Genomic DNA, 55,114 nt, shown 5'->3' with positions numbered 1-55,114 from the left:
ACCGTCGTCTCCGATGCCGTGCTGTCGATCGTCACCGTCATCCAGGTCTTGTTCGCCGGGACGGGTCCGACGGAGCCGACGTCGACCCAGGAGTCGCCGTCCCAGGCGCGGACCTTCATCTTGTTCGGCGTCCAGTCGGCCATGAAGTGCAGCCGGAACGCCGTCACCTCCTCGCCGTCGGCGTTCGTGCCCAGGATGTCCCAGAGCGCGCCGCTGCCGTACCCGTAGCCCTCGAACCCGAACGAGACGTGCTGCGCCGACGACGGACGCGCCGCCGGGAATGTCGCACTCGCCCGCGCGCCCTGGTCCGCGTCGACCAGTGCCATGTGCGTGGCGGAGTGGTCGTAGCTCGGGATGATCGTGTTGACGACGAACGCGTAGCGGGTGTCCTTCAGCGTTCGCGGCACGCTGGTGGGCGCGTCGTTCTCGAAGGTCAGCAGGTCGGCCGCGTACAGCTCCAGTTCGGTGACGGCGGTCAGGGGCGCGCCGCCGGAGCCCTGGTTGATCCGCACGTAGCGCGCCCGCACCGGCTCGATGTCGGTGTAGGTCATCGCGTAGTCGGTGCGCGCGCCGGTGTCGAGGACCGGGCGGCTCCAGCGCCGGCCGTCCTCGGAGACCTGCACGCGGGCGCTGTTCTCCTCGCCGGACGCCAGCATGAGGCCGATCCGGTCCAGCGTGTACACCTGGTCCAGCTCGATCGTCAGCGACGGACTGCCGCCGTCGGCGAAGCGGGCCGCCGACCGGTATTCGGAGCTGCCGTCGACGGCGCCCTCGATGCGCTGCTCGGCGAAGCGCTCGTCGGGTGCGACGACGGTGCCGGTCAGCGTCGCCGTTCCGGCCCGCACCTTGGTGGCGAGGTCGATCTTGCCGACGCCGGGGGCGAGCGCGTCGACCCGGCGGGTCCAGATCTTGTTGTCGTGGCCGTACTCGCGGCACCACCAGATGTTGTGGCAGGTGTCGCCGAATGCCAGCGAGGCGCCGTTGTGCAGCGGGACGAGGTCCATGTTGCCGCTGCTGCCCATCCACCGGCGCAGCGGATCGTCGCCCGGGTGCCGCGAATAGACGACCTCGCCGGTGTCCCAGGTGCGGCCGGTGCCGTCGAGCGAGACCACCACGTTGTTGTCCGGCCGGCCGTAGGTCATCAGCAGCTGTCCGTTCGCCTGCAGGATGATCTTGGGCAGGATGCCGTTGTTCGGCATGCCCTCCGGCGGCACGTACGGCTGCAGCGGCGCCCAGGTCAGGCCGTCGTCGTCGGAGAACGACACGGTCAGCGGCATCGACGGCGGCCGGGCCACGTTCTCGGACCCGCGCATGACGGCGATCAGCCGGCCGTCGCTGGTGCGCGCCATGGCCAGCTCGTTGGTGCCGTACTGCGAGCCGGCGTTGACGGCGGAACGCTGCTGGAACGTCTGCCCGCCGTCGTGGGACTCGAAGACGAGGCTGTACTCCTTGGTGACCCCGTTGATCGTGCCGTTGCCGTAGCCGCCCATGAGGATGGTGCCGTCGGCCAGCTCGATGAGGTCGCGGTGCACGCGGTACCAGTTCAGCCGCCACTTGTTCTCGATGAGCGGGGCGTCCCAGGTGGTCCACGACGTCGCGAGGTCGGTCGAGCGCGCCATCGGGAACGTGATGCGGTGCGTGGGAGCGGGCGGGTTCACGCTCGTCGGCACGAAGCTCGCCGACAGCAGCGAGCCGTCGCGCAGCCGGGTGGTGCCGACCATGGTGAACGTCGACGGCAGCGCGTCGTAGGGCACGAACACCTGGCCGTCGTCGTCGGCGACGGCGCGCGAGTTGCGCAGCGGCGCGGTCGGGCTGTCCTCGTTGCGGTTCCAGCTCGTCACGACCTTCTTGACCCGCTGGCCGTCGACGACGTGGTCGATGGAGAAGGCCATCGGGCCGGCGCCGAGCTCGCCGGGTCCCGGCGCCCACGGATACCACATGGCGCCGGCCGACAGCGACGGCTCGTCCCCGGGGGCGCCGTCGACGAGCTGTGGCGGCGCTGCCGTGGCCGGCCCGCCGGCGCCCGGTGTGAGGATCGAGCCGATGACGATGCCGACGGCGAGCAGGGCCAGGGCGACGGCCCCGAGACTCCATCGGTGGGTGTGGCGGAACCAGCTCATGAGGCGCCTCCTGGTGCGATCCACGGCGTGGGCGGCCTGAGACTATCTGTCATGGAACCACGTTCCATTCCACGATCCACAGCTCTTGTTGCACAGAGCGCCGGTCTTCCGTCCGGCCCGCGGAGCTGTCACACTCGCAGTCGTGGCCGGCCAGACGTACACCGAGCGGCCGCCGGCCCGGCGGCTGGCCGCCCTCGTCACGACGACCTGGGTGCAGCGCATCGCGCCGGGGTCGCCGCCCTACCCGCAGCGGCACCTGCCCACCGGCGGTGTCGAACTGCGCTGCGTCGCCGGGTACGAGCCCCGGGTCGCCGGCGTGCTGACCGGTCCGCGGCTCGAGCTGCTCCCGGCCGGCACCGCCGTCGTCGGGCTGCGGTTCCGCCCCGGCGCGGCCGCGGCGGTCCTGGGCCGGCCGGTCGCGGACCTCACCGACGTCGTCGTCGATGCCGCGGACCTGTGGGGGACGGTGGCAGCCGCGGCCGGCGAGCGGGTGGCGGCCGCGACGAGCGACGGGGCCGCCGTCGCCGCACTGGAGGACCTGGTGGTCACCGCCGCCGCGAGGACCGGCGCGACGGCGCCCGAGCCGCTGATCGCCGAGGCGACGCGGCGGCTGATGCCCTGGGACGCGGCCGAGGTCGGCGCCGTCGGGACCGAGCTGTACGTGTCCGAGCGGGGCTTCCGCCGGCACTGCCTGGCCGGGGTCGGCATCGCGCCGAAGGCGCTGCAGCGGATCCTGCGCTTCCAGGCCTTCCTGGCCCGGTCACAGGTGGCGCTGGCGACGGGGGACGACCCCGCCGGCGACGGACTGGCACGGCTCGCCGTCGACACCGGGTACGCCGACCAGGCGCACCTGACCCGCGAGTGCGTGCGGCTGACCGGGGTGACGCCGCGGGCGTTCCTGCGCGGCGCCGCCGAGACCTGTGCCTGCGGGCACGACCACTCCGCGTCGTACACGCCGCTGCTGCGGGCGGCGGGGTTGGCCGGTTCGTTCAAGAACGCCGCGAGGAGCGCTCCTAGCCTCGCCTCATGAGCGAACTCACCGACGAGGCCCGCCGCCTCCTCGCGGGCGGCCACCCCGCCCATGTCGCGACGTTGCTGCCCGACGGATCGCCGCACTCCGTGCCCATGTGGGTCGGCCTCGACGGCGACCGCGTCACCATCCTGACCTCGGAGAACACCCGCAAGGCCCGCAACGTCGAGGGCGACCCGCGGGTGGCGATCTCGGTGACGGACCGCGCCGACGAGCTCACGTCCGTGCTCGTCCGCGGCCGCATGGTCGAGAAGATCGAGGGCGACCGGGCCTGGGAGATCATCGACCGGATGTCCCACTCCTACGTCGGGATGCCGTACGAGCCGCGCACCGACCGCGTCGTCTACGCCATCGAGCCCGAGCACGTCCAGGTGGTGGTGATCGGATGAGCGTCATCAGCGCCCTGTCCGTCTCCGTCGACGGCTACGTCACCGGCCCGGACCCGAGCCCGGAGCTGGCGCTCGGCCGCGGCGGGCAGCGGCTGTTCGACTGGTACTTCGACGGCGACGTCCCCAGCACCGTCTTCGACGGCTTCCGGCTGTCCGCCCCCAGCGCCGAGGTGTTCGACCGGCTCGCGAGCCGCGACGGCGCGGTGATCGTCGGGCGCACCACCTACGACCACTCCGGCGGCTTCGGCGGCGGCAGCCCGCATCCGACGGCGCCGCTGCTCCTCCTGACCCACCGCCCGGCCCCGGAGGCGTCCGCCGCCCAGGCCGTCGTCGGCAGCATCGAGGAGGCCGTCGCCCGCGCCACGGAGATCGCCGGCGACCTCGACGTCGCCGTCATGGGCACCGGCGTGACGGCGGCCGCCCTGGAGGCCGGGCTGCTCGACGAGATCACGCTGCACCAGGTGCCGATCCTGCTCGGCGGCGGCACGCCGTACTTCCACGCCCTGCCCGCGGCCCGGGAGCTCGAGCCGGTGCGCGTCGTCCAGGCACCCGGGGTCACCCACCTGACCTTCCGGGTGCCTCGATGACCGGGCTCAGCTCACGGTGATGCTGATCGGCCAGCGGACGAGGTCGCGGTCCAGGCCCTTGCAGTACGTGATCGCGGTGGCGTAGATGTACGCCGTCGAGCCGGTGGTCTCGAAGTTGATCGAGGTGCTCTCGGGGTCGAGCAGCGACGGGTACTGGTAGCGCTCCTGGTTCGGGTGCGTCGAGCAGTTCTCGCCGAACTGGCCGTAGCGCGGCAGCTCCATCACCGTCTGCGGCGTCGTCCAGGTGACCAGGTCCGTCGACGTCGAGGCGCGGACCACGGTCTTGGTGACGCCGCCGACGATCGCCGTGCCGTGGGCGATGGCGAGGTAGAGGTCCTGGCCCTCCACCTTGATGAGGCTGCGGATCGGCCGGCCCAGCGAGTTGGCGACCGAGACGCACTCGTGGGCCGACGGGATCGACGGAGCGGTGGGGTAGGGGCTGGCGAACTGGACGGTGAACCCGGACCAGCCCCAGGCCCGCCAGGCGGCCGGGTCGGCGATGTCGTCGGTCCGGATCAGGCAGGTGCCGTCGGTGGCGGGCGCTCGGCGCTCGAACGAGAGCGTCGCGTAGAGGTAACCGTCGCCGCCGTCGACGATGTTCGACGGGACGAACGTGCCGAGGGTCTCCGGCAGGGTCGAGTCGAACTGGTACGGCGCGCCGGCGACGAACCGCGGCGTGCCCTGGGCCGGCGACGTGAACGAGTAGCCACCGTCGGTCGAGGTGGCCTGGACGGTGGTGCCGTACCAGCAGTCGCCCGATGTCGCGCAGGTCAGGCCGTAGTGCTCCGGGTGGTAGTCCATGGCGACCAGGCCGTGGATGGTGTCGCCGTCCTCGGTCCAGAACGTCTCGAGCCAGCCGCGGTTGTCGTAGGTCGCCGGGTTCGAGTTGGCGCCGGCCGCGTAGATCATGTGGGCGCAGTCGCGGGTGACGGAGTTCAGCGAGCTGCCGATCGAGGCCCAGTGCAGGTAGTGGGTCGCGATGAGGTGCACGTCGCCGGACGAGTCGCGGAACGCCCGGGCGGCCGCGTCGGGCAGGTCGAGCGTGTTGCAGCGTTCGGTGCCGTAGTCGAACGCCGTCTCCATCGGGCCGGTGACGGCGAAGCTCACGGTGGCGAGCTCGTCGGCCTCCTCGGCGCCTGCTGGGGCGGCGGCCCAGGTGGTGGTCAGGATCGCGAGCAGGGGCAGGGCCAGGAGTCTGCGCATCACGCCTCCACGATCGGTATTACGGGTTGAATCGTTATACTCTGGATGATTCATCCACCTTTCCGTCGTGTCAAGCAAGCGCTTACCCTGGACGCCGAGCCGTATGGAGAGGGAGCTGGGATGGGCGACGAACGGGTCCGGGTCGTGCTCGCCATGACCGACACCGCCTACCGTGACCTGTTCGACGACGAGCTGCGGTCGCGGCTCGAGGCGCTCGCGGACCTGGTCCTGCCGGGGCCGGTCGCGAGCTTCGACCCGCCGGAGGTGCGGGCCGCGCTGGGCAGCGCCGACGTGCTGCTGACCTCGTGGGGCTGCCCGCCGCTGGACGCCGTCGTGCTCGCCGCCGCGCCCCGGCTGCGGGCGGTCCTGCACGCCGCCGGCAGCGTGAAGCACCACGTCACCGACGCCTGCTGGGACCGCGGGCTGGCCGTCACCACCGCGGCCGACGCCAACGCCGTCCCGGTCGCCGAGTTCACCCTCGCCGCGGTCCTGGCCGCCGGCAAACGGGCGCACGCGTTCGCCGCCGGCTTCCGGGCCCACCCCGGCGAGCTGGGCTGGCGCGACGACGTCGCCGCGACCGGCGGGGGCGTGTCGAACTACCGGCGCACCGTCGGCGTCGTCGGGTTCTCACGCATCGGGCGCCGCGTCGTCGACCTGCTCCGCCCGTTCGACCTGACGGTGCTGGTCGCCGACCCGTACGCCAACCCGGCGGCCGTCACCGCCGCCGGCGCCGAACCGGCCGGCCTCGACGACCTGCTCACCCGCAGCCACACCGTCACCCTGCACGCCCCGGCGCTGCCCGAGACCCACCACCTCATCGACGCCCGCTCCTGTGCCCTGATGAACGACGGCGCCACCCTGATCAACACCGCCCGCGGCGCGCTGGTCGACCACGCCGCCCTGTCCGCCGAGTGCGAGACCGGCCGGCTGCACGCCGTCCTCGACGTCACCGACCCCGAACCGCTGCCGCCGGACTCCCCGCTCTACCGGCTGCCCAACGTCGTGCTCACCCCGCATATCGCCGGCGCCATGGGCACCGAGTGCCACCGCCTCACCACGCTCGCGCTCGACGAACTCGAAAGGCTGGTCCGGGGCGAACCGCTCCAACACCAGGTGCACCCCGCCGAACTGGCGGTGCAGGCCTGATGAGCGTGCGGGTGGGCCTGGTGTCGATCACGTTCCGGCAGCTGGGGGTCGGCGAGATCCTGGCCCTGCTGCGGCGGACGGAGCTGACGGCGGTCGAGTGGGGCGACGACGTGCACGTCCCTGCGGGCGACGTCGCGGCGGCGAAGCGGACGGCGGCGGCGACGGCGGACCACGGGGTCGCCGTGGTGGCGTACGGCTCGTACTACCGGGCGGGCCAGCACGATCCCGGCGACTTCGACGACGTCCTGCGCACGGCCGTCGCGCTGGGAGCGCCGCGGATCCGCATCTGGGCAGGGCCGGCCGGCTCGGCCGAGACGTCGGCGGAGCAGCGGGCCCAGGTCGTCGCCGACCTGCGCCGCATCACCGAGCTGGCCGCCGGCGAGGGCGTCGAGATCGCCGCCGAGCACCACCCCGGCACGCTCACCGACACCCTCGACTCCGCGCTGGCGCTCTACGCCGAGGTCGGCCACCCGGGGCTGCGGCCGTACTGGCAGCCGCGGCCCGGCCTCGACCCGGCGGAGGCGCTCGCTGAGGTCGATGCGTTGCTGCCCAGGCGCCTGGTCACCGTGCACGTCTTCAGCTGGACCGCCGACGGCGACCGGCTGGCGCTGGCCGACGGCGCGTCCCTGTGGCGGCCGGTGCTCGACACCGTCGTCGACGCAACCGCCGACACCGAGCGGTACGCGCTGCTCGAGTTCGTCCAGGACGACGACCCCGAGGCGCTGGTCCGCGACGCCGTCACGCTGCGGAGCTGGCTGGGCGGATCCTGACGACTGCGGCGGTCTCCGCACCCAGCTCGACGACGGCGCCGTCGGCCGTCACCATCGCCGGGCCAGTCGCCAGCAGCACCTCGCCGCCGCCGGCCCCCGTCAGCGGCACCGGCTGCGCGCGCTCGGCGAGGTTGACGACCACCCGCAGCGACCCGCGGTGCAGCACGAGCCAGCCCGCGGCCTCGTCGAACCCGGAGGCGACGGCGGTGAGGTCGCCGTCGCGCAGGTCCGGCTCGGCCGCCCGCAGCGCGATCATGCGCCGGTAGAGGTCCAGCAGCTCGGCAGGGCCGGGACGGTCCGGCTCGGACCAGTCCAGCTGGGCGGCGTGGTAGGCGGCCGGGTCCTGGGGGTCGATCATCGCAGAGGTGTCCCAGCCGTGCTTGCGGAACTCCTCGAGCCGGCCCGGCCCGATGGCGGCGGCGATCACCGGGTCCGGGTGCGAGGTGAAGAACGGCCACCGCGTCGTCGCACCCCACTCCTCGCCCATCCAGAGCATCGGCGTGAACGGCAGCGACAGCAGCAGGACGGCGCCGACGCGCAGCCGAGCGGGCGAGACCAGCGCCGTCAGCCGCTCGCCCGCGGCGCGGTTGCCGACCTGGTCGTGGTTCTGCAGGCAGACGACGAACCGGTGTCCCGGTGTGCGGGCGCGGTCGACGGGGCGGCCGTGCGGGCGGCCGCGGAACGATGAGAAGCGGCCGTCGTGCAGGAACGCGTCGCGAACCACCTTCGACAGCACCGCGAGCGAGCCGAAGTCGGCGTAGTAGCCCTGCCGCTCGCCGGTGAGCAGCGCGTGCAGGGCGTGGTGCACGTCGTCGTCCCACTGCGCGTCCATGCCGTGGCCGCCGGTGTCGCGCGGCTCGATCATCACCGGGTCGTTGAGGTCGGACTCCGCGATCAGCGGCAGCGGCCGGCCCAGCTCGCCGGAGAGCCGCTCGACGGCCGCGGACAGCTCGGCCAGGACGTGCGGGTGCCCGTGGCCGGCCAGCGGGTCGGACAGCGCGTGGACGGCGTCCAGCCGCAGCCCGTCGAGGTGGTAGTCGCGCAGCCACATCAGCGCGTTCTCGACGATGAACCGGCGCACCGCCGGCTCGCCGAGGTTGACGACGTCGCCCCACGCGCCGGCGCTGTCGGTGAGGTACGGCCCGAACGACGGCAGGTGGTTGCCGCTGGGCCCGAGGTGGTTGTAGACGACGTCCAGCACGACGGCGAGGCCGCGGGCGTGGCAGGCGTCGACGAACCGCTTGAACCCGTCGGGCCCGCCGAGCGGCTCGTGGACGGCGTACCAGCCGACGCCGTCGTAGCCCCAGTTCCAGACCCCGTCGACGGCGTTGACCGGCAGCACCTCGACGTGGGTGACGCCGAGCTCGACCAGGTGGTCCAGCCGCTCGACGGCGCCGTCGAAGGTGCCCGACGGCGTGAACGTGCCGATGTGCAGCTCGTAGAGGACGGCGCCGGCCAGCGCCCGCCCGGTCCAGCCGCCGTCGGTCCAGGGAAACGCCGCGTGGTCGTAGACGCGGGCACGGCCGTCGACGCCGTGCGGGAGCCAGGCCGCGCGCGGGTCCGGCAGGACGTCGGGGGAGTCGTCGAGCTGCCAGCCGTAGTCGGTGCCCGGCGGCGCGGGGGCGTGCGCCGTCCACCAGCCGCCGGACGCGCGGACCGCCGTCGCGTTGCGCCCGCCCGCGCGCAGCCGCACCCGGCGCGCGGCCGGCGCCCAGACTACGAAGTCCGTCATGCCGGGGGAACGAGCAACGCGGCGGGATAGCGCCCCAGCAGGCCGGCGAGCGGGACCGGCCCGCCGTCGACGGGCCGCCCGGTGAGCACGTCGGTCAGGCCGTCCGGCAGCTCGACGACGGTGTCCGCCCAGCCCCCGTTCGACGCCAGCCCCACGGGCAGCCGGGTCGCCACGGTGATCGCGCCGCCGCGGTCGAAGGCGATCGCGTGGTCGGCCGCCGGGCCGCGCACCGGGACCCGCTCGTACGACGTGAACAGCTCCGGCCGGTCGCGCCGCAGCCGCAGCGCCCGCGAGACCACCCAGACCTTGGCCGCGCCGGACGCGTCGATCTCGGGCGGCGTCTCGTTCGCCAGCAGCGCTCGCAGCCGCGCGAAGTCGACCGGGCGCCGGTTGTCGGGATCGACCAGGGAGTCGTCCCAGCCCTCGGTGCCCTGGTAGACGTCCGGCACGCCGGGCATGGTGAGCTGCACGAGCTTCTGGCCCAGCGCGTTGGACCAGCCGAACGGGCGGATCCGCTCGATGAACCCGTCGACCGCCGCCCGCAGGTCCGGCCGGTCGGCCAGCGCGTCGAGGGCGGCGTGCACCTCGGCCTCGAGCTCCTCGTCCGGGTCGGCCCAGCCGGTGAACGTCCAGGCCTCGCGCATCGCTTTGGTCGCATACGCGTGCAGGCGTTCCGGCTGGTCCAGGCCGAAGCCCACCACCGTCTGCCACAGCAGATACGACATGGGACGGTCGGGCATCGGCGCCTCGGCCGCCAGCCGCCGCACCAGCTCGGCCCACTCGTCCGGGATCTCGGCCAACACCGCCAGCCAGGCCCGGACGTCCTCGCCGCGCTTGGTGTCGTGGGTGGACAGCGTGGTCATCGACGACGGCGCCCGCTGCTGCCGCCGCTCCTGGGCGGCGTGGAACTCGTCCAGGCCCAGGCCGAAGGCGCGGGGGTCGCCGCCGACCTCGTTGAGGGCGACGAACCGGGTGTACCGGTAGTAGGCGGTGTCCTCGACGCCCTTGGCCGTGACGGCGCCGGTGACCTGCTGGAACCGGACGCACAGCTCGTCGTCGGGGTCGGCGAGCCGGGGCGCCAGCGCGTCGAACGCGGCGGTGAGGTTACGCCGACGCGCGCGGGCCTTGGCGAACGCGGTATCGAGGTCGGCCGTCCCGAACGACGGCAGGTAGGAGCGGTAGACCGGGAACGAGAACGCCAGTTCCGACAGCGCGGCGAACGCCTCCGGCACGTCCGGCGCCAGCCGGGCCAGGCGGTGGAACTCCGAGCGCAGGATCGTCGTCGCGACCGCCCGTTTGCCGATCAGGACGTGGACGGCGAAGGACAGCTCGTCGCCGGTCAGCTCGCGGTACAGCCGGTCGAGCGCCGGCTCCGCGGCGGGGTCGACGAACAGCGGGCCCACCTCGGCGAGCGCGTCGTACCCCGTCGTGCCGTCGACCGGCCAGTCGTCCGGCAGCGTCTCGTCCGTCGCCGGCTCGAGGATCTTCTCGACGAGCAGCCACGTCTCCGGCGATGTCGCACCGCGCAGCCAGCGCAGGTAGCCGCCGGGGTCGGCCAGCCCGTCCGGGTGGTCCACCCGCAGGCCGTCGACGCCGTCGTCGCGCACCCAGCGCAGGATCCGCTCGTGCGTCGCCGCCGCGACCTCCGGATCCTCGACCCGCACGCCTGCCAGCGACGTCACCGCGAAGAACCGCCGGTAGGTGAGGTCGTCGTCGGCCCGGCGGGCGTCGGCCAGGTCGTAGAACTGCCGGTCGTGGACGTCGGCCGCGGAGTCGCCCGGCCGCGGCCCGGTGCCCGGCGCCAGCGGGAACCGCAGCCCGCCCGCGACCAGCGCGTCGCCGTCGTCGGCCAGCGAGAACCCGCCCTCCTTGTCCAGCACCGGCAGCAGCAGCCGGCCCGCCGCCCAGTCGACGTCGAACCAGCCCGCGTACGCCGACGACGGCCCCAGCCGCAGGACGTCCTGCCAGGCCGGGTTCTGGGACGGGTCGCCGACGCCCTGGTGGTTCGGCACGATGTCGACGACGACGCCCAGCCCGTGCTCGCGGGCCGCCGCGAGCAGCGCCCGCCAGCCGTCCTCACCGCCCCGCGCGTCGTCCATGACCCGCGGGTCGACCACGTCGTAGCCGTGATCGGACCCCGTCGCCGCCCGCAGCAGGGGCGAGCAGTACACCGCGCCGGCGCCGAGGTCGCGCAGGTACCCGGTCAGCGCGGCGGCGTCGGCGAGCGTCCAGCCCGGCCGCACCTGCACGCGGTACGTCGAGCTCGGCGCCGTCATGTGCCGGCGTCCCGCGGCGCGCGCAGCACCAGCAGCGACCGCGCCTGGACGGTGACGACGGCGCCCGCCGTGCGTGGCCCGCCGCGGTCGCCGGCGTCGTCGTCGGCGGTGTCGACGACGGTGTTCCACGCGGCGCCGAACTCGGGCCCCGGCAGGGTGAACTCGAGCGGCTCGTGGTGGGCGTTGAAGCAGAGCAGGAAGGAGTCGTCGACCACCCGCTGGCCGCGCGCGTCGACCTCGGCGATGCCGTTGCCGTTGAGGAACACCGCGACCGCCCGGCCGAACCCGGCGTCCCAGTCGGCGTCGGTCATGGGGCTGGCGTCGGGACGCAGCCAGTCGATGTCGGGCAGGCCCTCGGCGTCGGCCCGGCGGACCGGTTTGCCGTCGAAGAACCGCCGCCGGCGGAACACCGGGTGGGCCGCGCGCAGCCCCGTCAGCGTCCGGGTGAACTCCTGCAGCGACCGGTCGGCGGCCTCCCAGTCGACCCAGCTGAGGTCGTTGTCCTGGCAGAACGCGTTGTTGTTGCCGTCCTGGGTGCGGCCGAGCTCGTCGCCGTGGCCGATCATCGGGACGCCCTGCGACAGCAGCAGCGTGGCGAGGAAGTTGCGCTGCTGGCGGGCCCGGACGGCGTTGACCTCGGGGTCGTCGGTGACGCCCTCGGCGCCGCAGTTCCAGGACCGGTTGTGGTTCTCGCCGTCCTTGTTGTCCTCGAGGTTGGCCTCGTTGTGCTTCTCGTTGTACGACACCAGGTCGCGCAGGGTGAAGCCGTCGTGCGCGGTGACGAAGTTGATCGAGGCGACCGGCCGCCGGGTCGACTGCTCGTAGAGGTCGGCCGAGCCGGTGATGCGCGAGGCGAACTCGCCCAGCGTGGCCGGCTCGCCGCGCCAGAAGTCGCGGACGGTGTCGCGGTACTTGCCGTTCCACTCCGACCACTGCGGCGGGAAGTTGCCCACCTGGTAGCCGCCGGGGCCGAGGTCCCACGGCTCGGCGATGAGCTTGACCTGGCTGACGGTGGGGTCCTGCTGCACGAGCTCGAAGAACGCCGACAGCCTGTCGACGTCGTAGAACTCGCGGGCCAGCGCGGACGCGAGGTCGAAGCGGAACCCGTCGACGTGCATCTCGGTGATCCAGTACCGCAGCGAGTCCATGATCAGCTGCAGTGTGTGCGGGTGGCCGACGTTCAGGGAGTTGCCGGTGCCGGTGTAGTCGAGGTAGTAGCGCTTGTCGTCGTCGACCAGCCGGTAGTAGGCGGCGTTGTCGATGCCGCGGAACGAGAGCGTCGGACCCAGGTGGTTGCCCTCGGCGGTGTGGTTGTAGACGACGTCGAGGATCACCTCGATGCCGGCCTCGTGCAGCGCCCGGACCATGGACTTGAACTCGCCGACCTGCGAGCCGGGCGTGGCGGCCGTGCTGTACTTGGGGTCGGGCGCGAAGAACCCGATGGAGTTGTAGCCCCAGTAGTTCGACAGCCCCTTCTCCATGAGCGTGGAGTCGTTGGCGAAGTGGTGCACCGGCATCAGCTCGAGTGCGGTCACCCCGAGTGACGTCAGGTGGTCGATGACGACGGGGTGCGCGATGGCGGCGTACGTGCCCCGGATGTCCTCGGGGATGTCCGGGTGGGTCCGCGTCAGGCCCTTGACGTGCGCCTCGTAGATGACGGACTCGGCGTACTCGCGGCGCGGCGGGCGGTCGGTGCCCCAGTCGAAGAACGGGTTGATGACCACCGACTTCGGCATGTGCGGGGCGGAGTCGTCGTCGTTGCGACTGTCGGGGTCGCCGAAGTCGTAGCCGAACAGCGCCTGGTGCCACTCGAACGCGCCGTCGATGGCCTTGGCGTACGGGTCGAGCAGCAGCTTCGACGGGTTGCAGCGGTGCCCGAGCTTGGGGTCGTGGGGGCCGTGCACCCGGAAGCCGTAGCGCTGGCCCGGCTCGACGCCGGGCAGGAACGTGTGCCAGACGAAGCCGTCGACCTCGGTCAGCGCCAGCCTCGTCTCGGTGCCGTCGGGGTCGAACAGGCACAGCTCGACACCGTCGGCGACCTCGCTGAACAGCGCGAAGTTGGTGCCGGAGCCGTCGAAGGTGGCGCCGAGGGGGTAGGCCGCCCCGGGCCACTGCGGCATCGACTCGGCAGACGTCATGCAGGACCTTCCGTCGCGGTGTTCGGTGGGTCTCCATGTTCCCGATTCGGGGCGGGCGAATCCACCCGGTCCGCGCGGTCCACCAGGTAACGCTGAAGTGGCAGGCTGGTGGCCAGCCGGGCGGCTTCGAGATAGTGCTCGCGGGCGCCCGCCGTGTCGCCGGCCCGTTCCAGCAGGTGCGCCCGCACGGCGTGCAGCCGCTGACCGGCCACGACCCGCCCGGCCGCCTCCAGCTCGGCGAGCATCGCCAGCCCGGCCAGCGGGCCACGCGCCATGGCGACGGCGACCACGTGGTTGAGCGCGACGACCGGGCCGTCGTCGATGCGCGTCAGCAGCTCGTACAGCGCCTCGATCTGCGCCCAGTCCGTCGCGTCGGCCGTCGGCGCCTCGTCGTGGACGGCGGCGACGGCGGCCTGCAGCTGGTAGGGGCCGGTGGCGCCGCGGGGGAGCGCGGCGGTGATCAGCGCCGTCCCCTCGGCGATCAGATCGCGGTCCCAGAGCGAGCGGTCCTGCTCCTCCATGGGCACCAGCTCGCCGTGCGGCCCGGTGCGGGCCGGCCGGCGGGCGTCGGTGAGCAGCATCAGCGCGAGCAGCCCGGCCACCTCGCCGCCGCCGGTGTCGCCGTCGTCGTCCAGGGGGATCAGACCGTGCAGCAGCCGCGCCAGCCGGATCGCCTCGCCGGACAGGTCGGTGCGGGCCAGGCGCGGGCCGGACGTGGCCGCGTAGCCCTCGGTGAAGATCAGGTAGAGCACGTGCAGGACGGCGCCCAGCCGGGCGTCGCGGTCGGCCGGGGCGGGTGCGGCGAACGGCAGCCCGCTCTCCTTGATGGTCTTCTTGGCCCGGCTGATCCGCCGGGCCATGGTGTCCTCGGGGACGAGGAACGCCCGCGCCACCTCCGCCGTCGTCAGGCCGCCCACCGCGCGCAGTGTCAGCGCGATCTGCCCGGCCGTGGTGAGCGACGGGTGGCAGCACAGGAACAGCAGCACCAGCGAGTCGTCGGCATCGGACGCGGGCGGGGCCTCGCGGAGTGTCCACTGCGCGACGGTGTCCTCGCGCCGGCGCCGCGCCTGGTCGCTGCGGAGCAGGTCGGTGAGGCGCCGCGACGCGACGGTGATGAGCCAGGCCCGCGGGTTCTCGGGCGTTCCCCGGGCCGGCCATTGCGTGGCGGCGGCGAGCAGCGCCTCCTGGACGGCGTCCTCGGCGGTGTCGAAGTGGCCGTACCGGCGCACCAGCGCGCCGAGGACCTGCGGCGCCAGGGCGCGCAGCAGGTCCTCGACGGTGGTCATGTCAGAGCTCCGGTCCGCCGCTGTACTCGTCGATCGGCCGGATGTCGGCGACGGCGTCGGCCCAGATGCCGCCCGGGCTGGGGCAGGCCGCCAGCCGGGCCGCGATCTCGGTGGCGCGGTCGAAGCTCGCGACCTCGACCAGCCAGTAACCCGCCAGCACCTCCTGCGTCTCGGCGTACGGGCCCTCGGTGACGACGGGGACGCCGGCCTGCAGCTGGACCCGGCGCGTGTGCACGGGTGCGGCCAGCCCCTTGGTGTCGACCAGCTCGCCGGACTCCGCCAGCTCGGTGGTGAACTCCTGCATGAACTGGTGCATGGGCGCGAAGTCCTCGGGCGTCAGCGTCGGGCCCGCGCCGTCCCCCGCCCCTGTCATCAGGTCGTAGTCGCGCTGCGTGCCGTAGGTCAGGATCAGGTACTTCATCGTGCACTCCTCTCGGACGGCGTCACCGGCGTCTCCGGCGACGCGACCCGGGCCCGCGCGTGCGCCGCCACGGCGGCGACGAACGCGTACAGGATGGCCGATGCGGCGACCAGCCGCAGGCTCAACCCGTCGGGCGACGGGTAGATCAGGACGGCCCCGGCCGCGACGGCGGCGAGGACGCACGCGCGGGCGGCGCGCGTGTCGTGCCGGTCGCCGGCCCGGCGGAAGGCGCGCGCGTAGACGATCGTGGCGGCGATGCCGCTGACCATCGCGATCCCGGCGCCGGCGCTGTGCAGCATGCCGGTGACGGTGATCTCCTCCGGCGCTCCTGGCGGCGCGCCGGCCGGGAAACCGGCGCCGGGGTCGGTGACGAAGACGCCGCCCAGGATCAGCCCGAGCCCCAGCAGAGCGACCAGCCGCGGGCCCCAGCGGGTCCCCGGCACCTCCGCGCGGTGCAGGCCGGCGGCACAGGCGGCGAACAGGACGCCGGTGACGACGAAGTTCGAGATCTGCACCCAGCCGCCCTCGCCGAGCGACAGCAGGCTGAGGGTGTGCTTGCGCGGGTCGAACCCGTCGCGCACCAGGACCTGGACCAGCCAGGTCGTGAGGAACAGCGGGCCGGCGACGAGGCCGGCGGTCAGCAGGGCCTTCGTGGTGACCGGTGCCGGGATCTTCATGGTGTTCTCCTCTCTCCGACCGGGACGTCGGCGCCGGGCACCGGAACCGGACACGGTGTTCTCCGATTGCTCGTCCGCAGGTCACCCGGGGCTTCATCCGGCGGTGGTGGAGTCGTGCCATGACCCACGACGCGGGGCTGGGACGCGTGCTCGTGCGGCACGAGGAGCGCAACGGCTGGCGGCTGCTGCTGGGCGCCGTCGTGGCCGGGGGAGGCGTGCTGTCCGCCGTCGAGGCCATGACGAGCTCCGACGGCGGCATCGCGCGCGCCGTCTACTGGGTGGTCGCGGCGTTGCTGGCGTGGTCCGGCGGGCGGCTGCTGCTGCGGGCGCTGCGGGCCGGGACCGGCGAGTACGTCGAGGTGCGCGAGCACGGCCTGGTGCACGCGACGGCGGCCGGAGCCGTGTCGTGGAGGTGGGACGCGTTCGCGTCGGTCCGCGTGGGCCACCACACCGACACCTTCGTGCTGCGCTGCGTCATCCGGATCCGGTTCGCCGACGGGTCCCGGCGCGACCTGAGCCTGTGGGGGCGGCGGACCCATGAGGTGGGCCGGCTGATCGCCGCCGGCTGCCGCCGTCACGGCCGCAAGGTGGTCGAGCGCGACGTGTCCTCGTTCTGATAGCCTGAATCGCAACCAAATGTTGCGGAAGGACTCGGGCATGGAGTACGGGACGCTGGAGCGGCAGATCCACATCGAGGCATCGCCCGAGGTGGTCTTCGAGGTCGTGAGCCGGCCGGAGCACCTCAAGGAATGGTGGTCCGACGACGCCTCCCTCGGCGAGGCCGCGCCCGGCGTGGTCGGCGAGCTGGTCTGGGGCGACCGTGAGCACGTCGCCACCGTGACCGTCGTCGAGGCCGACCCGCCGCACCGCTTCTCCTTCCGCTGGGTGGCGCCCGAGGGCGAGCCGGCCGCGGCGGGCAACTCGCTGCTGGTGACGTTCGACCTCTCGCCGTCGCGCGGCGGGACCCTGCTGCGGCTCACCGAGACCGGCTTCCGCGAGAAGGGCTGGGAGGTCGCGGTCCTCGAAGAGGCCTACCGCGAGCACGAGGTCGGCTGGGACACCTTCCTGCCGCGGCTGGCCGCGTACGCGCCCACGCTGGTCGCTCGATGAGCACCGCGGTCGACGACGAGCTGTGGTCGGCGGTCGGCGACCCCACCCGCCGGCGCATGCTCGACCTGCTGCTCTCCGAGGGCTCCGGCACGGCGACGAGCCTGAGCGCACACCTGCCGGTCACGCGGCAGGCGGTCGCCAAGCACCTGGGCGTCCTCGACCGCGTCGGCCTGGTCCATGCGACGCCGTCGGGCCGCGAGCGCGTCTACCGGGTCGACGAAGCGCAGCTCGCCCGTGCGGTCGCGCAGCTGTCCGCCGTCGGCGCCACCTGGGACGCCCGGCTGCGGCGGATCAAGCGCATCGCCGAGGCGATCGAGCGGCAGCGGAGCGCCCCGCCGGCGTGACCTCACTCACGCCGTGACCGAATTGTGGCATTCCTGTAGTGAAGATCGTGATGTTTACGCGATCATGGTGGGTCATACGCACCCGGGGGCGGGGGACGTGGAGGTACACACCGATGGATCATGCCGCGGATCATGCTGGGCAGGGACGTCCGGGATCGGCCGGTGAGCACGCACTGCAGGAGGCCAACGGCAGCCGCGAAAGGGCTGACCGGTTCTACCGCGAGCAGATGTCAGACCACCTCAACGGGCACATGCGCGAGTTCGTCGGACGCATGGAGATGATGTTCGTCGGCTCGGCCGACGGCGGCGGCGAGTGCGACGTCACCTTCCGGGCGGGGCCGCCCGGGTTCGTGCGGGTGCTCGACCCGCGCACCATCGCCTGGCCCGAGTACCGCGGCAACGGCGTCATGGCCAGCGCCGGCAACATCCTCGAGAACGCCCACGTCGGGCTGCTGTTCATGGACTTCGTGCGCGACCTCGTCGGCCTGCACGTCAACGGCGCCGCCGCACTGCTGTCGCCGTCGGAGTTCGCCGAGCGCCACCCCGAGGAGCCGCTCGACGGCGACGTGCCGGGCCGGCGCCCCGAGCGCTGGGTCGCCGTCCACGTCGACGAGGCCTACATCCACTGCTCCAAGCACGTCCCGCGGCTGATGCCGGTGCCGCGGAACCGCGAGTGGGGCACCGACGACCGCCGCGCCAAGGGTGGCGACGCCTTCGGCGTCGCGGCCGAGCGCGGGTTGGGCGTCTACGCCAAGAGGGCGCAGCGCCAGGCCTCCTGAGGCGCGCCCGGCCGGCGTGTCGGCGCCGGGCCGGGATGAACCGATCGCGCATGTAGACGCTGATGCCAACAGTTGGCGCGAGTGTCTACATGCCGATGTCGGACACTCGCGGAGTCACGTCAGCGGCGGCTGCGGCGTGGCCGGCGCCGCGGCCCGACGCGCGGGCGACGATCCGGCCGCCGGTGATCCGGACGGCCGCCTCGGTGTCGTCGTCGACGACGGTGAGGCCGGCGGCAGCGGCCAGCTCGTCGGCGGTGGGGCCGAGGAGCAGCCGGAGCGGCGGCCGGGCCGGGGCAGGGACCGTGCGGGCCAGCGTGCCACGCAGCCGGGCGAGGACGAGCCGGGCCAGCGGCAGCAGGTCGTCCGGGTCGCCGGTGACGATCCCGATCGTGACGTCCGCGCCGGCGGGGGCGGTGCGGACGGATTCCTCGGCGGCCTCGAGCCGGTGCAGTCCGAGCACGTGGACGACGCCGTCGCCGGCGGCCGGGGGCAGGCCGGGCGGCCACGGCTCGTCCACGACGGCGGCGGGGGAGACGTGCCCGAGGTACGGGGGTGGCCAGCCGTGGTCGGGCGGCAGGTCGGCGAGCAGTTCGCAGGCCGCGACCACGTCGAACGGGTCGGGGAAGCCCGGCGCCGTCGCCCCGAGGCGGTGCGCCCCGGCCAGCAGCGTGAGCGCCGTCGCCGCCGCCCGCACGCCGCGGCCCGGCCGGCCGAGCCGCTCCAGCGCGAGGCCCAGTACCAGCGACTCCAGCGTCAGCAGCTGGGCGTACGCCTCGCGCGACGCGTCGTCGTCCAGCACCTCGGCCGCGAGGTCGGTCCCGAGCCGCACCCGGGCGATCGCCGCGAGCGCCTCCCGTGCCGATGACACGTCCGCGGCGGCCGCCGTCGCCGGCTCGCCCGCCTCCGCCGCCTCGGCGTCCGCCGCCAGCACCGACAGGTACAGGGCGCGCTTGCCGGGGAAGTTCGAGTACACGGCGCCGCGGCTCGCTCCGGCGCGCTCGGCGATGCCGTCGATCCGCGCGTCGCGGTAGCCGTGAGCGGCGAACTCGGCACGGGCCGCCGCCAACACGCCGGACCGGGTCCGCTCCTGGGTCTGCGCCCGCGTGAGCCGTACCATCAACCCTCCCGTTGCCCCGGTTCGGGAACCAAGATACCGTCACCATCCAGATGGTCAGAACATCTGAAATGTGGGCTGAATGTTGATGACGTGCGCCTTCTGCGGCAAGACCCAGAAGCAGGTGACGAGGCTGATCGCCGGGCCTGGGCGGATCTGCATCTGCGACGAGTGCGTCGGGCTCTGCAACGAGCTGATGGCCGAGGAGTTCGAGGACGACGCCGTCGCCGGCCTGGTCGACCCGCCGAAGCCCCGCGAGATCCACGAGTTCCTCGACCGCTACGTGGTCGGCCAGGATGCCGCGAAGAAGTCGCTCGCGGTCGCGGTCTACAACCACTACAAGCGGGTCCGCGCTCCCGCGTCCGACGTCGCCGTGTCGAAGTCGAACATCTTGCTCATCGGCCCGACGGGGTGCGGCAAGACCTACCTGGCGCAGACGCTGGCGAAGATGCTGAACGTGCCGTTCGCCATCGCCGACGCCACCGCGCTGACCGAGGCCGGGTATGTGGGTGAGGATGTCGAGAACATCCTGCTGAAGCTGATCCAGGCCGCGGACTACGACGTGAAGAAGGCCGAGACCGGCATCATCTACATCGACGAGGTCGACAAGATCGCCCGTAAGAGCGAGAACCCGTCGATCACGCGGGACGTGTCCGGCGAGGGTGTGCAGCAGGCGCTGCTGAAGATCCTCGAGGGCACCGTCGCCAGCGTCCCGCCGCAGGGCGGGCGCAAGCACCCCGGCCAGGAGTTCATCCAGATCGACACGTCGAACGTCCTGTTCATCGTCGCCGGGGCGTTCGCCGGGCTCGAGGACGTCATCCGCTCGCGCACCGGCCGCCGCGGCCTCGGCTTCGCCGCCGACGCACCCGTCGCGGTGGACACGGCCGCGGCCGCGGACCCGTTCCGCGACGTCATGCCGGAGGATCTGCTGAAGTTCGGGCTGATCCCGGAGTTCATCGGCCGGTTGGCGGTCATCACGACGGTGTCGCCGCTGGACCGGGCGGCGCTGATCCGGATCCTGTCCGAGCCGCGCAACGCGCTGGTGAAGCAGTACATGCGGTTGTTCGAGCTGGACCATGTGGAGTTGGAGTTCACCGACGACGCGATCGAGGCGGTCGCGGACCTGGCGCTGCTGCGCGGCACGGGCGCGCGCGGGTTGCGGGCCATTCTCGAAGAGGTGCTGCTGCACGTGATGTACGAGGTGCCCTCGCGCGACGATGTCGCCCGGGTGGTCATCACGCGTGACGTGGTCAACGAGAACGTCCTGCCGACGCTGCTGCCGCGGGGTCGCCAGGCCGGGCGCCGGCAGCGGGGCGAGAAGTCGGCCTGAACCGCACCTCGTCGCCGGGCCGCAGCTGGGCGGCGAGCGGCAGGTCCGCCGTCACCACCACGCCGACGACGGGGTAGCCGCCGGTCACCGGGTGGTCGGCCAGGAACAGCACCGGGCGCCCGCTCGGCGGGACCTGCAGCGCCCCGGTGACCATGCCCTCGGGTGGCAGCTCGCCCAGCCCCGGCGCGGCCGGCTCCAGCGGCGCCCCGGCCAGCCGGAGCCCGACCCGGTCGCTCTCGGCCGTCACCTCGTACGCCGTCCCGAACAACGTGTCCAGCGCGTCCGGGGCGAACCGGTCCGATCGCGGCCCCGGCACCACCCGCAGCGTCGCCCCGTCGCCGGGTGCCGCGACGGGGGCGACGTCGACGCACGGCTCGCCGTCGTGGTCGGCGCCGACGGGCAGCAGGTCCCCCGCACGCAGCGGCGGCGGGCCGATGCGGGCCAGCGAGTCCCACGACCGCGAGCCCAGCACCGGCGGCACGTCGATCCCGCCGCGCACCGCCAGGTACGACCGCAGCCCGCGCGCCGGCCGGCCGACCCGCAGCACCTCGCCGGCCCGGACCGAGAACGGCGCGTTGAAGGCCGCGCCGCGGCTGCCGACGCCCACGTCCGCCGGCGCCCCCGTCAGCGCCACCGTCGCCGCCCGCCGGAACAGCAGCACCAGCCCGCCCAGCACGAACTCGACGGCCGCCGCGCCCTCGACGTTGCCGACCAGCCGGTTCGCCAGCCGCAAGCTGTCGCCGTCGGCCGCCCCCGATGACCCGACGCCCATGGCCGCCAGCCCCGGCCGGCCGAGGTCCTCGACGAGGGCGAGGATGCCCGGCTGGAGGACCTCGACGACCGGACGCGGTTCGGATGGCAGGATCAACGCAGCGGCTCTAGAGACCCAGGTACGACTTCTTGACCTCGGCCGACCCCGCTAGCTCGGCGGCCGGGCCGGACATCACGATCGAGCCGGTCTGCAGCACGTAGGCGCGGTCGGCCAGGTTCAGCGCCGCCCGCAGGTTCTGCTCGACCAGCAGGATCGTCGTGCCCTGACGGCGGATCTCGCCCAGCACGCCGAAGATCAGTTGGGTGTACTTGGGCGAGATGCCGAGCGAGGGCTCGTCGAGCATGAGCAGCCGCGGCCGCATCATCAGCGCCCGGCCCAGCGCGACCATCTGCTGCTCGCCGCCGGAGAGCGTGCCGGCCCGCTGGCCCGAGCGCTCGGCCAGCACGGGGAAGAGCTCGTAGACGCGGTCGAGCGCGCCGGCCCTGGCGGCGGCGTCGCGCTCGAGGTACGCGCCGAGCATGAGGTTCTGCAGCACCGTCTGGTGGGCGAAGAGCCGCCGGCCCTCGGGGACCAGCGAGATGCCGCGCCGGGACACCTGGTGCGGGGGCATGGCGGCGAGGTCGGTGCCCAGGAAGTCTATGCGCCCGCGCACCGGTCGGTGCAGGCCGCTGACCGCCGCGAGCAGCGACGTCTTGCCGGCGCCGTTGGCACCCACCAGGGCGACCATCTCGCCCTCGCCGACCGTGAGGTCGACGCCGCGCAGGGCGACCGCGCCGCCGTAGTCGAGGTCGAGCCCGCTGACGCTCAGCATCAGACCGCCTCGCCCAGGTAGGCGTCGACCACCGCGGCATCGCGGACCACGTCGTGCGGGGCACCCTCGAACAGCTTCTGGCCGTGATGCAGGACGACCACGCGATCGCACAGGGGCATGATGATCTCCATGACGTGTTCCACCATGACTACCGTAACGTCGTCACGGCGGAGTGAACGGACGATCTCCACAGCTTCGTTGGCCTCGGTCGGCGTGAGGCCCGAGAGCACCTCGTCGAGCAGCAGCAGCTTGGGCCGGATCGCCAGCGCGCGGGCCATCTCGAGCCGTTTCTTCCCGGCCGCGGTCAGCGACGACGCCTGGGTGTGGGCGACCGGGCCGAGGCCGAGCCGCTCCAGCACCTCGTCCGCCGCCCGGCGGGCCTCGCGCGTCGACCGGTGCCGCACCAGCGCCGCGGTCGCGACGTTCTCGGCGACGGTCATCGACGAGAACACCCGCATCAGCTGGAACGTGCGCCCGACCCCGGCCCGCGCGGCCTGGTGCGGGCTCCAGCCGGTGACGTCGCGGCCGGCGAAGACCAGCTTCCCCGACGTCGGCTGCTGCGCCCCGGCGATCATGGAGAACAGCGTGCTCTTACCGGCGCCGTTGGGGCCGATCAGGCCGACGATGCTGTGGTCGGGCACCTCGAACGAGATGTCGCGGTTGGCCCACAGCCCGCCGAACCGGCAGGACAGCTCGTGGATCTCGAGAATGCTCATGCCGTGGCCTCCCCGGTGTCGCCGGTCCGGCGGCGGGCGAGCCGGCGGCCCACCGCGTCGCGCACCCGCTGGACGATCGCGAGCAGGCCGCCCGGCTCGGTGACGGAGATGATGACGATCAGCGCGCCGTAGATGAGCAGGTCGACGGTGCGCCCGGTGCCGGAGAACTCCGCCCGGGTGTAGTCCTGCACCATCACCAGGACCCAGGCGCCGATCAGCGGCCCCCAGAACCGGCCGATGCCGCCGAGCACCGCCATCAGCGCGAACGACACCGACAGATCCAGGCCCAGACCCGACGGTGGATCGACGAACAGCACGTACAGGACGTAGAACGAGCCGGCCAGCCCCGTGACGGCGCCGGACAGCGCCGCCGCGGCCAGCTTGAAGCTCTGCACCGGCACGCCGACGGCCGCGGCCGCCACCTGGTCGTCGCGGATCGCCCGGACGTAGCTGCCCGCCCGGCCGCGCAGGAACAGCCAGATCGCCAGCGCCGCCAGGAGATAGAGCCCGAGCACCACGTAGTAGTACGGCCGCTTGTCCTGCAGCGAGAACTGCAGGTTGGCCAGCGACTGCTCGGTGATCGGCAGCTCCAGCCCGTTGGCCCGGCCGAGGCCGTCGAGGTTGGTGACGAGCACGAACGCGATCTCGGCGAACGCGATGGTGGCGATGGAGAAGTAGTGGTGGCGCAGCCGGAAGCACGGCAGACCGACCAACGCCGCCATCAGGCCGGCCAGCGGGATCGAGACCGCGATCGCCACCCAGGGCGACCACCCGGCCCGGACCAGCACCGCCGTCGTGTAGGCGCCGGTGCCGAAGAACAGCGCGTGGCCGAACGACACCTGCCCGGCGTAGCCGCCGAGCACGTTCCACCCCGACGCCGCGATCGCGTACGTCAGGGCGAGCACGCCGATGTTCTGCGCGGCCGGGCTGGTGAACACCAGCGGGTACAGCACCAGCGCGGCGAGGATGGCCGCTGCGGACCACCATCCGGCCGGCGGGCGCCGCCGCGGTGCGGCCGTCGCGAGGGACGGCGGGAGAGTCGTCTGTGCGGTCATCTGGTCCCCAACAGTCCCTGTGGCCGGACGGTGACGACGAGCAGGTACAGCGCGAGCGCGGCGGCCAGCGTGTAGCTCGGGGCGTAGAGGCCGACGACGCCCTGGGCGACGCCCACCAGCAGGCCGGCGATGGCGGCGCCGTAGATGCTGCCGAAGCCGCCGAACGCCACGACGACGAACGCCATCAGCACGAACATGACGCCGGCCGTGGGCGAGGCGGAGTACCGGTTCATCAGCAGCGCGCCGGCCACCCCGGTGACCAGCCCGGCGATCACCCAGCACAGCGCGTACATCTTGCGCGGGTCGATCCCCATGAGCGAGGCCGCCGGGGCGTCCTCGCCGGCCGCCCGGATCGCGCCGCCGAGCCGGGTGCGGCTCATGAACCAGGCGATCGCCCCGGTGGTGATCAGCGCGCCGATGGCCATCGCCAGCTGCGGCCCGCCGATCACCACCCCGCCGATCTCCCAGCGCACCGAGCCCAGCAGCGGGTCGGTGACCGTCCGGGTGTCGGGCTTCCACAGGAACTGGGCCAGGCCGCGCAGGAACACCTGCAGCCCGAACGTCACCATGACCTGCGCGAGCGGCGACTTCCCGAGCACCCGCCCGACGGCGGTGAAGTACATGAACGCGCCGGTCAGGGCGATCGCCACGCCGGTGATCGGGATCGACAGCAACGGGTCCAGCCCGAGCAGCGACCACGCGAAGAACGACGTGTACATGCCGAGCATCAGCATCTCGCCGTGGGCGAAGTTGATGACGTCCATGACGCCGTAGATCAGCGTCAGGCCGACCGCGACCAGGGCGAACACCGCACCGATGAGCAGCCCGTTGACGACGGCCTGGATCAGGTCCGTCACGTCACTGCCCGTTCATCGGCCAGGTCGGCTCCACGGTCGCGAACTCCTCCGGGAAGATGACCCGGTACTCGCCGTCGACCAGCTGCTCGACGACCCCGCGCGCGCCGGTGTTCTGGCCGGTGTCGTCGAAGCTGATCCCGGTCCACGGCATGATCGTCTCCTCGGCCGGGACGTCGAGTTCGCGCAGGGCGTCGCGGATGGCCCCCGGCTCCGTCGACCCGGCGGCGTCGATGGCCTGCGCCAGCGCCAGCACCGCGGTGAACGAGCGGGCCGAGTTCTCCGTCATCGGCGCGTCGTACTCCGCCTCGAACATCTCCGCGACGGTGGCCGCCGCCGGCCGCTGCTGGGCGATCTCGGCCGACCACGCCGCCCGCGACGACGCCCCGTTGGCGAGGTCGCCCAGGCCGGTGACGAACGCCGGGTCGGCGAAGCCGCTGCCGTAGGCGAGCAGCGCCGCCGGGTAGTAGTCGAGCTGGTCCAGCGTCTGCATGAGCTTGATCGCGCCGTCGGTGTAGGCCAGCACGAACATCACGTCCGGGTCCTGCGAGCGGACCTGCGTGACCTGCGAGGTGAGGTCCGCCGCGGCGGGGTCGAACGGGACGTCGCCGACGACCTCGAAGCCCAGCTCCTCGGCCACCTCGGCGGTGACGGCGGCGCCGTCGTTGCCGAACTGGTCGTTGCTGTGGAAGACGCTGATCGTCTCGACCTCCTGGCCGGCGTCGCGCATCGACTGCAGGTACTCGAACATCGTGCGGGCGAACGTCTCGTCGTTCGGGCCGGTGCGGAAGAACCACTCGAAGCCGCGGTCGGTGAGCGCCACCGACGACGACGCGCCGTTGACGAACGGGATGCCCAGGCGCTCGGCCCGCTGGCTCGCGGTGAGCGTGACGCCGGACTGGTACGAGCCGAGGATGCTGACCACGCCCTCGCTGGTGACCAGACGGTCGACCTCGCTGGCGCCCACTTCGGGGTCGCCCTGGGTGTCGCCGGTGATCAGTTCGAGCTGGGCGCCGTCGAGGCCCGGCAGGCCCGCCTCTGCCGCCAGGGGGAGTTCCAGGTCGGGATACTCGCCGTTGATGATCTCGACCGCCAGCTCGGCGCCGTGCAGGACGTCGGTGCCCTGGGTGGCGTTGGCGCCGCTGAGCGGCCACAGCCCGGCGATCCGGACGTCTTCCGCGGCGCCGCCCTCGGCGGAGCCGCCCGCGCCGCCGGACGAGGAGTCCTCGCCGCAGCTCGACAGGATGGCCGCCGCCGTCACCGCCGCGACGAGGACCGTGAACTTGCGCATCGTCTGTGCCTCCAGCCGTTCTAGGGGAGAGGTGCGTCGAGCGCGGATCTCGTCGAGACCCGAAAGTGCCCGTTACTCTAGGGATTGTTCAACGATCCTTCAATAGCTGGATCCGCTTGTGAGAATGCGTAACCTTGGTGAAATGGGGACCATGGATGCATCGGCGGCGCTGACCGCGCCAGCGGACTGGATGGGCGAGCTCGCGGTCGACCGGGCGGCTCTCGGCCGGTCCAGTACTGCCCAGCGGGTGGCGGAGATCCTGCGCGCCCGGATCACCGAAGGGCTGCTGCCACCGGGGACGCGGCTGTCCGAGGACGCCATCGGCACGGCGCTCGGGGTGTCGCGCAACACCCTGCGAGAGGCGTTCCGGCTGCTCCTGCACGAGCGGCTGGCCACGCACGAGCTGGGCCGGGGGGTGTTCGTCCGGGTGCTCGACGCGACCGACGTCGCCGACCTCTACCGGGTGCGCCGGCTGCTCGAGTCCGCGGCACTGCGCAACGCGCCGCACGCCCCACCAGGCGCTATGGCCAGACTCGAGGCGGCGCTGGCCGAAGGTGCGGCCGCCGCGGCCGAGGAGCGCTGGCGCGACGTCGGCACCGCGAACATGCACGTCCACCAGGCCATCGCCGGTCTGGCCGGCAGCCCGCGCATCGACGACATCATGCGCCAGCTGCTTGCCGAGCTGCGGCTGGCCTTCCACATCATGGACGCGCCGAAGACGTTCCACGCGCCGTACCAGAAGCGGCACGGCCAGATCGCCGACCTGCTCCGCGCCGGGCAGATCGAGCTGGCCGAGCGGGCGCTGGACGAGTATCTCAACGACGCCGAGCGGCAGCTCATCGAGGCGTTCGCGCAGCTGGAGGCGGTGCAGGCCGGCCGCTGAACGCGGCTCCGACGCGAGCGAGGCCCGGGCGAGGCCCGCGGCGACCAGGTGGTCGCGGCGGGCCTCGTCGCATGTGCGCCGCCGCCGGCCCGCCCACTGTGATGTGAGACTGCACTTTTGGCCCACATGCGGGCGAAGGTATTGAAGGATTGTTCAACAACCCCTACAGTTCCGGCCATCGGGTCGTTCGCGCGCCTCTGAGGAGGAGCTGTGGCGGATCAGCTCGGCACCCCCTCTTCCGGCTCGCCGGACTCGGATCAAGGCCGGACGGCCAGCGGCGGCCGGCAGCCGTCCCGCGGCGGCGCCGGAGTGCGCGCCGCCGCTGCCACTCGAGAAGGGATGCCCGTGAACAAGACACGGCGATACCGGAGCGCGGCTTCGGTCATCGGGATCTCGGCCCTAGCTCTGGCGCTCCTCGCCGCGCCCGGCGCGACGGCGGCACCACGCTCGGCTGACTGTTACGACACGGACCTGCCGGCGACGGTGGAGGAGTCGCGGCTGACCGTTCCGACGGTGCCCGGCGCCGCGCCGGCCTCGGAGCAGTTGCTCGCGGCCGGCGGCTTCCAGCGCAACGTCGATCGGTTCGCGACCCAGCTGTGCGCCGCGCCCAACCTGCGCTCGGCCACCATGCTGGCCGAGCAGCACGGCGCGACGCTGTGGCGCAGCGCCATCCAGCGGGCCCAGGGCCCGAGCCGCCCCAGCCTCGGCTGGATCGACAGCTACGACGACCGCCCGCTCTACTGGGCGCACCTCTCGGCGACCCGGGCGCTGCGCCAGTGGGACCCCGGCTTCCCGATCTCCGACGAGGAGCGGGCCGAGCTGATCAAGGCGTTCGTCTACAACGCCCGCGGCATCGACAGCACCGACTTCCCCGAGGGTGCCGACGTCACCCGGGTGCTGGTGAGCGGTTTCGACCCGTACACGCTGCAGACCGAGCCGCGGCGGTCCAACCCGTCCGGCGTGACGGCGCTGCAGCTCGACGGGCTGCGCTACGAGACCGACGAGGGACTCATCGCGATCGAGGCGGTGACCCTGCCGGTGACGTGGAGCGGCTTCGACGCGGGCATCGTCGAGGACGCGTTCGGCCCGCACCTGCGCTCGGACAGCCCGCAGCGCGCCGACATGATCATGACGATCAGCCAGGGCGGCAGCTTCAACATCGAGCAGTGGGCCGGGCGCTGGCGCGGCGGCTCGGACGACAACAACAACGAGGGTGAGCCGGAGGTGGTCCCTGAGGTCGCCACCTGGCCGATGCCGGAGCCGGCGGAGTTCATCGAGACCACGCTTCCGCACGAGGCGATGGTGGCGGCCGGGACGACGCCGTTCGCCGTCCAGCTCAACCCGCGCATCTGCGAGGTGCTGGCCGGGCAGACCGCCCAGACCTGCCACAACAACGGCCCGACGGAGGGGTCGGCGGCGCGCTCCGGCGGCGGCGGGAACTACCTGTCCAACGAGAGCATGTACCGGTCCAACCGCGTCCGCCTGGGGCTCAGGGCCACCGACGTGCCGGGCGGGCACCTGCACACGCCGGCGCAGACGTACCCGAGCGACCGGTCCCTGCTCATCGACCCCGCCACCCAGCAGCGTCGACACGACATCGCCGACCAGGGCGTCGCGCTCGTGAAGGCCGCCGCCGAGGCCACCCAGGAGCGCAACTCCTGGGCGGGCTTCCAGGCCGACCGGGTCGAGATGATCGAGCAGCTGATCGAGCCGGTCGAGCACTGCTTCGTCCAGAACGACGCCTACGACACCAACAGCCAGATCTTCGACGGCTGTTACGACTGGCACTCGGCGGTCCACGGCGCCTACTCGCTGCAGGCGCTCTACGGCCTCACCGACGACCAGCGCTACCTGGACGTCGTCCAGTCGAAGATCACCCCGGAGTCGATCACGGCCGAGCTGGCGTACATGCGCGGGCGGATCACCAACAGCGAGAACCCGTACGGCTTCTCCTGGTACCTGGCCTTCCAGAAGGAGCGCGAGGAGACCACGGGGAACTACGACATGCGCCCGCTGGCCGACGAGGCCGTCGCCCGCATCCGGACGCTGGTGACCGGGCTGACCCCGCAGCAGATGATCGACCGGGTGCTCGTGCCCAACTACCCGAACGTGTCCTGGGCGCTGATCCACCTGAAGCTGTGGGCGGAGTACACCGGCGACGAGGAGCTGGCGGCGTTCGTGCACCAGCAGACCGAGCGGATCCTGCTCAACCCCGTGCTGGACACCCGCTGCCCGGTCTCGGCGGACACCACCCAGGACCACCGTGAGTTCTTCCCGCCGTGCCTCATGCGGATCGCCGCGGTGGCGCAGACCTGGGACGTTCCGGCCGCCACCCTGAAGGCCTGGGTGGAGGAGCGGGTCCCGTCGGACCTCTGGATCGACCCGGTGATCGCCCCGGTGCGCAACCACTCGCACGCGCTGAACTTCAGCCGGGCGTACGCGCTGTGGCACATCTACGAGGCGACCGGCAACGTCCAGCACCGGTCCAACTTCACCGACCTGATCCGCTACCAGGTCAGCCGGCCGGATCTCTGGACGCTGGAGGACTCCGAGCTGGGCTACGACGTCTCGCACTGGGTCGCGCAGTTCGGCATCCGGGCGATCATGCAGACGTTCCGCGACATCGGCGACCCGCCGCGCTGAGTGGGCTGATCGCCGTCAAGCCCCCGGGTGGCCGCGGAGACCCCGCGGCCACCCGGTGTCACGCCGTCACTGAATCAAGCGAAGGCGGCGATCGCGACGCCGTGGGCGGTCAGCACCTCGCGGACCCGGCGCACCAGCTCGACGGCGCCCGGGGTGTCGCCGTGGATGCACAGGGACCGGGCGCGCACCTTCACCGGGTCGCCCTCGATGCTCACCACCTCGCCGGTCGTGGCGAGGCGCAGGCAGCGCTCGGCCACCTCGTCGGGGTCCGTGACGACCGAGCCCGGGCGCTGCCGCGACACGAGCCGGCCGTCGGCGTGGTAGGCGCGGTCGCCGAACGCCTCGGCCGCCGTCGGCACCCCGTGGACCGAGGCGATCCGGAGCACCTCCGATCCCGGCAGCCCCAGGATCGTCAGCCGCGGGTCGTAGCTGCGGACGGCGTCGACGACGGCGCCGGCCTGGTCGGCGTCGCGGACGATGGCGTTGTAGAGCGCGCCGTGCGGCTTGACGTAGCGGACCTGGGTTCCGGTGCTGCGCGCGATGCCGTCGAGCGCGGCCAGCTGGTAGAGGACGTGGTCGGTCAGCTCGGCGGCGCTGATGCCGATGGGCCGGCGGCCGAACCCGGCGAGGTCCTGGTAGCCCACGTGCGCCCCCACCGTCACGCCGCGGGCGCCGGCCCGCTCGCACACGGTCCGCATGATCGTCGGATCGCCGGCGTGGAAGCCGCAGGCGACGTTGGCACTGCTCACGAGGTCGAGGAGGGCATCGTCGTCGCCCATCGTCCAGGCGCCGAAACCCTCGCCGAGGTCGCAGTTGAGGTCGAGGGCGTCGGTCACTCGGGTCCGCCTTCCGTGAGGTCGAGGAACCGGACCCGCGTGCCCGGCAGCAGCAGTGCCGGCGGTGTGCGGTCGAGGTCCCAGAGAACGATGTCGGTGTGGCCGACGAGCTGCCAGCCGCCCGGTGCCTGGCGCGGGTAGATGCCGGAGTAGCGGTCGGCGACGGCCACCGAGCCGGCCGGCACCCGGGTGCGCGGCGAGGTGCGCCGCGGTACCGTCAGCGCCGGGTCCATGCCGGTGAGGTAGGCGAAGCCGGGCGCGAAGCCGTTGAAGGCGACGGTGTACTCCGGCGCCGTGTGCCGCCGGACCACCTCCGCCCGGGTCAGCCCGGTGTGCGCCGCGACGTCGTCGAGGTCGGCGCCGTCGTAGCGCACACCGATCTCGACCAGCGGGCGCGGGCGGGCGGCCGCGGTGTGCGGCGGGCGGCGGACGATGTCATCGGTGAGCCGGGCCCGGGTGGTGCTGGCGGGGTCGAAGACGACGAGCAGCGTGCTGGCGGCCGGGACGAGGTCGACGACACCGGCGGGCGGCTCCTGGGTGAGGGTGGCGTGCAGGGCCAGCACGCGCTCGAGGTCGTCCAGGTCGACCAGGATCGCGGCATCGCCGCAGGGCAGGACTCGCAGGTCGTTCGCTGGCATCGTGGCCCTTCGCGCCATTCGCCGGGTCGTCCCTCTATTGAAGGATCGTTGAACGATGCCGTCAAGAGCCGGTCCGGGCGCGAAGGGGCGTCGCGACGCTCAGCCGGAGCGGCGGCGCTCCAGGAGGATGCAGTCGTGCCAGACGCCGTCGCGCTGGGCGAACTTCTCGCGCACCCCGACCGTGCGGTAGCCGGCCTGGTGGTGCAGCGACAGCCCGGCCCGGTTCACGCTGAACACCGACGTCTGCAGGGTCCAGAGCCCGGCCCGGTCGGCGGCCGTGACCTGCGTGAACAGCAGTGCCTTGCCGACGCCGCGGCCGCGGTGCGCGCGGTCGACGTACACCGACGTCTCGCCGACACCGCGGTAGCAGTCGCGCGACGACGCCTGGGCGACCGCCGTCCAGCCGACGACGGCGCCGTCGGCCTCGGCGACCCAGCGGTGCCCGGGCAGCCAGCGGGCGGCCAGCCGGGTGCTCGGCGGGACGGTGGTGTCGAACGTCGCGATGCCGGTGTCGAGGCCCTCCTGGTAGATGCGGCGTACGGCCGGCCAGTCGTCGAGGCGCAGCTCGCGGACGGTGACGCCGCCGGGGACGTCCTCGGGGTGGCGGGGGCGGGTGGCCAGCGCGCCCATGACGACGTCGGCCATGTGCGGCAGCCCGATGATGCAAGCCTCGTTGACGGTGATGCGGCTGAACGGGCCCTGCTTGTCGACGTGGACGAAGCCGACGTCGGAGAGCTTGCGGACGTGGTGGGAACAGGTCGACTGGCTGATGCCGAGCCGCTCGGTCAGCTCGCCCACGGTCCGGCCGCCCGGCGCCGTCGCGACGGCGTGCAGCAGGCGGACACGGGTGGGATCGGCCAGACAGGCGAAGGACTCGGCGAAGCGGGCGACGTCGTCGGTGGAGAGCAGATCGGTCGGGGGGAGCTCGACGGTGGTCACGTCGGACGAGCCTATTGAGCCCGATCGATCCTCGCGTGAGGTTTGCGTATCGCCGAGGTTTCCTCGGCCGGAACAGGATCAGAACTGTGTGCCGTCAGGCTGCCAGGCGGTGGACGCGACCTCGCCGCCGTCGACGATGTCGAGGTACGTCTGCGGGCCGCGGCCCTCGATGATCCCCGACGTCAGCGGCAGCTCGGTGGCCGGCGCGCCGTCCCAGGGGGCCAGGACGACCTCGTAGGTGAGGTCGGGGTTGCCGGCGGTGGGCATCGCGTTCCAGTCGACCATGGCCGCGGCCCGGGCGCCCGGCGGGACGACCAGCCGCGGCACGTCCGGTGTCAGCGTCGACGGCGTGACGGCGACCGCCAGCGGCTCCTCGGCGAGCGTGCGGAAGGTCAGCGCCGGGCGGCCCTGCAACGCGCACGGGGCGGCGCCGGTGTTCGTCGCGCCGAGGAAGAGGTACCGCGAGCCCGCCGCGGCGTCGCCACCGGTGATCTCGAGCCGCAGGTCGGCGGGGTCGCAGTCCGGCGCCGACGGGTCCGCGGGCCAGTTCGCGGGCCGGTCCGGGCTCGGGACGTACGGCGGCCGGGGCGGCACGTCGGCGATGGCGAGCGCCGCGTCGTCGTCGTCGAGGACCCGGACGACGTCGACGCCCGTGTCCTGGACGGCCGCGACGTCGGCGACCTTCGCGAGGTCCGACGCGTCGGCCACCCGCACGTCCGCCGTCTCGCCGTCGAACACCGCCTGCACGACCCCCGGCGTCGCGGCGAGGACGAACGCGGCACGGAGCTGGGCGCCGTCGTCGTCCATCGGGTAGGCACGGACGCTGATCTCCGACGCCGTCGGCGTGACCGGGTGCAGCCAGACCTCCAGCCGCGGCGCCGTCGGCTCCGGCCGGCCGTCGAGGAGGCCCTCGCGCAGGTCGTCGATCGCCTCGACGGCCCAGCCCGCGCCGTACTCGGCGCCGTGCACGACGTCGAGGCGGAGCGTCCAGCCGTCTCGCTCGGCGAGCGTGTCCGGCAGTTCGGCGTGCTCTTCGCCGTCCGGGTCCAGATACTTGACAGTGACGTCGTCGACGCCCGGGAGCGCGCGGGCGTCGGCGGCGATCACGTCCTGGGCGGGCCAGCCCTTCTGGTCGTCCTCCGTCGACGCGGTCCGGGAACCGCAGGCGGCGAGGACGAGGGTGAGGACGACGGCGATGAGGGTACGACCAGACGCGGACGAAACGGACTGCACGAGGTCCCACCCTACGTTGCCACTCACTACCCCCTGGGAGGTCAGGTGCCGGACACCCTCGTCCTGGGACCACTGCTGCGACACGTCGACCGCACGTCGGCCCTGGTCTGGGTCGAGACGGCCCGCCCGGCCACCGTCCGCGTGCTCGACGCCACCGCCGAGACGTTCACCGTCCACGGCCACCACTACGCGCTGGTCGCGATCGAAGGACTGGAGCCCGCCACCTCGACCCCGTACACGGTCGAGATCGACGGCGAGCAGGTGTGGCCGGAGCCGGACGGGCCGTTCCCGCAGCCGGTGATCCGCACCCGCGGCGACGGCCGGGTGCGGCTGACGTTCGGGTCGTGCCGCATGAGCGTGCCGCACGACGACCGGCACGACCGCATCTACGGCACCGACGCGCTGCGCGCCCTGGCGCTGCGGCTGGCCGCGGCGGACGAGTCCGAGCGGCCCGACGGGCTGATGCTGCTGGGCGACCAGGTGTACGCCGACGAGACGTCGGAGGCGATGCACGAGTTCATCGCTGAGCGACGCGACCCGGCCGTGGCGCCCGGGTGGGAGGTCGCGGACTTCGAGGAGTACGCGCACCTCTACCTGCTGGCGTGGAGCGATCCGGCCGTGCGCTGGCTGCTGTCCACCGTCCCGGCCGCCATGATCTTCGACGACCACGACATCCGCGACGACTGGAATACCTCGCAGGCGTGGCGGTCGCAGATGTCGGGGGAGCCGTGGTGGCGCAAGCGGATCACCGGCGGCATCGCGGCGTACTGGATCTACCAGCACGTCGGCAACCTGTCGCCGTCGGAGCGCGCGTCGGACCCGGTGCTGAAGGCGGTGCTCGCTGCCGCCGGGTCCGGGTCCGGCGGCGGCGACGCCGGCGAGGTGCTCGACGAGTTCGCCTGGCAGGCCGACCAGGAGCCGGCGTCCTACCGGTGGAGCTTCACCCGCGACATCGGCCCGGCCCGGCTGGTGATGATCGACTCGCGCTGCGGTCGCGTACTCGACCCGGAACGGCGGACCATCGTCGACGACGACGAGTGGGACTGGATCGTCGAGCAGGTCCGCGACACCGAGCACGTCGAGCACCTGTTCCTCGGCACGTCGCTGCCGTACCTGCTGCCGCGCGGCGTGCACGACCTCGAGGCCTGGAACGAGGCGACGGCGGCCGGTGCGTGGGGGCGGCGGTTCGCGGGGACGGCGGAGAAGCTGCGCCAGGCCGTCGACCTCGAGCACTGGGCCGCCTTCGGGCGGTCCTTCGACGCGATGGCCCGGCTGGTCACCGACGTCGCGACCGGCCCCGACGGGCGGCGGCCGCAGACCATCAGCTTCCTCTCCGGCGACGTGCACCACTCCTACGCGGCGCGCGTGCGATACCCGGGCCAGACGTCGCGGACCAGCCGCGTGCACCAGCTGGTCTGCTCGCCCGTGCGCAACCCGCTGAGCCGGACGATGCGCTACGTCCAGGGCGCCGCCGCCTTCGGGGTCGCCCGGGTGATCGGCTCCGGCCTGGCCCGGCTCGCGCGCATCCCCAGGCCGGCGATCGACTGGCGGATCGCCGCCGGCCCGCGGTTCGACAACGCGCTGGCCACCCTGGAACTGACCGACGGTGCCGCCCGGGTCCGCTGGGAGACCGGCCGGGTCGACGGCGACACCGCGACCATGTCCGAGGTCCTGTCCGCCGACCTGTAAAGGTGACGGGGAGGTGATGGGTGCGCGTCTGCTGGTGCTCTGGCACCAGCTGGTGCTCACCCATTCGCCGCGGCTTCCGCGGGGAGGGATCCTCGACCACGCGCCTCAGTCGGGGACGGCGATGCGCAGGGCGTGGGGGAGCACCGTCCACGTCCGCGTCCCGGCGAGTTCGGAGAGCTCGCCGTCGGCGTTGAGGGGGACCGGGCCGCCGGACACCGTCACCGCATGGCCGCGCGCCGAGAGCACGTCGTGGCGTTCGGGGTGCCGGCCGCGGACGAGCGCGACAGCGAAGGCGAGGCGCGCCTGCCAGCCGGTCGAGAAGGAGACGACGACGTCGACATGGCCGTCGTCGGGGCTGGCGGAAGGGGCGACGGGCGCGCCGCCGCCGATGGTCACGCCGTTGCCCAGCGCGACCATGAGCGAGCGCCGGTCGCCGCCGGCCAGCACGGCGCCGTCGACGGTGACGCGCAGCTTCCAGCCCGCGGAGGCGCCGGCGACCGCGCTGCCCACCGGGTAGGCGAGCTTGCCCAGCCGCGGCTTCAGCGGCAGGGCGCGCCGGCCGGCCTCGGCGCCGACCCCGAGGTGGACGGCGTTGACGACGACCCCGCCGGCGTCGTCGACCAGGACGTCGAGGTCGCGCGGCCGTCCGTTCAGCACCACCGAGGCGGCACGGGCCGGGTCGAGCGGCAGGCCGAGCGTGCGGGCAAGGTCGTTGCCGGTGCCGAGCGGGACCAGCCCGAACTCGAACGCCGGGCCGTCGAGCAGGCCGAGGGTCTGCGCCGTCGCGACCAGCAGGTGCACGGACCCGTCGCCGCCCATGACGACGGGACGGTGGTCGGGGTGCGTCTTCAGCACGTCGGGGATGGTCTCGGGGTCGAGCTCGGCGACCTCGACGTCGTCGGAACCGGAGCGCAGCACGTCGAGCGCCTGCTCGACCGCCTCTTCGCGCGCGCTGCCGGCAAGGGCGTTGGCGATGACCAGCAGCCTCGTCACAGCCCGCATTCTGCCCGGTTGACATGAGAACTCGGTGAGAGAATCAACCCATCGGTTTATCAACCATCTGGTTGTGCAACGGGAGGACTCGAGTGGACGACGGCTTGAGCCTGGTGTTCGGCGCGCTCGCCGACCCGACCCGCCGCGCCATCCTCGCCCGGCTAGCCGAGGGCCCGGCGCCCGTCACCGAGCTGGGCCGGCCCTTCGACATGAGCGCTCAGGCGATCTCGAAGCACCTCAAGGTGCTCGAGCGCGCCGGGCTGATCAGCCGCAGCCGGCAGGGCCAGTGGCGCCCGTGCCGGCTCGAGGTCGCGCCGCTCGAGCGCGCGACCGGCTGGATCGAGCAGTACCGCGCGGTCTGGGAGGACTCCCTGGGCCGCCTCGAGCAGGAGATCGTCCGGATCCAGGGGAGGCAGGACCATGCCCACGACTGAGGTGCTCTTCGAGCCGGGACGGCAGGACATCGTCGTCACCCGCGAGTACGCCGCTCCACCCGACGTGGTGTTCGCGGCCATGACGGACCCCGCGCTGATCCCGCGGTGGTGGGGCTCACGCCGCTTCGAGACGACGGTGGAGCAGATGGACGTCCGCCGTGGCGGGCTCTGGCGCTTCGTCGCCCGACACCGCGAGCCGCCGTCGACGCCGTCGTCGCCGTACGCTTTCTGGGGCGTCTACCACGATGTCGTCCCGGGCGCGCTGGTCGTGTCGACGCTGCAGTTCGAGATGGGTGGGCCGGGACACCTGCAGCTGGTCACCGACACGTTCGAGCCGGCCGGCGACGGCGGCACCCTCTACACCAACGTCTCGCTCTTCCAGTCCGCCGAGGACCGCGACGGCTGGATCCCCACCGGCATGGAGTCCGGCATCCGCGACTCCCACGACCTGCTCGACGAGCTGATCGGGGTGACGCGCTGATGGACCTCACCGTGACCCGCACCTACGCCGCCCCGCCCGAGCGGGTGTGGGCGGCGTTGACGGAGTCCGAGCTGGTCATGCGCTGGTGGGGGCCCGACGGCTTCAGCTCGCCCCGCGCCCGCATGGACGTCCGCCCCGGCGGCGCGTCGCTGGTGACCATGCGCTCGCCCGACGGTTTCGAGCTGCACAACACCTGGACCTACACCGTCGTCGACCCGCCGCACCGGCTCGAGTACGTCCTGCGCTTCAGCGACGACGGCGGCCGCACGCTGGCGCCGTCGTCGCTCGGACTGCCCGCCGACATCCCCGAGGCCGGGGTCCCGCACGAGGTGACGCTGACGCCGTCGGGCCACGGGACGGAGCTGACGGTCACCGAGCGCGGGTACGGGTCCGCGGACACCGTGGCGCTGTCGCGGCTCGGGCTGGAGCAGACGCTGGAGAAGCTCGCCGCCGTCTTGTGACGGAGACCGCTACTCAGCGACAATCCATCGATGAGCCAGGGTGACGAGGCGCCGGCGTCCGCGCCGCGGTGGTTGTGGGCGGTCGTGGTCATGGCGCTGGTCGTCGGCGGTGCCTTGGGCCTCGTGGTCGCCGACACCCGCGACGACGCCGCCGGCCTCTCCGACGTCCGGCTGGTGAGCGGCCTCGTCGAGGGCTCCTCCATGACGGCGGACGAGTCGGCACCGGGCAACATCAGGCTGAGCCTGCTCAACCTCGGCGAGCACGAGGTCGAGATCCTGGGGCTCGAACCGGCCGGCATGACGGTCCAGCCGGGCGACCGGCCCGCCGACCCGCTGCCCGCGCCGCCCGGCGAGTGGGTGACGGCGACGCAGACCGGGCTGATCGCCGACTGTTCGCTCGGCGATCCGGGCCAGGTGATCCGGGTTCGGGTCCGCGACGCCGCCGGCACCGAGCGCGTGGTCGAGGCGAGCGGGCTGCCCGACTCTCTGGGCACCCTCGGCATGTGGCAGACCGCCTGCGCGCCGCCCGCGCTGGTGTTCCCGCGGATCGGGGTGGCGTCCGCCGCCGTGCACGAGGCCGCGACCCTGACCACCGAGCTGCCGGTGGCCAACGACTCGGGCCGGCCGCTGCGGGTGATTCGGTTCGGGTCCGAGAGCCCAGGCCTGGCCCTGACGGCGCCGGAGCTGCCCATTGAGATGCCGGCGAACGACGCCACCCGGATTCCGCTCACCTGGGGTGTCACCGACTGCCAGATCGCCCTGGGCTGGCCCGACGTGGTGATCGACTACTCCCTGGAACGCGACGGCGACCAGAGCAGTGGCTCCTACGTCCTGGTCGGACCGGCCCGGGCCGAATTGGTGCTGCTCGTCCAGCGGGTCTGCGGTGATGCCCGATGACCGCCGCCCACGACGAGCCGTTCCACCTGGGCGTGGTCGGCGAGTCGCCCTCGTCGGAGCCGCCCCCGGCGCCGGGCGGCGGCGGCCATTGGCGCTGGGTCGCGCTGGCCGCCGCGGTCGCCGTCGGCGCCGTCCTGGGCCTGGTCGTCTCCGATGCGCGGCACGACGCGGCCGAGCTCACCGAGATCCGGGTGGTCGCCGGCGGACTGGACGCGTTCACCATGTCCACGCCGGACGAACCGGTGTCGATCGGTGTCCACCTGCTCAACGCGGGTGAGCGCGAGATCGAGATCCTCGGGTTCGGCGCCGACGGCCTGACCATCGTGCCGGACTCGGCCGATCCGGAGCCCGTGACCGCACCGCCGGGCGAGTGGGTCACGATTCAGCAGGACGGCCTGGTCCCTGACTGTGCGGCCGACCCGCCGGCGCGGCTGCAGGTGCGGATCCGCGACGCCGGCGGCGAGCAACGCGTCGTCGAGGCCGCGGAGCTGCCTGGCTACGGCCCGGCCAGTCAGCTCTGGGCCACGTGCACCTACGGGCCGCAGGTCACGCTCATGGAGCCCGAGGTGGTCACGGCCGGCCCGACGAGCCTGCTCACGGACTTCCCAATGGACAACTACGGCGCGGACGAGGCGGAGCTCCAGGTGGTCGGCGTCGAGAGCCCCGGGCTCCGGGTGGAGGCGGCCGGCCTTCCCGTCACCGTGCCGCCGGGCGAAGGCGTCACGGTTGGGCTGACGTGGACGGTCAGCAGCTGTGCCGAGGCCCGGCAGTTCTCGGACGTCAACCTGACCTACACCTTCGGAGAGAGTGCCGATCGCCGGGACAACCCGTTCAGCTACGTGCCGGTGTCGGGTCGCGCCCGCGCCGAGCTGGTGCTCCTCGTCGACCGCGTGTGCGAGAGTGAGGAATGACCTCGCGTGACGACTCCGACGAGCCGTTCGACCTGGGTGTGGTCGGCCCGACGCCGGAACCGAGTGACGAGGGCGCGGTTGCGACCGGCAGACGTGGGCGCCCGGGGTGGCGGCGGTGGGGTGTCCTGGCCGCGGCGGTTCTCGTCGGCGTGGCCGGGGGACTGGTCGTCGCCGAGGCGCGCGACGACGCGGCCGGGTACGCGCACATCGAACTGTTCGGCGGACCGGAGCCGGCGTTCCTCTACGCCGGACGGCCGAAGGGGCAGCTGACCGTCACGGTGCTCAACGCCGGCGAGCGCGCGGTCGAGATCCTCGGCATCGACATCGACGGCGTGACGCTGGCCGACGGTGCCGAGCCGCCCGAGCCCGTCGCGGTCGAGCCCGGCAGCTGGGTGACCTACGTCCAGCGCGACCTCGTGGTCGACTGCTCCGGACCGCTGCCCGAGGCCATGCGCCTGCGCGCCCGCACGGAGTCCGGTGACGAGCGGCTGGTCGACGTCGAGCCGCCCGACGACCACGAGAGCCTGCGCGGCTTCTGGTACACCGAGTGCCAGATCGGCCCGTCCGGGCTGCGCGTGGGCTCGACGGGCCTCATCGAGACCGGGACCGACGGCGTCGTTCTCGGGATCGAGCTGGTCAACGACGGGCTCGACGACCTCCGCCTCGGCGACATCGCGTCCCGGGCGCCGGGCTTCGCGCTCACGACGGACGCCGCGGACCGGTCCGTCCCGGCCGGCCAGAGCATCACCGTCGTGACCACGTGGACCGTGCGCGACTGCGACCCGGCGCTGCGGGCGACCGGCGGGTCGCTGGCCGTCCGCATCCTCACCGGGACGAGCGAGACCGAGCAGATCGTCGTCCTCCCGGACCACGCGTTCACCTCGCTGGCCCGCTTGTCCGGACTGGCCTGTCCGGCGACAATCCAGCCATGACCATGCGGGACGGCGCCGACGACGGCGGCCGCGACGACGGCGTCCTCGATCTCGGCGTCGTCGGCCCGGGAGGCGACCCGGACGCCGTCGGCCCCGACGCCGTCGGCCCCGAGGCCGTCGAACCCAGCCGGCGGGCACGCGCCTGGCGGCGGTGGGCGCTCGTGGCGGCGACGCTGCTGGTGGGCGGTCTGCTCGGCGCGGTGGTGACCGACGCCCGGCACGACGCCGCCGAGCTGGCTCGCGTCGGCCTCATCAGCGGCCCGGTGAACTGGATCCCGGCCGACGACGGCACCGGAGCGGCCACCGTCGACCTCCAGATCGTGAACATCGGCGCCCAGCCGGTCGAGATCGTCGGCATCGCGACCCCCGGGTTCGAGATCGCTCCCGGCACGGAGCCGCTCGAGCCGGTCGAGGCGCCGGTCGGCGACTGGGTCGTCGTCGAGCAGCCGGGCCTGGTCGCCGACTGCGAGGCCGAGCCGCCCACGGGCGTCGACGTGTTGATCCGCAACGGCGACGGCGACGAGCGGACGGTCCGCGCCGACCAGAACGACTCCTACGGCAGCATCGACATGTACTGGGTCGACCAGTGCGAGTTCAGCGCCGGCTACGTGCAGTTCCTCACCCCGCCGACGTCGGTGCAGGTCGCCGACGACGCCCTCACGGTGACGACCCCGCTGCTCAACTACTCCGGCCGGCCGGTCCAGGTGACGAACCTGGTCCCCATGGCGTCGGGCTTCACGGCGACGGTGCCGCCGTTGCCGATCGCCCTCACCGGCCACAACGCCGCGCAGGTCGAGCTGACCTGGACGGTCGCGGACTGCGCCGCGGCGATGTCCATTCCGGGCGACGGCGGGCGGATCGAGTTCACCGTCCAGTCCGGCACCCACCAGCGCCCGGAGTCGAACCCGCTGGACGGGCCCACCATGGTCGAGCTGGTGCGGCTGGCCGGGCGGGTCTGCGGCTGACGCCGTCGCCGTCGGCGCCGTACGTCACGCGTCGTACACGGCGGATCAGCGGCTGAGCGGACGAGCGCGACCCCGGGCCGCGGCCACGATGCTCGGCATGAGCATCGACTACGCCCCGCCGAAGCGCCGGGCCCGCTCCCTCGTCGAGGAGATGGACTTCCGCGCCATCGCCTGGGCGGAGAGCTGGGGGAGCGGCGTCGTCCTCGACCGCTATGTGCGCGGCGACGGGACCAGCGCCCGGACCGCCGTCGGCCAGGCGCGGGCCGAGCTGCGCACCCAGGCGATGCTCGACCTCGTCCGGTGGATGCGCGAGTTCAACCGCGGCCGGCCGGACTGGGACCAGGTGCGGTTCCTGGGCGCCGACGTGCTCGAGCTGCGGTCGCTGCAGTACGACGAGCTGGAGCGGTTCGCCGCCGAGGTCGCGCCGGCGCGGCTGCCGCGGGTGCGCGAGCTACTGGCGACGCTGGCGATGCGCGGCACGCCGTCGGAGCACCGGGTCTGGTACCGGTCCTTCCTCACCGAGGAGGAGCGGCGGCCTCTCGTCGCCGCCGCCCGCGAGCTGGACGCGCTGGTCCGCGACATCGCCGGGTCGCGTGCGGCCCGTCGCGGCCGGCCCGCCGTCGCCCCCGCCGACGCCGTCCTGCACGCGTTCGCGCTGCTCGGTTTCCACGAGGCCGGCTCCGCGGCCGGCGGCGAGGACGTGCGCGCCCGGTTCGCCGCCGGCCTCCTGGCCCAGTGGGAGGACTGGACCGGGCAACGGGTCGCTCGTGCGCCCTCGCCGGCGGTCTAGCGAGGCTGCGGTCCAGGGAGGCTGCGGTCTAGGGGAGGATCGAGTCGACGTAGCCGCCGTCGACCCGGACAGCGGCGCCCGTCGTCGCCGATGCCTGCGCCGAGGCGAGGTAGACGACGAGGTTGGCGATCTCTTCGGGCTCGATCAGCCGCTGCAGCAGCGACTGGGGGCGGTGCAGGCGCATGAACTCGCGCTGCGCCTCGTCCCACGGAAGGCTCTGGTCGACCAGCTGGTAGACGAAGTCCTCGACGCCGCCGGTGTGGGTCGGGCCGGCGATGACGCTGTTGACGGTGACGCCGCTGCCGGCCGCCTCCTTGGCGAAGCCGCGCGACACCGCCAGCAGCGCCGTCTTCGTCATGCCGTAGTGGATCATCTCTTCGGGGATGACGACGGCGGAGTCGCTGGCGATGTACTGGACGCGACCCCAGCCGCGGGTGCGCATGGCCGGCAGGTACGCACGGGTCAGCCGCACGGCCGCCAGTACGTTGACCTCGAAGTAGCGCCGCCATTCCGCGTCGGTGATCTCCAGCGCCGGCGTCGCGCCGAAGATGCCGAGATTGTTGACCAGGATGTCGACGTCCGGCAGCACGTCGAGGACCGCGGCGGCGCCGTCGTCGGTGGCGACATCGGCGGGGACGGCGACGAGGTCGGCCTCGTCGACCTCGGTGCGGAGCCGTTCGACGGCGTCGGCGACGGTGTCCGCGCTGCGCCCGTTGACGCCCACCCGCGCGCCCGACCGCGCGAGCCCGGCCGCGATGGCCCACCCGATGCCTTGTGTCGATCCGGTGACGAGGGCGGTCTTCCCGCTGAGATCCAGCTGCATCCCTCGATCCTCTCAACCGTGGACAGCGCCTGGCGCGCTGGTGGAGAGTGAGGGTGTGAGCTGAGTCACGGTCAAGGGGGCGGCGATGGCCACGGTCCACGCGCATCTGGACGAACCACTGAGCGAGGCGACGGCGACGCTGCGGCTGGTCGCCGCCGAGCAGAACTGGTCGCTCGCCGAGGGCAAGAGCGGCAACGGCGTCCTGGTGTTCCGCCGAGGGGTCAGCGCCCTGTCGTGGGGATCGGAGATCACCGTGCGCCTGCTCGAGGTGGCACCGTCCGACACGCGGCTGGAGTTCAAGACCCACGAGCTCTGGGCCATCACCGACTGGGGCCGGGGTCGCCGCCAGGTCGGCAAGCTCCTCGACGCCCTCGGCGCCTCCCCGGACTGAGCGCACGCGACGGCGGCCTGATGGTTGAGGGATCGGTGTCGCTGGGGCGACACCGATCCCTCACCCATTCCGGGCGTGACGCGCGGGGGTCTTCCCCGAATCGGCGGGAGGCTTTGGCGGGATCCGGGAGGCGGCGGCCGGATGGGTGAGCGTCTGCTGGTGTCCTGGCACCAGTACGTGCTCACTCATCACGATGGTTGAGGGCTCGGTGTCGCTGGGGCTACACCGATCCCTCATCCATTCCGCGCGTGACGTGCGCGAGGAGGAAGTTGTCCCCGCTGGAGCGAGGGAAACTCCCTCTTGTTCAAGGAATGCCCGCCCCGAACTGATGACGCGTGGAGTGCGTGGGCCGCCCACTACGGTGACCTGCGCCCCAACACGCTTGCGATCGTGGTGCGGCACGAGATCTCGTGGTGAACGTGATCATCTCCGCGAGCGGCGGCGGGAGATCGCGACACCGACGAGGCTGATGGCGCCGCCGATGAGGCCGAACACCGTCGGGACCTCGCTGAGCAGCGCCCACGACATCAGGACCGACACCGTCGGGACCACGTACGTCGAGGCGCTCAGCCGGCCGGCGTCCATGCGCTGCAGTGCGTAGGCCCACGTGCTGAAGCCGATCGCCGTCGGGAACAGGCCGAGGTACACCGCCGCCAGGATCGCCCCGACTGAAGCGGTCGACAGCTCCGACACCAGCTGCGGCGTCCACGGCAGCAGCACCGCGGTGCCGACCAGGCAGGCCAGCCAGGTCGTGGTCAGGCCGTCCGCCACGCGCAGCACGACCTTCTGGATCAGCACGCCGGCCGTGTAGAGCAGGGCCGCCACCAGGCACAACGCGACCCCGACCCAGTCGCGGTCGCCGGTGGAGCCGAGCGAGATGACCGCGACCCCACCCAGCGCCACCAGCGAGCCGGCGATCAGCGCCCGCGGGAAGCCCTCGCCGAGGAACAGGCCCGCCCCGAACGCGATGAGCAGCGGCGCGACGTTGACCAGCAGCGCCGCGGTCCCGGCGTCGACGTGCTGTTCGCCGGCGTTCAGCGCGACGGTGTAGCCGGCCAGCCAGAGCACCCCGCAGGCCGCGATCAGCCCGTACGTCCGCCGCGACAGCGGCACCGGAATGACCCGCCGCCCCCGCCGGGCGACCACGATCACCGTCAGCGCCACGGACGCGACCGCGAGGCGGATCAGCGCGAGCGGGGCGGCAGAGAGCGTGTGCCCGACGTCGCGGATGGCGACGAACGCCGAGGCCCAGAGGAGGACGGTGATGCCGGCGGCGACGGCGGCCTTGCGGCTCTCGGTGAGGCGAGGAGCGGCGATGCGGGACGACGGGGGCGGCGGCGAGGCCGGGAGGGTCTGCGTCACTCTGCCATGGTGCCGTCCAGCGATTCGACAGCACAAGCACATATTACTGTCGCTTCGTTAAGTCAGCCTTTACGATAGGTCCATGCTCGACGTGCCGCGCCTCCGCCTGCTCCGCGCCGTCGTCGCCACCGGCTCCGTCCGGGCCGGCGCCGAGGCGCTCGGCTACACGCCGTCCGCCGTCAGCCAGCAGCTGGCCGCGCTGCAGCGCGAGACCGGCTTACGGCTGTTCGACCGCGTCGGCCGGGGTATCGAGCCGACCGCCGCCGGCCGCACGCTGGCGGCCGAGGCCGAGCCGTTGTTCGAGGCGATCAGTCGCCTCGAGGGCCTGGTCGGCGACCTGCGGGCGGGCCGGGTCGGCAGCCTGTCCATCGGCTACTTCGCCTCCGCGGGCGCCGCCTGGCTGCCGCCCGTCATCGCGGCGCTGCACGCGCAGTTCCCGGAGCTGCGGCTCGACCTGCGCATGACGGAGGTCAAGGTCCCGGACAGCTACGAGCCCGACGTCGACATCTTCGTGCAGCGCCCCGAGTGGACGCCGCCGCCGGGGGCCGAGGTGCACCACCTCGTCGACGACCCGTACCTCGCCGTCGTCCGCACCGACGACCCGCTCGCCCGACGAGGTGAGGTGGCGCTCGCCGAGCTGGCCGGGCGGCGCTGGATCGACAACGACCTCAACGACGGCGCGTGCCGGCGGGTGCTGCTGCAGGCCTGCGCCGAGGCCGGCTTCTCGCCGGAGTTCGCCGTCGAGACGCACGACTACCACACGGCCATCCCGTTCGTCGCGACCGGCATCGGGCTCACCGTCGTCCCCGAGCTGGGCATCCGCGACCTCCCGCCGGGGGTCATGACGGTGCGCATCGTCGGCCCCGCGCCCGTGCGGCGCATCTTCGTCGCCGTCCGCAAGTCCGCCGCGCAGCACCCGGCAGCACTGCGCGCCGTCGACCTCCTCCGTGAGGTGGTCGACGGCGCGCGGCGCGGCTGAGTCAGCCCTTCAACCCGGCGAAGAACGTCCGCAGGTCCCCGACCAGCACGTCCGGCCGCTCGAGCATCGCGTAGTGCCCGCCCTCGGGGAACTCGTTGTAGTGGACGATGTTGTCGTTGTCGCGGTCGGCGAACGCCCTGATGGTGCGGAAGTCGTCGGCGAAGACGGCGACACCGGTCGGCGCGTGGTTCACGGCCGGCTCGGCGCCGGAGTGCGCCTCCTCGTAGTGGTACCGGCCTGCCGACGCCGAGGTGTTGGTGAACCAGTACAGCGACACCTGGGTCAGGATCTGGTCGCGGGTGACGAGGCTGGTCCCGTTGCCGAAGGAGTTGAACAGCTCGTTCCAGGCCAGCTGGCCGACGGGGGAGTCGGACACGCCGACGGCCACCGTCTGGGGGCGCGACCCGTTGATCGCGTTGTAGCCGCCCACGGCCTGGAACCACTTCAGGTGCTCGAGCCCGGCGTAGTCGGCGGGCGTGAGCTTCTCGAACTCGGCCGGGTCGCCCGACGGGAACGAGAACAGCTGCAGGACGTGCAGCCCGAGGAATCCGGGCGGGTTCAGCAGGCCGAGCTCGCGCGAGACCATGGCGCCGCCGTCACTGCCGTGCGCGCCGTAGGACTCGTACCCGAGGCTGCGCATCAGCGTGTCGTAGGTGCGGGCGACCCGGGCCATCGTCCAGCCGCGGTCGTGGACCGGAGTGCTGAAGCCGAAGCCGGGCATGGACGGGACGACGACGGAGAACGCGTCCTCGGCCTTGCCGCCGTGGGCGACGGGGTCCGTGAGCGGGCCGATCATGTCGAGGAACTCGGCGAACGAGCCGGGGTAGGAGTGCAGGAGCAGCAGCGGCGTGGCGCCGGGCTCGGCCGACGGCACGTGGACGAAGTGGATCGCCTGGCCGTCGATCTCGGTGAGGTAGTGCGGGAAGGCGTTCATCCGGGCCTCCTGCGCGCGCCAGTCGAACCCGTCGCGCCAGTGGTCGACCGTCTCGCGCAGGTAGTGGTTCGGCGTGCCGTAGTCCCAGTCGTCGCCGGGCGCCGGCTGCGGCAGCCGGGTGCGCGACAGGCGCTCCTGGAGGTCCTCGATGTCGGCCTGGCTGATCTCGACGCGGAAGGGACGGAGGTTCGCGGTGGTGTTCGTCATGACAGCTACGCTAGGGGCCTAATAGGCACGGTACGTTCCTAAACAATCGGCAGAATCAGAAACATGAGAGAAACCTCCGCTCGCATGCTCGCGCTGCTCTCGCTGATGCAGTCGCGACCCGCCTGGACCGGCGCTGAGCTGGCCGAACGCCTCGGCGTCAGCCAGCGCACCATCCGCAACGACGTCGACCGCCTCCGCGAGCTCGGCTATCCGGTCGACGCCGCCCGCGGACCCGCCGGGCACTACCGGCTCGGCGCCGGCGCCCGGCTGCCCCCGCTGCTGCTCGACGACGAGGAGGCGGTCGCCGTCGCCATCGGGCTGCGGGCCGGCAGCGGCGTCGCCGGCATCGAGGAGAGCAGCGCGCGGGCCCTGGCCAAGCTCGAGCAGGTGCTGCCGCACCGCCTGCGCCGGCAGGTCGCCGCCATCCACGACGCCATGTCGCGCGGCCCCGAGAACACCGGCAGCAACGTCGAGGACCCGGTCGTCGACGCCGCGGTGCTGACGGGGCTCGCGGCGGCCATCCGCGACCACGAGTGGGTCCGCTTCGACTACCCCGGAACCGAGGACGGGCCGCCGGCGGTCGTCGAGCCGTACCGGCTGGTGAGCTGGCAGCGGCACTGGTACCTCGTCGGCCGCGACCCGGTGTCGGGCGAGTGGCACCCGTACCGGGTCGACTGGATCGAGCTGCGGATGGCGACCGGACGGCGGTTCGCGCCGGTCACCCTGCCGGGCGAGGACTACACGGCGTTCGTGCTGCGCGAGGTCGCCTCCGCCGGCTGGTCGGTGCACGCCCGCATCACGGTGCTCGCGCCGGCCGAGGAGGTGCTGGCGCGCATCAACCCGACGGTCGGCGTGGTCGAGTCGGTCGACGAGTCCACCTGCGTGCTGGTCACCGGCGCCGACAGCCTCGAGATCATCGCCGTCTACATCGGCATGCTCGGCCTGGACTTCCGCGTCACCGAGCCGCCCGGGCTGGTGGAGCATCTGCGGGTCCTCGGCGAGCGCTATCGGAAGGCGATTCCCGGCTCGATTCCGGGATGATGAAGACCTTCTCATCGGCGGTTCACCCGTAGTCCGCCGCGGCACCTCCGAGTCGCCATCTGATCTTCGGCGGGCGCGTCATCTGCCGTTCCTGGATTTGCCGAGAGGAACGTCCACGTCTCGACCGCGGTCGGCGCCCTCATCACGCGTTGTCCACAGGCGGCATCACGCCGGGTGCGCTGGGAGCGCGCAGATGCGAGACTAGAGGACGGGAGGTGAGTCGCATGAGCATCGATGACGCGCGGTCGATCGCCCGGTCGCGTTCCGGCGAGTCTCTGGCCGAGCAGATCCGTCGCAAGGGCTTGACGCCGATCACCTCGGTCGACGAGCTCCGCGCCGACGTGTGGGACTCGGACCACGAACTCGATGCCTTCCTGAGTTTCTTCCGACTGTCACGAAACGCCGATCTGTCGCACCCATAGGAAGTGTGACTCTCGTCGTTCTCGATACCGACATCGCCTCGCTCATCCTGAAGGGCCGGCTGCCGTCCGGCTGGCGGCACGAGCTCGCCGGACGGCTCCCGGTCCTCACCTTCGTGACCGTGGGCGAGTTGACCCAATGGGCCGAACTCCGTTCGTGGGCTTCCCAACGCCGCAACCAGGTGGATGCCTGGGTCGACGGGCGCGCCATCGTGGAGGCCACCGACGAGGTGGCTCGGCTCTGGGGCAGGCTTTCGGCCAGAGCGGCCGGACGAGGGCGACCGCGTCCAGCGAATGACACCTGGATCGCCGCGTGCTGCATCCGCGAGGGCATCCCGTTGGCGACGCTCAACCGCAAGGACTTCGCGGACTTCGCCGAGCACGAAGACCTCCGGCTCCTCACGGGCACCTGAGCGTCGCTCGCTGTTGGGGCGGTGCACGAGCGGGCGCCATGTGGGTGATCGACAGTGGCGCGCATGACCCTTCTTCGCAGGATCTCCGCGGCCCTGGGCTGTGCGGTGCTGGGCGTCGTCGCGCTCGGCACGCCGGCCCCCGCCGGGGAGCCCGCCGCCCCTGTGCTGGTGATCGCGCACCGCGGTGCGTCGTCCTACCAGCCCGAGCACACGTTCGCGGCCTACGATCTGGCGATCGAGATGGACGCGGACATGATCGAGTGCGACGTGCAGATCACCGCCGACGAGCAGCTCGTCTGCCTGCACGACACCACGCTGAACCGGACCGCCCGCGACCCCGACACCGGGGCGCAGATCACCGGCCGGGTCGAGACGTACACGCTGGCGCAGCTGCGCGAGATGGACTTCGGTCGCTGGAAGGGCGCGCAGTTCGCCGGGCAGGAGATCGTGCCGCTGGCCGAGCAGCTGCTCTGCTACCGCACCATCAACCCACGGATGCGCTTCCACATCGAGACCAAGGACCCCGAGGGCTACGACGCCTCGATGGAGGAGCTGGTCGTCGAGCTGCTGGACCGCGTCGGCTACGTGCCCGATTCGCCGGCGTCGCCCGCGACCAGCCCGATCATCATCCAGTCGTTCTCCGGCGCCAGCCTGGAGCGGCTCAAGGCCGTGGCGCCGACGCTCCCGACGGCGTACCTCAGCACGCCGCCGGCGAACTGGCAGATCCCCGACGCGTACGACGCGCTGTCGCCGTCGAACGGCTACATCCGCAGCAACCCCGGCTTCGTCGACGCCATGCACGCACAGGGCAAGTTCGTCCACACCTACACCGTCGACGACCCCGCGATCATGGACCAGCTGCTCGACCTCGGCGTCGACGGCATCTTCACGAACAAGCCGGACGTGCTGCGCGAGCGGGTCGACGCGCGTGGCACCGGCGTGCCCGCCTCCGAGCGCGGCAACCCGTCCGAGTTGGCGCATGGATGCCCCGGGATCGCCGGCACGGTGAACTCCATCGAGGACGTCCCGCAGGTCCCGTCGATCACGTTCGCGCCGGGGCGTTCCGAGGTGCGGGCGGGGAGCACCGTCCCGGTCAGGTTCTCCACTGCGGCTTCGCTGCCGGGCGCGGTCTCCGGCACGCAGGTGGTCGTCGAGCGGCCCGACGGCGTCCGCGTCAGCCCGCGCGTGGTCACCCCCGCCGGTGGCGAGGAGCAGGCGATCGTCCGCACGGTACGTGGCCTGCCCGGCGACTACGACGTCATCGTCCTCGACGACACCGGCTGGGAGCTCGAGCGCGTCACCGTCACCGCGAGCTGAGCGCGATCTTGCTATACTCGTGAACGAGCTGGTCCCTCTGCGGTGGGATCGGAAGTGAGCCGAGGACCCCGGGGGGATACCCGGACCTCGGCTTCGCGCTTTCTCAGGACGGTCATCCCAGCCTGATTCGGATCTCGGCCAGGGTTCCCTCCACGAGTTCGCGGTAGGCCCCTTCGTGGCCTTCCGCTGCGCTGATGGCACCCGCCACTATGTCCGCTGCCCACAGCAACGGTTCCTCGCCAGGGCGCGCGTGCCCGATGCGGAGCTCTGGCGGGAGCATGCCACGGACCCGGAATCCACCGATCACATCGAGATCGCGCCGGTCCGAGACCTGGTTGCGGGACTCCAGCCAGACCTCGTCCACCCCGGCGGTCGCCAGCTCGAACAGCAACGCGCCCAGGCAGTGTCGTCGAGCCCGCTCCTGCCGGTCCGGCTGGACTGGTGTGCCGATCACCACCACGAGGAGGGCCGGTTGCGCGGCGACGAGCGCAGCGGCTGCGAGCCGGCTCGCGCGTCGTTCGTCGCGCCAGTGGAAGCGAGGGCCGCCGCGGGTGGGCAGCAGCGTGCACACGGCGTCGCGGACGGACTCGCCGTCGGCGGCGTCGAGCGCCACCGCGGCGAGCACGTAGACGCCGTCGTCGGTGCGGATCGACTCGTCGACGTAGGCCAGCCAGCTCACACCTCCTGTGGGTGGATTTCGCGGGCGGTTCGTGACAGCACCACGAGAGGCTGTGCGCGGCCGAGCGCGATCTTGCTACGTTCGTGACTGAGCCGGTCCCTCTGCGGTGGGATCGGAAGTGGGCCGAGGACCCCGGGGGTATACCCGGACCTCGGTTCCGCGCTTTCTGCCGCCGGTCGACGCTGATAGGCTGGAACGCGAAGCTGATCCTTCTGCGGTTGGATCGGAAGTGGGCCGAGGACCCCGGGGGTATACCCGGACCTCGGTTCCGCGCTTTCTGGGGTCAATCGAGCCGGATCGGGAGTTCGGTCAGTGCGCCGCTGATCAGCTCGCGGTAAGCCGGCTCACGCCCCTCCGCGGCGCTGATCGCGCCGGCGACGATGTCGGCCGCCCACAGCAGCGGCTCCTCGCCGGCCCGGACGTGATGGACCGGGAGGGCGGCTGGGACCAAGCCGCGTGATCGGAAGCGTGCGATGACCTCCGAGTCGCGGCGGTCGGCCACGGAGTTGCGAGACTCCAGCCGGACTGCCTGCACACCGGCCGAGCCCAGCTCGAACAGCAACACCTCCAGGCATTGCCGCCGAGCCCGCTCCTGCCGGCGTGGATCGACGGGGGAGCCGATGACGGCGACGGCCAGCACCGGTAGCCCGGCGATGACGCCAGCGGCCGCACTGCGCGCGTCCGGTAGCCGGTCGCGCCAGTGGAAGCGTCGTCCGGGACGCGGCTCCAGTGTCCGCATGGCGTCGCGGACGGACTCGTCGTCGGCGGCGTCGAGCGCCACCGCGGCGAGCACGTAGACGCCGTCGTCGGTGCGGATCGACTCGTCGACGTACGCCAGCCAGCTCACATCTCCTGTGGGTGGATTTCGCGGACGGTTCGTGACGGCACCACGAGAGGATGTCGGCTTCGCTTTCTGCCGCGGGTCGACGCTGATAGGCTGGAACGCGAAGCTGATCCTTCTGCGGTGGGATCGGAAGTGGGCCGAGGACCCCGGGGGCATACCCGGACCTCGGTTCCGCGCTTTCCGGGGTCAATCGAGCCGGATCCGGAGCTCGGTCAGGGCCGCGCTGATCAACTTGCGGTAAGCCGACTCACGCCCTTCCGCGGCGCTGATGGCGCGTGCGATCACATCCGCGGCCCACAGCAGGGGCTCCTCGCCGGGGCGGGCGTGGCCGATGCGCACGGTCGCAGGGATCATCCCGCGGACACGGAATCCACCGATGACGTCGAGATCGCGCCGGTCCGCCACGGGGTTACGTGTCTCCAGGCACACCTCGTCCACCCCGGCGGTCGCCAGTTCGAACAGCAGCGCGGCCAGGCAATGCCGTCGCGCGCGCTCCTGGCGGCGGGGGTCGACCGGCGCGCCGATGACCACGATCGGGATGACGGGAAGCTGCGCGAGGAGCTCGGCAGCCTGGACACGCTCGAAGTGCTCCTTGTCGCGCCAGTGGAAGCGTCGTCCGGGCCGGGGCTCCAACGAGCGCACGGCGTCGCGGACGGACTCGCCGTCGGCGGCGTCGAGCGCCACCGCGGCGAGGACGTAGACGCCGTCGTCGGTGCGGATCGACTCGTCGACGTAGGCCAGCCAGCTCACACCTCCTGTGGGTGGATTCCGCGGGCGGTTCGTGACACCCCCATGAGAGGCTGTCCACGGCCGAACGGAACGACGGGGGAGGACCGGCAGTGCCCAGACGTGTGGTGCGCCTGCGCGACGAGGTGTTGTCCGCCGACGGCGAGACGCTGCGGGCGGGCATCGGGGCGATCCAGGAGGAGCTCCAGGTCACCCCCACTTTCCCACCCGAGGTCGAGCAGGTCGCCCAGACGGCGGCCAAGAATCCCCGGCTACCAGAGCGAGACCGCACCGATCTGCCGTTCGTCACCATCGACCCGGCGTCGGCGCAGGATCTCGACCAGGCGCTGCACATCGAGCGGGGCAGCGGCGGCAACCAGGACGGGTACACCGTCTTCTACGCCATCGCCGACGTCGGGGCGTTCGTCGCGCCGGGCGACCCGGTCGACGACGAGGCGCACAAGCGGGGCGAGACGCTCTACGGCGCCGACTCGAAGGTCCCGCTCTACCCGAAGGCGCTCTCCGAGGACGCCGCCTCGCTGCTGGCCGACCAGGTCCGCCCGGCGCTGCTCTGGACCATCGAGCTCGACGGCGACGGCGACACCGTGGCGGGCCGCGTCGAACGGGCGCTCGTGCGCAGCCGGGCCAAGCTCTCCTACGAGGCCGTGCAGCAGCAGCTCGACCAAGGCACCGCCGACCCGGTCTTCACCCTGCTGAAAGAGGTCGGCGAGCGACGCCTCCAGAAAGAGGCCGAGCGCGGCGGGGTCTCGCTCCCACTGCCCGAGCAGGAGGTGCGCGTCGACGGCGACCACTGGTCGCTGGCATTCCGTCAGCAGCACCCGGTCGAGCAGTGGAACGCCCAGATCTCGCTGCTGACGGGCATGACGGCGGCGAAGCTGATGGTCGGCAACAGGACCGGCCTGCTCCGCACCCTCGCCCCCGCCGACCCCCGCGACGTGAAGCGGCTCCGCCGCACCGCCAGGGCGCTGCGCATCGACTGGCCCGAGAACCAGAGCTACCCGGAGTTCGTCCGTTCGCTCGACCCCGCCACGTCCAGCCACGCCGCCATGCTGGTCGCGTGCACGCGGCTGCTGCGCGGTTCCGGCTACGTCGGGTTCGCCGGCGAGCTGCCCGAGCACACCGGCCACTCGGCCATCGCCGCCGACTACGCGCACGTGACGGCGCCGCTGCGCCGCCTGGTCGACCGGTACGCGCTCGAGATCAGCGTCGCCCTCAGCAACGGCGACGAGGTCCCCGGCTGGGTCGTCGAGCGGCTCGGCGAGCTGCCGAAGACCATGCAGGGGTCGACGCGGCGGGCGAACCAGTACGAGCGGGCGGTGCTCGACCTCGTCGAGGCGGCCGTGCTGCGCGCGCACGTCGGCGAGAGCTTCGACGGCGTCGTCGTCGAGGTCGACGACCGCGACCAGCGCAAGGGCGACGTCACCATCCGCGAGCCCGCCGTCGAGGCGTCCATCCGCGACGACCAGAACCTGCCGCTCGGCACCGACGTCCGCGCCCGGCTCACCGCCGCCGACCCGCAGACCCGGACCATCCGCTTCGAACTGGCGTAGAACGCGGCCCGGCCGGGTAAGCGACGGGACACCATCGCAGCCCGGAAGGGGAACCCAGCATGCCCGTCGTCGGCTGGCACGCGTCGCACGAGCAGATCCCGCCGAGCCGCCTGCTGGCCGACGTCCGGCAGGCGGAGCAGGCCGGTTTCCAGGCGGTGTGGTCGTCGGACCACCTGGCGCCGTGGAGCGCGCGGCAAGGGGAGTCCGGCTTCTCCTTCGCCTGGCTCGGTGCCGCGATGGCAACCACCAACCTGCCGTTCGGCGTGGTCTGCGCGCCCGGCCAGCGCTACCACCCCGTCGTCGCCGCGCAGGCCGTCGCCACGCTGGAGGAGATGTTCCCGGGCCGGTTCGCCGTCGCGCTGGGGAGCGGTGAGAACCTCAACGAGCACGTCACCGGCGAGCCCTGGCCGGACAAGCCCACCCGCAACGCCCGCCTGCGCGAGTGCGTGGACATCATGAGAGCCCTGCTCGACGGCGACGAGGTCACCCACCGCGGGCTGGTCACCGTCGACCGGGCCAGGCTCTGGACCAGACCACCCACACCGCCGCCGCTCTATGCCACCGCCGTCAGCCCCGAGACCGCCGGCTGGGCCGCCGAGTGGGCCGACGGCCTCGTCACCGTCGGCCAGCCCACCGCCACGCTCGAACGCGTCGTCCACGACTTCAGGGCCAACGGCGGCGTCGGCAAGCCGCTCGCCGTCCAGATCCACGTCAGCTGGGCGCCCGACGAGGACGAGGCGCTCTCGATAGCCCACGACCAGTGGCGGACGAACGTGTTCTCGCCGCCGCTGTGCTGGGACCTCGCGACGGTCGAGGAGTTCGACGAGGCCGCCAAGCACGTCCGTCCCGACGACGTCCGCGGCAGCGTCCTCGTCACCGCCGACCTCGCCCGGCTCGCCGACCACATCGAACGCCTCGGCGAGCTCGGCTTCGGCACCGTCTACGTCCACCACGTCGGACAGGAGCAGGCCCGATTCATCGACGCGTTCGGCGAACGCGTCCTCTCAACGACGACGACGGCGACGACGGCGGTGACGGCGTGAGCCGCCGGCGCCGCGCGGCCGGCGACCTGTGGTGGAAGAACGCCGTCGTCTACTGCCTGGACGTCCAGACCTTCATGGACGGCGACGGCGACGGCTGCGGCGACCTCGCGGGCCTGACCGAGCGGATCGACTACCTCGAGGGCCTCGGCGTGACCTGCCTGTGGCTGATGCCGTTCTACCCGTCGCCGGAGCGCGACGACGGCTACGACATCGTCGACTTCTACGGCGTCGACGAACGGCTCGGCACGCTGGGCGCGTTCGTCGAGATGGTGCGGACGGCGCAGGACCGCGGCATCCGGGTCATCGTCGACCTCGTCCTCAACCACACGTCGCACCGCCACCCGTGGTTCGTCTCCGCACGCAAGGGCCGCGACGCGCCGTTCCACGACTTCTACGTCTGGAGCGACGACAAGCCGGAGGAGAAGCCGAAGGACCTCGTCTTCCCCGGCGAGGAGCGGTCGACCTGGGCGTGGGACGACCAGGCGCAGCAGTGGTACTACCACCGCTTCTACACCGAGCAGCCGGACCTGAACACGGCCAACCCCGAGGTCCGCGACGAGATCGCGCAGGTCGCGGGCTTCTGGCTGGCGCTCGGGCTCTCCGGCTTCCGCGTCGACGCGGTCCCGTTCATGGTCGAGGAGGCCGACGGCGCGACGGCCGGACGGCAGGAGCCGCACGAGCTGATCCGC

At 72.6% G+C, this 55,114-nt stretch carries 56 protein-coding genes (2 of these 56 running past the window's edge); 30 read left to right on the top strand and 26 right to left on the bottom strand.

Annotation, left to right across the window (positions count from 1 at the left end; all coding sequences use genetic code 11):
- Positions 1–2,120, bottom strand: the 5' portion of a protein-coding gene (locus HD601_RS19575) for a discoidin domain-containing protein (RefSeq protein ID WP_184824675.1). 154 nt of this gene lie to the left of the window's left edge; only the first 2,120 of its 2,274 coding nucleotides appear in the window; the start codon lies at positions 2,118–2,120; the stop codon falls past the left edge of the window.
- A gap of 142 nt (positions 2,121–2,262) precedes the next feature.
- Between HD601_RS19575 and HD601_RS35885 the strand changes: the two genes are divergently transcribed.
- The 3 genes from HD601_RS35885 to HD601_RS19560 are packed head-to-tail and all read left to right on the top strand — an operon-like array spanning position 2,263 to position 4,126.
- On the top strand, positions 2,263–3,150 hold the full coding sequence (locus HD601_RS35885) for a DUF6597 domain-containing transcriptional factor (RefSeq protein WP_184824673.1): 888 nt from the start codon (positions 2,263–2,265) through the stop codon (positions 3,148–3,150).
- Positions 3,147–3,539: a TIGR03618 family F420-dependent PPOX class oxidoreductase gene (locus tag HD601_RS19565; protein ID WP_184824670.1), complete on the top strand. Its 393-nt coding sequence runs from the start codon at positions 3,147–3,149 to the stop codon at positions 3,537–3,539. Before HD601_RS35885 ends, HD601_RS19565 begins: the two co-directional genes overlap by 4 nt.
- A complete protein-coding gene (locus tag HD601_RS19560) occupies positions 3,536–4,126 on the top strand; it encodes a dihydrofolate reductase family protein (RefSeq protein WP_184824668.1) in 591 nt (196 codons plus the stop codon). The genes HD601_RS19565 and HD601_RS19560 overlap by 4 nt, the downstream gene beginning before the upstream one ends.
- Before the next feature lie 6 nt (positions 4,127–4,132).
- On the opposite strand, the gene HD601_RS19555 is transcribed toward HD601_RS19560, so the two are convergent.
- A complete protein-coding gene (locus HD601_RS19555; protein ID WP_184824666.1) occupies positions 4,133–5,329 on the bottom strand; it encodes a hypothetical protein in 1,197 nt (398 codons plus the stop codon).
- A gap of 120 nt (positions 5,330–5,449) precedes the next feature.
- Between HD601_RS19555 and HD601_RS19550 the strand changes: the two genes are divergently transcribed.
- Positions 5,450–6,475 (top strand): hydroxyacid dehydrogenase, encoded by a 1,026-nt coding sequence (locus HD601_RS19550; RefSeq protein WP_184824665.1) that lies wholly within the window; start codon positions 5,450–5,452, stop codon positions 6,473–6,475.
- Positions 6,475–7,245, top strand: coding sequence for a sugar phosphate isomerase/epimerase family protein (locus tag HD601_RS19545; RefSeq protein WP_184824663.1), 771 nt, complete (start codon positions 6,475–6,477; stop codon positions 7,243–7,245). Before HD601_RS19550 ends, HD601_RS19545 begins: the two co-directional genes overlap by 1 nt.
- Here the strand turns inward: HD601_RS19545 and treZ are convergent.
- From treZ to HD601_RS19515, 6 genes are read right to left on the bottom strand one after another with little or no spacing between them, the layout of a single operon-like run.
- On the bottom strand, positions 7,214–8,977 hold the full coding sequence (gene treZ, locus HD601_RS19540; protein ID WP_184824661.1) for a malto-oligosyltrehalose trehalohydrolase: 1,764 nt from the start codon (positions 8,975–8,977) through the stop codon (positions 7,214–7,216). The two genes, HD601_RS19545 and treZ, sit on opposite strands and share 32 nt — an antisense overlap.
- Positions 8,974–11,253: a malto-oligosyltrehalose synthase gene (treY, locus tag HD601_RS19535; RefSeq protein WP_184824659.1), complete on the bottom strand. Its 2,280-nt coding sequence runs from the start codon at positions 11,251–11,253 to the stop codon at positions 8,974–8,976. Before treY ends, treZ begins: the two co-directional genes overlap by 4 nt.
- Positions 11,250–13,391 carry a glycogen debranching protein GlgX gene (gene glgX / locus HD601_RS19530; RefSeq protein WP_184824657.1) on the bottom strand — a complete coding sequence of 714 codons (2,142 nt, stop codon included), beginning with the start codon at positions 13,389–13,391 and terminating at the stop codon, positions 11,250–11,252. The genes treY and glgX overlap by 4 nt, the downstream gene beginning before the upstream one ends.
- Positions 13,388–14,677 (bottom strand): RNA polymerase sigma factor, encoded by a 1,290-nt coding sequence (locus tag HD601_RS19525; RefSeq protein ID WP_184824655.1) that lies wholly within the window; start codon positions 14,675–14,677, stop codon positions 13,388–13,390. Before HD601_RS19525 ends, glgX begins: the two co-directional genes overlap by 4 nt.
- 1 nt (position 14,678) lies before the next feature.
- A complete protein-coding gene (locus tag HD601_RS19520) occupies positions 14,679–15,098 on the bottom strand; it encodes a YciI family protein (RefSeq protein WP_184824653.1) in 420 nt (139 codons plus the stop codon).
- Complete coding sequence (locus HD601_RS19515) at positions 15,095–15,775, bottom strand: DUF998 domain-containing protein (RefSeq protein WP_184824651.1); 681 nt, start codon at positions 15,773–15,775, stop codon at positions 15,095–15,097. Before HD601_RS19515 ends, HD601_RS19520 begins: the two co-directional genes overlap by 4 nt.
- A 119-nt stretch (positions 15,776–15,894) precedes the next feature.
- Between HD601_RS19515 and HD601_RS19510 the strand changes: the two genes are divergently transcribed.
- The 4 genes from HD601_RS19510 to HD601_RS19495 all read left to right on the top strand — a co-directional run bounded on the left by HD601_RS19510 (position 15,895) and on the right by HD601_RS19495 (position 18,008).
- Positions 15,895–16,392 (top strand): hypothetical protein, encoded by a 498-nt coding sequence (locus tag HD601_RS19510; protein ID WP_184824649.1) that lies wholly within the window; start codon positions 15,895–15,897, stop codon positions 16,390–16,392.
- A 40-nt stretch (positions 16,393–16,432) separates the two neighbouring features.
- Positions 16,433–16,885, top strand: coding sequence for an SRPBCC family protein (locus tag HD601_RS19505; RefSeq protein WP_184824647.1), 453 nt, complete (start codon positions 16,433–16,435; stop codon positions 16,883–16,885).
- Positions 16,882–17,229, top strand: coding sequence for an ArsR/SmtB family transcription factor (locus tag HD601_RS19500; RefSeq protein ID WP_184824645.1), 348 nt, complete (start codon positions 16,882–16,884; stop codon positions 17,227–17,229). Before HD601_RS19505 ends, HD601_RS19500 begins: the two co-directional genes overlap by 4 nt.
- A 113-nt stretch (positions 17,230–17,342) precedes the next feature.
- Positions 17,343–18,008, top strand: coding sequence for a pyridoxamine 5'-phosphate oxidase family protein (locus HD601_RS19495; protein WP_184824643.1), 666 nt, complete (start codon positions 17,343–17,345; stop codon positions 18,006–18,008).
- A gap of 85 nt (positions 18,009–18,093) precedes the next feature.
- Here the strand turns inward: HD601_RS19495 and HD601_RS19490 are convergent, their stop codons facing one another.
- Positions 18,094–19,125: a TetR/AcrR family transcriptional regulator gene (locus tag HD601_RS19490; RefSeq protein WP_184824641.1), complete on the bottom strand. Its 1,032-nt coding sequence runs from the start codon at positions 19,123–19,125 to the stop codon at positions 18,094–18,096.
- Positions 19,126–19,204: 79 nt separating this feature from the next.
- Between HD601_RS19490 and clpX the strand changes: the two genes are divergently transcribed.
- Complete coding sequence (gene clpX / locus HD601_RS19485; protein WP_184824639.1) at positions 19,205–20,452, top strand: ATP-dependent Clp protease ATP-binding subunit ClpX; 1,248 nt, start codon at positions 19,205–19,207, stop codon at positions 20,450–20,452.
- Here the strand turns inward: clpX and HD601_RS19480 are convergent.
- The 6 genes from HD601_RS19480 to HD601_RS19455 are packed head-to-tail and all read right to left on the bottom strand — an operon-like array spanning position 20,373 to position 25,951.
- Entirely contained in the window at positions 20,373–21,320 is a 948-nt protein-coding gene (locus HD601_RS19480) for a 5-oxoprolinase subunit C family protein (RefSeq protein WP_221441122.1), read from the bottom strand. The two genes, clpX and HD601_RS19480, sit on opposite strands and share 80 nt — an antisense overlap.
- 10 nt (positions 21,321–21,330) lie before the next feature.
- Positions 21,331–22,035 carry an ABC transporter ATP-binding protein gene (locus HD601_RS19475; RefSeq protein ID WP_184824637.1) on the bottom strand — a complete coding sequence of 235 codons (705 nt, stop codon included), beginning with the start codon at positions 22,033–22,035 and terminating at the stop codon, positions 21,331–21,333.
- A complete protein-coding gene (locus HD601_RS19470; RefSeq protein WP_184824635.1) occupies positions 22,035–22,751 on the bottom strand; it encodes an ABC transporter ATP-binding protein in 717 nt (238 codons plus the stop codon). The genes HD601_RS19475 and HD601_RS19470 overlap by 1 nt, the downstream gene beginning before the upstream one ends.
- Positions 22,748–23,806, bottom strand: coding sequence for a branched-chain amino acid ABC transporter permease (locus HD601_RS19465; protein ID WP_184824633.1), 1,059 nt, complete (start codon positions 23,804–23,806; stop codon positions 22,748–22,750). Before HD601_RS19465 ends, HD601_RS19470 begins: the two co-directional genes overlap by 4 nt.
- Positions 23,803–24,663, bottom strand: a complete 861-nt coding sequence (locus tag HD601_RS19460; RefSeq protein ID WP_184824631.1) for an ABC transporter permease subunit — start codon at positions 24,661–24,663, stop codon at positions 23,803–23,805. The genes HD601_RS19465 and HD601_RS19460 overlap by 4 nt, the downstream gene beginning before the upstream one ends.
- A gap of 1 nt (position 24,664) precedes the next feature.
- Complete coding sequence (locus tag HD601_RS19455) at positions 24,665–25,951, bottom strand: ABC transporter substrate-binding protein (RefSeq protein ID WP_184824629.1); 1,287 nt, start codon at positions 25,949–25,951, stop codon at positions 24,665–24,667.
- Positions 25,952–26,102: 151 nt separating this feature from the next.
- Between HD601_RS19455 and HD601_RS19450 the strand changes: the two genes are divergently transcribed.
- The gene (locus HD601_RS19450; protein ID WP_184824627.1) at positions 26,103–26,834 is read left to right on the top strand and encodes a GntR family transcriptional regulator; all 732 of its coding nucleotides are present in this window, start codon (positions 26,103–26,105) and stop codon (positions 26,832–26,834) included.
- A 345-nt stretch (positions 26,835–27,179) separates the two neighbouring features.
- The gene (locus tag HD601_RS35880; protein WP_184824625.1) at positions 27,180–29,477 is read left to right on the top strand and encodes a DUF2891 family protein; all 2,298 of its coding nucleotides are present in this window, start codon (positions 27,180–27,182) and stop codon (positions 29,475–29,477) included.
- A gap of 74 nt (positions 29,478–29,551) precedes the next feature.
- On the opposite strand, the gene HD601_RS19440 is transcribed toward HD601_RS35880, so the two are convergent.
- From HD601_RS19440 to HD601_RS35875, 4 genes are all read right to left on the bottom strand, one after another.
- Positions 29,552–30,313, bottom strand: a complete 762-nt coding sequence (locus tag HD601_RS19440; RefSeq protein WP_184824623.1) for a 5-oxoprolinase subunit PxpA — start codon at positions 30,311–30,313, stop codon at positions 29,552–29,554.
- The gene (locus tag HD601_RS19435; protein ID WP_221441121.1) at positions 30,310–30,951 is read right to left on the bottom strand and encodes a 5-oxoprolinase subunit B family protein; all 642 of its coding nucleotides are present in this window, start codon (positions 30,949–30,951) and stop codon (positions 30,310–30,312) included. The genes HD601_RS19440 and HD601_RS19435 overlap by 4 nt, the downstream gene beginning before the upstream one ends.
- Positions 30,952–31,050: 99 nt before the next feature.
- The gene (locus HD601_RS19430) at positions 31,051–31,890 is read right to left on the bottom strand and encodes a metalloregulator ArsR/SmtB family transcription factor (RefSeq protein ID WP_184824621.1); all 840 of its coding nucleotides are present in this window, start codon (positions 31,888–31,890) and stop codon (positions 31,051–31,053) included.
- Between the two features lie 78 nt (positions 31,891–31,968).
- On the bottom strand, positions 31,969–33,123 hold the full coding sequence (locus HD601_RS35875) for a DUF4232 domain-containing protein (protein WP_184824619.1): 1,155 nt from the start codon (positions 33,121–33,123) through the stop codon (positions 31,969–31,971).
- Positions 33,124–33,168: 45 nt separating this feature from the next.
- Here HD601_RS35875 and HD601_RS19420 point away from each other — a divergent pair, with 45 nt between their 5' ends.
- The gene (locus HD601_RS19420) at positions 33,169–34,812 is read left to right on the top strand and encodes a DUF7800 domain-containing protein (RefSeq protein ID WP_184824617.1); all 1,644 of its coding nucleotides are present in this window, start codon (positions 33,169–33,171) and stop codon (positions 34,810–34,812) included.
- 105 nt (positions 34,813–34,917) lie between these two features.
- Here the strand turns inward: HD601_RS19420 and HD601_RS19415 are convergent, their stop codons facing one another.
- Positions 34,918–35,814: a diacylglycerol kinase family protein gene (locus tag HD601_RS19415; protein ID WP_184824615.1), complete on the bottom strand. Its 897-nt coding sequence runs from the start codon at positions 35,812–35,814 to the stop codon at positions 34,918–34,920.
- A gap of 83 nt (positions 35,815–35,897) precedes the next feature.
- Here HD601_RS19415 and HD601_RS19410 point away from each other — a divergent pair, with 83 nt between their 5' ends.
- The 8 genes from HD601_RS19410 (at position 35,898) to HD601_RS19375 (ending at position 41,676) form a co-directional block, all read left to right on the top strand.
- Entirely contained in the window at positions 35,898–36,239 is a 342-nt protein-coding gene (locus HD601_RS19410) for a metalloregulator ArsR/SmtB family transcription factor (RefSeq protein ID WP_184824613.1), read from the top strand.
- On the top strand, positions 36,226–36,720 hold the full coding sequence (locus HD601_RS19405; protein ID WP_184824611.1) for an SRPBCC domain-containing protein: 495 nt from the start codon (positions 36,226–36,228) through the stop codon (positions 36,718–36,720). Before HD601_RS19410 ends, HD601_RS19405 begins: the two co-directional genes overlap by 14 nt.
- A complete protein-coding gene (locus HD601_RS19400) occupies positions 36,720–37,181 on the top strand; it encodes an SRPBCC family protein (RefSeq protein WP_184824609.1) in 462 nt (153 codons plus the stop codon). Before HD601_RS19405 ends, HD601_RS19400 begins: the two co-directional genes overlap by 1 nt.
- Before the next feature lie 30 nt (positions 37,182–37,211).
- Positions 37,212–38,078, top strand: a complete 867-nt coding sequence (locus HD601_RS19395; RefSeq protein ID WP_184824607.1) for a hypothetical protein — start codon at positions 37,212–37,214, stop codon at positions 38,076–38,078.
- Complete coding sequence (locus HD601_RS19390; protein ID WP_184824605.1) at positions 38,075–38,989, top strand: hypothetical protein; 915 nt, start codon at positions 38,075–38,077, stop codon at positions 38,987–38,989. The genes HD601_RS19395 and HD601_RS19390 overlap by 4 nt, the downstream gene beginning before the upstream one ends.
- Positions 38,986–39,921, top strand: a complete 936-nt coding sequence (locus tag HD601_RS19385; protein WP_184824603.1) for a hypothetical protein — start codon at positions 38,986–38,988, stop codon at positions 39,919–39,921. The genes HD601_RS19390 and HD601_RS19385 overlap by 4 nt, the downstream gene beginning before the upstream one ends.
- Positions 39,918–40,886, top strand: a complete 969-nt coding sequence (locus tag HD601_RS19380) for a hypothetical protein (protein ID WP_184824601.1) — start codon at positions 39,918–39,920, stop codon at positions 40,884–40,886. The genes HD601_RS19385 and HD601_RS19380 overlap by 4 nt, the downstream gene beginning before the upstream one ends.
- 97 nt (positions 40,887–40,983) lie before the next feature.
- Positions 40,984–41,676 carry an erythromycin esterase family protein gene (locus HD601_RS19375; protein WP_184824599.1) on the top strand — a complete coding sequence of 231 codons (693 nt, stop codon included), beginning with the start codon at positions 40,984–40,986 and terminating at the stop codon, positions 41,674–41,676.
- 28 nt (positions 41,677–41,704) lie between these two features.
- On the opposite strand, the gene HD601_RS19370 is transcribed toward HD601_RS19375, so the two are convergent.
- Positions 41,705–42,499 (bottom strand): SDR family NAD(P)-dependent oxidoreductase, encoded by a 795-nt coding sequence (locus HD601_RS19370; RefSeq protein WP_184824597.1) that lies wholly within the window; start codon positions 42,497–42,499, stop codon positions 41,705–41,707.
- An 85-nt stretch (positions 42,500–42,584) separates the two neighbouring features.
- Here HD601_RS19370 and HD601_RS19365 point away from each other — a divergent pair, with 85 nt between their 5' ends.
- Entirely contained in the window at positions 42,585–42,890 is a 306-nt protein-coding gene (locus HD601_RS19365; RefSeq protein ID WP_184824595.1) for a hypothetical protein, read from the top strand.
- A 423-nt stretch (positions 42,891–43,313) separates the two neighbouring features.
- Here the strand turns inward: HD601_RS19365 and HD601_RS19360 are convergent, their stop codons facing one another.
- Positions 43,314–44,252: an EamA family transporter gene (locus HD601_RS19360; protein WP_221441119.1), complete on the bottom strand. Its 939-nt coding sequence runs from the start codon at positions 44,250–44,252 to the stop codon at positions 43,314–43,316.
- 82 nt (positions 44,253–44,334) lie between these two features.
- Here HD601_RS19360 and HD601_RS19355 point away from each other — a divergent pair, with 82 nt between their 5' ends.
- The gene (locus HD601_RS19355) at positions 44,335–45,231 is read left to right on the top strand and encodes a LysR family transcriptional regulator (protein ID WP_184824591.1); all 897 of its coding nucleotides are present in this window, start codon (positions 44,335–44,337) and stop codon (positions 45,229–45,231) included.
- Position 45,232: 1 nt separating this feature from the next.
- Here the strand turns inward: HD601_RS19355 and HD601_RS19350 are convergent, their stop codons facing one another.
- Positions 45,233–46,372 (bottom strand): epoxide hydrolase family protein, encoded by a 1,140-nt coding sequence (locus HD601_RS19350; RefSeq protein WP_184824589.1) that lies wholly within the window; start codon positions 46,370–46,372, stop codon positions 45,233–45,235.
- A 63-nt stretch (positions 46,373–46,435) separates the two neighbouring features.
- On the opposite strand from HD601_RS19350, the gene HD601_RS19345 reads away from it, so the two are divergent.
- The 4 genes from HD601_RS19345 to HD601_RS19330 all read left to right on the top strand — a co-directional run bounded on the left by HD601_RS19345 (position 46,436) and on the right by HD601_RS19330 (position 49,562).
- Positions 46,436–47,413: a helix-turn-helix transcriptional regulator gene (locus HD601_RS19345; protein ID WP_184824587.1), complete on the top strand. Its 978-nt coding sequence runs from the start codon at positions 46,436–46,438 to the stop codon at positions 47,411–47,413.
- A 224-nt stretch (positions 47,414–47,637) separates the two neighbouring features.
- Complete coding sequence (locus tag HD601_RS19340; protein WP_184824585.1) at positions 47,638–47,835, top strand: hypothetical protein; 198 nt, start codon at positions 47,638–47,640, stop codon at positions 47,833–47,835.
- Between the two features lie 5 nt (positions 47,836–47,840).
- Positions 47,841–48,245 carry a type II toxin-antitoxin system VapC family toxin gene (locus HD601_RS19335; protein ID WP_184824583.1) on the top strand — a complete coding sequence of 135 codons (405 nt, stop codon included), beginning with the start codon at positions 47,841–47,843 and terminating at the stop codon, positions 48,243–48,245.
- Positions 48,246–48,308: 63 nt separating this feature from the next.
- Complete coding sequence (locus tag HD601_RS19330) at positions 48,309–49,562, top strand: glycerophosphodiester phosphodiesterase (RefSeq protein ID WP_184824581.1); 1,254 nt, start codon at positions 48,309–48,311, stop codon at positions 49,560–49,562.
- 112 nt (positions 49,563–49,674) lie between these two features.
- Here the strand turns inward: HD601_RS19330 and HD601_RS19325 are convergent, their stop codons facing one another.
- The 3 genes from HD601_RS19325 to HD601_RS19315 all read right to left on the bottom strand — a co-directional run bounded on the left by HD601_RS19325 (position 49,675) and on the right by HD601_RS19315 (position 51,835).
- Positions 49,675–50,241, bottom strand: coding sequence for a hypothetical protein (locus HD601_RS19325; protein WP_184824579.1), 567 nt, complete (start codon positions 50,239–50,241; stop codon positions 49,675–49,677).
- A 283-nt stretch (positions 50,242–50,524) separates the two neighbouring features.
- A complete protein-coding gene (locus tag HD601_RS19320; RefSeq protein WP_184824577.1) occupies positions 50,525–51,088 on the bottom strand; it encodes a DUF3800 domain-containing protein in 564 nt (187 codons plus the stop codon).
- 183 nt (positions 51,089–51,271) lie between these two features.
- Positions 51,272–51,835, bottom strand: a complete 564-nt coding sequence (locus tag HD601_RS19315) for a hypothetical protein (protein WP_184824575.1) — start codon at positions 51,833–51,835, stop codon at positions 51,272–51,274.
- Between the two features lie 89 nt (positions 51,836–51,924).
- Here HD601_RS19315 and HD601_RS19310 point away from each other — a divergent pair, with 89 nt between their 5' ends.
- The 3 genes in view from HD601_RS19310 to HD601_RS19300 are tightly spaced (at most 59 nt apart) and all read left to right on the top strand, a layout consistent with a single transcriptional unit that may run on beyond the window.
- Positions 51,925–53,382, top strand: a complete 1,458-nt coding sequence (locus HD601_RS19310; protein ID WP_221441118.1) for an RNB domain-containing ribonuclease — start codon at positions 51,925–51,927, stop codon at positions 53,380–53,382.
- A 59-nt stretch (positions 53,383–53,441) separates the two neighbouring features.
- Positions 53,442–54,425: a TIGR03885 family FMN-dependent LLM class oxidoreductase gene (locus HD601_RS19305; protein WP_184824573.1), complete on the top strand. Its 984-nt coding sequence runs from the start codon at positions 53,442–53,444 to the stop codon at positions 54,423–54,425.
- Positions 54,422–55,114 carry the 5' end (the start) of an alpha-amylase family glycosyl hydrolase gene (locus HD601_RS19300; RefSeq protein WP_221441117.1) on the top strand. Its footprint extends 927 nt past the window's final position, so only the first 693 of its 1,620 coding nucleotides appear in the window; it begins with the start codon at positions 54,422–54,424; the stop codon falls past the right edge of the window. The genes HD601_RS19305 and HD601_RS19300 overlap by 4 nt, the downstream gene beginning before the upstream one ends.

Source organism: Jiangella mangrovi, from assembly GCF_014204975.1.
Taxonomy (GTDB): Bacteria; Actinomycetota; Actinomycetes; order Jiangellales; family Jiangellaceae; genus Jiangella; species Jiangella mangrovi.
This window is presented reverse-complemented; position numbering and strand designations above follow the sequence as displayed.

Excerpts from the sequence above, each read along its gene's own strand:
- HD601_RS19565 (WP_184824670.1), top strand. The coding sequence starts at position 3,147 with ATGAGCGAACTCACCGACGAGGCCCGCCGCCTCCTCGCGGGCGGCCAC.
- HD601_RS19560 (WP_184824668.1), top strand. The coding sequence starts at position 3,536 with ATGAGCGTCATCAGCGCCCTGTCCGTCTCCGTCGACGGCTACGTCACC.
- HD601_RS19555 (WP_184824666.1), bottom strand. The coding sequence starts at position 5,329 with ATGCGCAGACTCCTGGCCCTGCCCCTGCTCGCGATCCTGACCACCACC.
- HD601_RS19550 (WP_184824665.1), top strand. The coding sequence starts at position 5,450 with ATGGGCGACGAACGGGTCCGGGTCGTGCTCGCCATGACCGACACCGCC.
- HD601_RS19545 (WP_184824663.1), top strand. The coding sequence starts at position 6,475 with ATGAGCGTGCGGGTGGGCCTGGTGTCGATCACGTTCCGGCAGCTGGGG.
- treZ (WP_184824661.1), bottom strand. The coding sequence starts at position 8,977 with ATGACGGACTTCGTAGTCTGGGCGCCGGCCGCGCGCCGGGTGCGGCTG.
- treY (WP_184824659.1), bottom strand. The coding sequence starts at position 11,253 with ATGACGGCGCCGAGCTCGACGTACCGCGTGCAGGTGCGGCCGGGCTGG.
- glgX (WP_184824657.1), bottom strand. The coding sequence starts at position 13,391 with ATGACGTCTGCCGAGTCGATGCCGCAGTGGCCCGGGGCGGCCTACCCC.
- HD601_RS19525 (WP_184824655.1), bottom strand. The coding sequence starts at position 14,677 with ATGACCACCGTCGAGGACCTGCTGCGCGCCCTGGCGCCGCAGGTCCTC.
- HD601_RS19520 (WP_184824653.1), bottom strand. The coding sequence starts at position 15,098 with ATGAAGTACCTGATCCTGACCTACGGCACGCAGCGCGACTACGACCTG.
- HD601_RS19515 (WP_184824651.1), bottom strand. The coding sequence starts at position 15,775 with ATGAAGATCCCGGCACCGGTCACCACGAAGGCCCTGCTGACCGCCGGC.
- HD601_RS19510 (WP_184824649.1), top strand. The coding sequence starts at position 15,895 with ATGACCCACGACGCGGGGCTGGGACGCGTGCTCGTGCGGCACGAGGAG.
- HD601_RS19505 (WP_184824647.1), top strand. The coding sequence starts at position 16,433 with ATGGAGTACGGGACGCTGGAGCGGCAGATCCACATCGAGGCATCGCCC.
- HD601_RS19500 (WP_184824645.1), top strand. The coding sequence starts at position 16,882 with ATGAGCACCGCGGTCGACGACGAGCTGTGGTCGGCGGTCGGCGACCCC.
- HD601_RS19495 (WP_184824643.1), top strand. The coding sequence starts at position 17,343 with ATGGATCATGCCGCGGATCATGCTGGGCAGGGACGTCCGGGATCGGCC.
- HD601_RS19490 (WP_184824641.1), bottom strand. The coding sequence starts at position 19,125 with ATGGTACGGCTCACGCGGGCGCAGACCCAGGAGCGGACCCGGTCCGGC.
- clpX (WP_184824639.1), top strand. The coding sequence starts at position 19,205 with ATGTTGATGACGTGCGCCTTCTGCGGCAAGACCCAGAAGCAGGTGACG.
- HD601_RS19475 (WP_184824637.1), bottom strand. The coding sequence starts at position 22,035 with ATGCTGAGCGTCAGCGGGCTCGACCTCGACTACGGCGGCGCGGTCGCC.
- HD601_RS19470 (WP_184824635.1), bottom strand. The coding sequence starts at position 22,751 with ATGAGCATTCTCGAGATCCACGAGCTGTCCTGCCGGTTCGGCGGGCTG.
- HD601_RS19465 (WP_184824633.1), bottom strand. The coding sequence starts at position 23,806 with ATGACCGCACAGACGACTCTCCCGCCGTCCCTCGCGACGGCCGCACCG.
- HD601_RS19455 (WP_184824629.1), bottom strand. The coding sequence starts at position 25,951 with ATGCGCAAGTTCACGGTCCTCGTCGCGGCGGTGACGGCGGCGGCCATC.
- HD601_RS19450 (WP_184824627.1), top strand. The coding sequence starts at position 26,103 with ATGGATGCATCGGCGGCGCTGACCGCGCCAGCGGACTGGATGGGCGAG.
- HD601_RS19435 (WP_221441121.1), bottom strand. The coding sequence starts at position 30,951 with ATGCCAGCGAACGACCTGCGAGTCCTGCCCTGCGGCGATGCCGCGATC.
- HD601_RS19415 (WP_184824615.1), bottom strand. The coding sequence starts at position 35,814 with ATGCGGGCTGTGACGAGGCTGCTGGTCATCGCCAACGCCCTTGCCGGC.
- HD601_RS19405 (WP_184824611.1), top strand. The coding sequence starts at position 36,226 with ATGCCCACGACTGAGGTGCTCTTCGAGCCGGGACGGCAGGACATCGTC.
- HD601_RS19400 (WP_184824609.1), top strand. The coding sequence starts at position 36,720 with ATGGACCTCACCGTGACCCGCACCTACGCCGCCCCGCCCGAGCGGGTG.
- HD601_RS19395 (WP_184824607.1), top strand. The coding sequence starts at position 37,212 with ATGAGCCAGGGTGACGAGGCGCCGGCGTCCGCGCCGCGGTGGTTGTGG.
- HD601_RS19390 (WP_184824605.1), top strand. The coding sequence starts at position 38,075 with ATGACCGCCGCCCACGACGAGCCGTTCCACCTGGGCGTGGTCGGCGAG.
- HD601_RS19385 (WP_184824603.1), top strand. The coding sequence starts at position 38,986 with ATGACCTCGCGTGACGACTCCGACGAGCCGTTCGACCTGGGTGTGGTC.
- HD601_RS19380 (WP_184824601.1), top strand. The coding sequence starts at position 39,918 with ATGACCATGCGGGACGGCGCCGACGACGGCGGCCGCGACGACGGCGTC.
- HD601_RS19375 (WP_184824599.1), top strand. The coding sequence starts at position 40,984 with ATGAGCATCGACTACGCCCCGCCGAAGCGCCGGGCCCGCTCCCTCGTC.
- HD601_RS19370 (WP_184824597.1), bottom strand. The coding sequence starts at position 42,499 with ATGCAGCTGGATCTCAGCGGGAAGACCGCCCTCGTCACCGGATCGACA.
- HD601_RS19365 (WP_184824595.1), top strand. The coding sequence starts at position 42,585 with ATGGCCACGGTCCACGCGCATCTGGACGAACCACTGAGCGAGGCGACG.
- HD601_RS19355 (WP_184824591.1), top strand. The coding sequence starts at position 44,335 with ATGCTCGACGTGCCGCGCCTCCGCCTGCTCCGCGCCGTCGTCGCCACC.
- HD601_RS19350 (WP_184824589.1), bottom strand. The coding sequence starts at position 46,372 with ATGACGAACACCACCGCGAACCTCCGTCCCTTCCGCGTCGAGATCAGC.
- HD601_RS19345 (WP_184824587.1), top strand. The coding sequence starts at position 46,436 with ATGAGAGAAACCTCCGCTCGCATGCTCGCGCTGCTCTCGCTGATGCAG.
- HD601_RS19340 (WP_184824585.1), top strand. The coding sequence starts at position 47,638 with ATGAGCATCGATGACGCGCGGTCGATCGCCCGGTCGCGTTCCGGCGAG.
- HD601_RS19330 (WP_184824581.1), top strand. The coding sequence starts at position 48,309 with ATGACCCTTCTTCGCAGGATCTCCGCGGCCCTGGGCTGTGCGGTGCTG.
- HD601_RS19305 (WP_184824573.1), top strand. The coding sequence starts at position 53,442 with ATGCCCGTCGTCGGCTGGCACGCGTCGCACGAGCAGATCCCGCCGAGC.